52 protein-coding genes and 1 pseudogene (1 of these 53 cut by a window edge) are annotated in these 56,893 nt (G+C 69.4%); 16 read left to right on the forward strand and 37 right to left on the reverse strand.

What is annotated here, in order from left to right; genetic code table 11:
* Positions 1-323, reverse strand: a 323-nt coding sequence (locus GPZ80_RS13580) for a hypothetical protein (protein WP_187220709.1), incomplete at its 3' end; no start/stop codon positions are given.
* A 169-nt stretch (positions 324-492) separates the two neighbouring features.
* On the opposite strand from GPZ80_RS13580, the gene GPZ80_RS13585 reads away from it, so the two are divergent.
* Positions 493-1,653 carry a serine/threonine-protein kinase gene (locus tag GPZ80_RS13585; protein ID WP_187220710.1) on the forward strand — a complete coding sequence of 387 codons (1,161 nt, stop codon included), beginning with the start codon at positions 493-495 and terminating at the stop codon, positions 1,651-1,653.
* On the opposite strand, the gene GPZ80_RS13590 is transcribed toward GPZ80_RS13585, so the two are convergent.
* From GPZ80_RS13590 to GPZ80_RS13630, 9 genes are all read right to left on the reverse strand, one after another.
* Positions 1,654-2,100: a hypothetical protein gene (locus GPZ80_RS13590; RefSeq protein WP_187220711.1), complete on the reverse strand. Its 447-nt coding sequence runs from the start codon at positions 2,098-2,100 to the stop codon at positions 1,654-1,656.
* Between the two features lie 41 nt (positions 2,101-2,141).
* Positions 2,142-2,579: an SRPBCC family protein gene (locus tag GPZ80_RS13595; protein WP_187220712.1), complete on the reverse strand. Its 438-nt coding sequence runs from the start codon at positions 2,577-2,579 to the stop codon at positions 2,142-2,144.
* 9 nt (positions 2,580-2,588) lie between these two features.
* Positions 2,589-3,272: a histidine phosphatase family protein gene (locus tag GPZ80_RS13600; protein WP_187220713.1), complete on the reverse strand. Its 684-nt coding sequence runs from the start codon at positions 3,270-3,272 to the stop codon at positions 2,589-2,591.
* 31 nt (positions 3,273-3,303) lie between these two features.
* Positions 3,304-3,825, reverse strand: a complete 522-nt coding sequence (locus tag GPZ80_RS13605) for a GNAT family N-acetyltransferase (protein WP_187220714.1) — start codon at positions 3,823-3,825, stop codon at positions 3,304-3,306.
* Between the two features lie 9 nt (positions 3,826-3,834).
* The gene (locus GPZ80_RS13610; RefSeq protein WP_187220715.1) at positions 3,835-4,920 is read right to left on the reverse strand and encodes an MBL fold metallo-hydrolase; all 1,086 of its coding nucleotides are present in this window, start codon (positions 4,918-4,920) and stop codon (positions 3,835-3,837) included.
* A gap of 36 nt (positions 4,921-4,956) precedes the next feature.
* The gene (locus tag GPZ80_RS13615; protein WP_187220716.1) at positions 4,957-5,391 is read right to left on the reverse strand and encodes a hypothetical protein; all 435 of its coding nucleotides are present in this window, start codon (positions 5,389-5,391) and stop codon (positions 4,957-4,959) included.
* A gap of 207 nt (positions 5,392-5,598) precedes the next feature.
* Positions 5,599-6,072 (reverse strand): Lrp/AsnC family transcriptional regulator, encoded by a 474-nt coding sequence (locus tag GPZ80_RS13620; protein ID WP_187220717.1) that lies wholly within the window; start codon positions 6,070-6,072, stop codon positions 5,599-5,601.
* Between the two features lie 20 nt (positions 6,073-6,092).
* Positions 6,093-7,244, reverse strand: a complete 1,152-nt coding sequence (locus tag GPZ80_RS13625) for a trans-sulfuration enzyme family protein (RefSeq protein ID WP_187220718.1) — start codon at positions 7,242-7,244, stop codon at positions 6,093-6,095.
* A 153-nt stretch (positions 7,245-7,397) separates the two neighbouring features.
* The gene (locus GPZ80_RS13630) at positions 7,398-8,015 is read right to left on the reverse strand and encodes a TetR/AcrR family transcriptional regulator (protein ID WP_187220719.1); all 618 of its coding nucleotides are present in this window, start codon (positions 8,013-8,015) and stop codon (positions 7,398-7,400) included.
* Between the two features lie 43 nt (positions 8,016-8,058).
* On the opposite strand from GPZ80_RS13630, the gene GPZ80_RS13635 reads away from it, so the two are divergent.
* Complete coding sequence (locus GPZ80_RS13635) at positions 8,059-8,475, forward strand: HIT family protein (protein ID WP_187220720.1); 417 nt, start codon at positions 8,059-8,061, stop codon at positions 8,473-8,475.
* A 103-nt stretch (positions 8,476-8,578) separates the two neighbouring features.
* A complete protein-coding gene (locus GPZ80_RS13640) occupies positions 8,579-9,457 on the forward strand; it encodes a hypothetical protein (protein ID WP_187220721.1) in 879 nt (292 codons plus the stop codon).
* Positions 9,458-9,700: 243 nt separating this feature from the next.
* Here GPZ80_RS13640 and GPZ80_RS13645 read toward each other — a convergent pair whose 3' ends face one another.
* Both GPZ80_RS13645 and GPZ80_RS13650 read right to left on the reverse strand, forming a co-directional pair.
* The gene (locus GPZ80_RS13645; protein ID WP_312880313.1) at positions 9,701-10,546 is read right to left on the reverse strand and encodes a glutaminase; all 846 of its coding nucleotides are present in this window, start codon (positions 10,544-10,546) and stop codon (positions 9,701-9,703) included.
* Between the two features lie 116 nt (positions 10,547-10,662).
* Complete coding sequence (locus tag GPZ80_RS13650; RefSeq protein WP_187220722.1) at positions 10,663-11,640, reverse strand: LysR family transcriptional regulator; 978 nt, start codon at positions 11,638-11,640, stop codon at positions 10,663-10,665.
* A gap of 544 nt (positions 11,641-12,184) precedes the next feature.
* On the opposite strand from GPZ80_RS13650, the gene GPZ80_RS13655 reads away from it, so the two are divergent.
* Complete coding sequence (locus GPZ80_RS13655; protein WP_187220723.1) at positions 12,185-12,535, forward strand: pentapeptide repeat-containing protein; 351 nt, start codon at positions 12,185-12,187, stop codon at positions 12,533-12,535.
* A gap of 176 nt (positions 12,536-12,711) precedes the next feature.
* Here the strand turns inward: GPZ80_RS13655 and GPZ80_RS13660 are convergent, their stop codons facing one another.
* The gene (locus GPZ80_RS13660; protein WP_187220724.1) at positions 12,712-13,452 is read right to left on the reverse strand and encodes a radical SAM protein; all 741 of its coding nucleotides are present in this window, start codon (positions 13,450-13,452) and stop codon (positions 12,712-12,714) included.
* 28 nt (positions 13,453-13,480) lie between these two features.
* Between GPZ80_RS13660 and GPZ80_RS13665 the strand changes: the two genes are divergently transcribed.
* Positions 13,481-14,062: an NsdA family TPR-like regulatory protein gene (locus GPZ80_RS13665; protein WP_187220725.1), complete on the forward strand. Its 582-nt coding sequence runs from the start codon at positions 13,481-13,483 to the stop codon at positions 14,060-14,062.
* Between the two features lie 83 nt (positions 14,063-14,145).
* Here the strand turns inward: GPZ80_RS13665 and GPZ80_RS13670 are convergent, their stop codons facing one another.
* From GPZ80_RS13670 to GPZ80_RS13720, 12 genes and pseudogenes are all read right to left on the reverse strand, one after another.
* Entirely contained in the window at positions 14,146-15,390 is a 1,245-nt protein-coding gene (locus tag GPZ80_RS13670) for an MCE family protein (RefSeq protein WP_187220726.1), read from the reverse strand.
* Positions 15,390-16,535 (reverse strand): MCE family protein, encoded by a 1,146-nt coding sequence (locus GPZ80_RS13675; RefSeq protein ID WP_187220988.1) that lies wholly within the window; start codon positions 16,533-16,535, stop codon positions 15,390-15,392. The genes GPZ80_RS13670 and GPZ80_RS13675 overlap by 1 nt, the downstream gene beginning before the upstream one ends.
* The gene (locus GPZ80_RS32700) at positions 16,535-17,734 is read right to left on the reverse strand and encodes an MCE family protein (RefSeq protein ID WP_187220727.1); all 1,200 of its coding nucleotides are present in this window, start codon (positions 17,732-17,734) and stop codon (positions 16,535-16,537) included. Before GPZ80_RS32700 ends, GPZ80_RS13675 begins: the two co-directional genes overlap by 1 nt.
* Entirely contained in the window at positions 17,731-18,750 is a 1,020-nt protein-coding gene (locus GPZ80_RS13685) for an MCE family protein (RefSeq protein WP_187220728.1), read from the reverse strand. The genes GPZ80_RS32700 and GPZ80_RS13685 overlap by 4 nt, the downstream gene beginning before the upstream one ends.
* Positions 18,747-19,790, reverse strand: coding sequence for an MCE family protein (locus tag GPZ80_RS13690; protein ID WP_187220729.1), 1,044 nt, complete (start codon positions 19,788-19,790; stop codon positions 18,747-18,749). Before GPZ80_RS13690 ends, GPZ80_RS13685 begins: the two co-directional genes overlap by 4 nt.
* On the reverse strand, positions 19,787-21,109 hold the full coding sequence (locus tag GPZ80_RS13695; protein ID WP_187220730.1) for an MCE family protein: 1,323 nt from the start codon (positions 21,107-21,109) through the stop codon (positions 19,787-19,789). The genes GPZ80_RS13690 and GPZ80_RS13695 overlap by 4 nt, the downstream gene beginning before the upstream one ends.
* Complete coding sequence (locus tag GPZ80_RS13700; protein WP_376771675.1) at positions 21,106-21,972, reverse strand: MlaE family ABC transporter permease; 867 nt, start codon at positions 21,970-21,972, stop codon at positions 21,106-21,108. The genes GPZ80_RS13695 and GPZ80_RS13700 overlap by 4 nt, the downstream gene beginning before the upstream one ends.
* A complete protein-coding gene (locus GPZ80_RS13705) occupies positions 21,969-22,754 on the reverse strand; it encodes an MlaE family ABC transporter permease (protein ID WP_187220989.1) in 786 nt (261 codons plus the stop codon). Before GPZ80_RS13705 ends, GPZ80_RS13700 begins: the two co-directional genes overlap by 4 nt.
* Before the next feature lie 97 nt (positions 22,755-22,851).
* A complete protein-coding gene (locus GPZ80_RS13710) occupies positions 22,852-23,613 on the reverse strand; it encodes a glucose 1-dehydrogenase (RefSeq protein ID WP_187220732.1) in 762 nt (253 codons plus the stop codon).
* 11 nt (positions 23,614-23,624) lie between these two features.
* On the reverse strand, positions 23,625-25,130 hold the full coding sequence (locus GPZ80_RS34025; protein WP_376771679.1) for an aldehyde dehydrogenase family protein: 1,506 nt from the start codon (positions 25,128-25,130) through the stop codon (positions 23,625-23,627).
* A 15-nt stretch (positions 25,131-25,145) separates the two neighbouring features.
* Positions 25,146-26,018 (reverse strand): annotated as a pseudogene (locus GPZ80_RS34030) (3-oxoacyl-ACP reductase); the annotation flags it as partial.
* 81 nt (positions 26,019-26,099) lie between these two features.
* Positions 26,100-26,291 (reverse strand): ferredoxin, encoded by a 192-nt coding sequence (locus GPZ80_RS13720; RefSeq protein ID WP_187220733.1) that lies wholly within the window; start codon positions 26,289-26,291, stop codon positions 26,100-26,102.
* Between the two features lie 87 nt (positions 26,292-26,378).
* Between GPZ80_RS13720 and GPZ80_RS13725 the strand changes: the two genes are divergently transcribed.
* Entirely contained in the window at positions 26,379-27,560 is a 1,182-nt protein-coding gene (locus tag GPZ80_RS13725; protein WP_187220734.1) for an acyl-CoA dehydrogenase family protein, read from the forward strand.
* A gap of 14 nt (positions 27,561-27,574) precedes the next feature.
* Positions 27,575-28,534 (forward strand): acyl-CoA dehydrogenase family protein, encoded by a 960-nt coding sequence (locus GPZ80_RS13730; RefSeq protein WP_187220735.1) that lies wholly within the window; start codon positions 27,575-27,577, stop codon positions 28,532-28,534.
* 25 nt (positions 28,535-28,559) lie between these two features.
* On the opposite strand, the gene GPZ80_RS13735 is transcribed toward GPZ80_RS13730, so the two are convergent.
* Together GPZ80_RS13735 and GPZ80_RS13740 are read right to left on the reverse strand one after the other, a co-directional pair.
* A complete protein-coding gene (locus GPZ80_RS13735; protein WP_222719277.1) occupies positions 28,560-29,570 on the reverse strand; it encodes a lysylphosphatidylglycerol synthase domain-containing protein in 1,011 nt (336 codons plus the stop codon).
* A complete protein-coding gene (locus GPZ80_RS13740) occupies positions 29,567-30,361 on the reverse strand; it encodes a PIG-L deacetylase family protein (protein WP_187220736.1) in 795 nt (264 codons plus the stop codon). Before GPZ80_RS13740 ends, GPZ80_RS13735 begins: the two co-directional genes overlap by 4 nt.
* A gap of 124 nt (positions 30,362-30,485) precedes the next feature.
* Between GPZ80_RS13740 and GPZ80_RS33705 the strand changes: the two genes are divergently transcribed.
* Positions 30,486-31,622, forward strand: a complete 1,137-nt coding sequence (locus GPZ80_RS33705; RefSeq protein ID WP_187220737.1) for a glycosyltransferase family 4 protein — start codon at positions 30,486-30,488, stop codon at positions 31,620-31,622.
* Between the two features lie 353 nt (positions 31,623-31,975).
* Here the strand turns inward: GPZ80_RS33705 and GPZ80_RS13750 are convergent, their stop codons facing one another.
* The gene (locus GPZ80_RS13750) at positions 31,976-32,500 is read right to left on the reverse strand and encodes a hypothetical protein (protein ID WP_187220738.1); all 525 of its coding nucleotides are present in this window, start codon (positions 32,498-32,500) and stop codon (positions 31,976-31,978) included.
* A gap of 107 nt (positions 32,501-32,607) precedes the next feature.
* Here GPZ80_RS13750 and GPZ80_RS13755 point away from each other — a divergent pair, with 107 nt between their 5' ends.
* Positions 32,608-33,027: an SRPBCC family protein gene (locus tag GPZ80_RS13755; protein WP_187220739.1), complete on the forward strand. Its 420-nt coding sequence runs from the start codon at positions 32,608-32,610 to the stop codon at positions 33,025-33,027.
* Between the two features lie 112 nt (positions 33,028-33,139).
* Positions 33,140-33,340, forward strand: a complete 201-nt coding sequence (locus tag GPZ80_RS13760) for a DUF5302 domain-containing protein (RefSeq protein WP_091381859.1) — start codon at positions 33,140-33,142, stop codon at positions 33,338-33,340.
* 205 nt (positions 33,341-33,545) lie between these two features.
* On the opposite strand, the gene GPZ80_RS13765 is transcribed toward GPZ80_RS13760, so the two are convergent.
* The 5 genes from GPZ80_RS13765 to GPZ80_RS13785 form a co-directional block, all read right to left on the reverse strand.
* Positions 33,546-33,821: a hypothetical protein gene (locus GPZ80_RS13765; RefSeq protein ID WP_187220740.1), complete on the reverse strand. Its 276-nt coding sequence runs from the start codon at positions 33,819-33,821 to the stop codon at positions 33,546-33,548.
* Position 33,822: 1 nt separating this feature from the next.
* Complete coding sequence (locus GPZ80_RS13770; RefSeq protein WP_187220741.1) at positions 33,823-34,155, reverse strand: hypothetical protein; 333 nt, start codon at positions 34,153-34,155, stop codon at positions 33,823-33,825.
* On the reverse strand, positions 34,155-42,314 hold the full coding sequence (locus tag GPZ80_RS13775; RefSeq protein ID WP_246477092.1) for a DNRLRE domain-containing protein: 8,160 nt from the start codon (positions 42,312-42,314) through the stop codon (positions 34,155-34,157). Before GPZ80_RS13775 ends, GPZ80_RS13770 begins: the two co-directional genes overlap by 1 nt.
* Positions 42,315-42,454: 140 nt before the next feature.
* A complete protein-coding gene (locus GPZ80_RS13780) occupies positions 42,455-43,564 on the reverse strand; it encodes an NAD(P)H-dependent flavin oxidoreductase (protein ID WP_187220742.1) in 1,110 nt (369 codons plus the stop codon).
* 12 nt (positions 43,565-43,576) lie between these two features.
* Complete coding sequence (locus GPZ80_RS13785; RefSeq protein WP_187220743.1) at positions 43,577-45,193, reverse strand: acyl-CoA synthetase; 1,617 nt, start codon at positions 45,191-45,193, stop codon at positions 43,577-43,579.
* A gap of 59 nt (positions 45,194-45,252) precedes the next feature.
* Here GPZ80_RS13785 and GPZ80_RS13790 point away from each other — a divergent pair, with 59 nt between their 5' ends.
* The 3 genes from GPZ80_RS13790 to GPZ80_RS13800 all read left to right on the forward strand — a co-directional run bounded on the left by GPZ80_RS13790 (position 45,253) and on the right by GPZ80_RS13800 (position 48,384).
* Entirely contained in the window at positions 45,253-46,047 is a 795-nt protein-coding gene (locus GPZ80_RS13790; RefSeq protein WP_187220744.1) for a crotonase/enoyl-CoA hydratase family protein, read from the forward strand.
* A 262-nt stretch (positions 46,048-46,309) separates the two neighbouring features.
* A complete protein-coding gene (locus tag GPZ80_RS13795; RefSeq protein ID WP_187220745.1) occupies positions 46,310-47,542 on the forward strand; it encodes a helix-turn-helix domain-containing protein in 1,233 nt (410 codons plus the stop codon).
* A 248-nt stretch (positions 47,543-47,790) separates the two neighbouring features.
* Positions 47,791-48,384, forward strand: coding sequence for a methyltransferase domain-containing protein (locus tag GPZ80_RS13800; RefSeq protein ID WP_187220746.1), 594 nt, complete (start codon positions 47,791-47,793; stop codon positions 48,382-48,384).
* A 66-nt stretch (positions 48,385-48,450) separates the two neighbouring features.
* Here GPZ80_RS13800 and GPZ80_RS32720 read toward each other — a convergent pair whose 3' ends face one another.
* The 3 genes from GPZ80_RS32720 to GPZ80_RS13815 all read right to left on the reverse strand — a co-directional run bounded on the left by GPZ80_RS32720 (position 48,451) and on the right by GPZ80_RS13815 (position 52,752).
* Positions 48,451-50,040 carry a proprotein convertase P-domain-containing protein gene (locus GPZ80_RS32720; protein WP_187220747.1) on the reverse strand — a complete coding sequence of 530 codons (1,590 nt, stop codon included), beginning with the start codon at positions 50,038-50,040 and terminating at the stop codon, positions 48,451-48,453.
* A gap of 102 nt (positions 50,041-50,142) precedes the next feature.
* The gene (locus GPZ80_RS13810) at positions 50,143-51,693 is read right to left on the reverse strand and encodes an acyl-CoA synthetase (protein ID WP_187220748.1); all 1,551 of its coding nucleotides are present in this window, start codon (positions 51,691-51,693) and stop codon (positions 50,143-50,145) included.
* Between the two features lie 21 nt (positions 51,694-51,714).
* Positions 51,715-52,752 carry an LLM class F420-dependent oxidoreductase gene (locus tag GPZ80_RS13815; protein ID WP_187220749.1) on the reverse strand — a complete coding sequence of 346 codons (1,038 nt, stop codon included), beginning with the start codon at positions 52,750-52,752 and terminating at the stop codon, positions 51,715-51,717.
* Between the two features lie 47 nt (positions 52,753-52,799).
* Here GPZ80_RS13815 and GPZ80_RS13820 point away from each other — a divergent pair, with 47 nt between their 5' ends.
* Genes GPZ80_RS13820 through GPZ80_RS13830 form a run of 3 tightly spaced genes read left to right on the forward strand, consistent with a single transcriptional unit; the run spans position 52,800 to position 56,004 of the window.
* On the forward strand, positions 52,800-53,846 hold the full coding sequence (locus GPZ80_RS13820) for a Zn-ribbon domain-containing OB-fold protein (protein WP_312880317.1): 1,047 nt from the start codon (positions 52,800-52,802) through the stop codon (positions 53,844-53,846).
* On the forward strand, positions 53,843-54,859 hold the full coding sequence (locus GPZ80_RS13825; protein WP_187220750.1) for a thiolase family protein: 1,017 nt from the start codon (positions 53,843-53,845) through the stop codon (positions 54,857-54,859). Before GPZ80_RS13820 ends, GPZ80_RS13825 begins: the two co-directional genes overlap by 4 nt.
* Positions 54,856-56,004 (forward strand): thiolase family protein, encoded by a 1,149-nt coding sequence (locus GPZ80_RS13830; RefSeq protein ID WP_187220751.1) that lies wholly within the window; start codon positions 54,856-54,858, stop codon positions 56,002-56,004. The genes GPZ80_RS13825 and GPZ80_RS13830 overlap by 4 nt, the downstream gene beginning before the upstream one ends.
* A gap of 30 nt (positions 56,005-56,034) precedes the next feature.
* Here GPZ80_RS13830 and GPZ80_RS13835 read toward each other — a convergent pair whose 3' ends face one another.
* Positions 56,035-56,893, reverse strand: the 3' portion of a protein-coding gene (locus GPZ80_RS13835) for a cytochrome P450 (RefSeq protein ID WP_187220752.1). The gene runs 374 nt beyond the window's last position; only the last 859 of its 1,233 coding nucleotides appear in the window; its start codon lies beyond the right edge, outside the window; its stop codon occupies positions 56,035-56,037.

Below are 56,893 nucleotides of genomic sequence, written 5' to 3' on the forward strand. Positions count from 1 at the left end.
GCGCCACCGTCGTGCCCGCCGGGCGTGCCTTCCGCGCCGCCGTCGCCGACGCCGTGGCTGCCACCGCCGCCGAACCCGCCGCCGCTCGCACCACCGTCCGCGCCACCGTCCGCGCCACCGTCGTGCCCGCCGGGCGTGCCTTCCGCGCCGCCGTCGCCGACGCCGTGGCTGCCACCGCCGCCGAACCCGCCGCCGCTCGCACCACCGTCCGCGCCACCGTCCGCGCCGCCGTCATGACCGCCGGGCGTGCCCTGCGCGCCCCCGTCCGCTGCTCCGTGGTTTCCCGCCTGTCCGCTGCGGATGTCGTCGTCGTCCAGGGACATGGTGTCCTCCGTGTCTCGGCGTTGTGCTTCTACGCCGACCTGGTACCCCCATTCGGACGTTTCCATGCCACTTTTCACCAGGACCACCCGTTACGTGACCAGCGTTTGTGCGGCACCCACGGGGGGTAGTTCTGAGTCGGCTGAGGGACGATCGAGCGGAGGGTGGGACATGCGACCGGGCGACTTGCTCGACGGGCGCTACCGGCTCGGCAGGCTGGTCGGAACCGGCGGCATGGCCGATGTCCACGAGGCCACCGATATGCGCCTCGGCCGAGAGGTCGCCGTGAAGCTGTTCCGGCGCCGCGCCGAGGGCGAAACGGCCGCACGACTGGATTCCGAGGCTCGGCTGCTCAGCGGTCTGTCGCATCCTGGTCTGCTGCGAGTCTTCGACATCGCGCCCGACAACGACCGTCCGTACCTGGTCATGGAGCTGGTGCGCGGTCGCACGCTGCGGCGGGAGATCGACGACGGTCCGCTAGACCCGCGGCGGACGGCCCGGCTGGGCGCACGGCTCGCCGACACGCTCGCCTACGTGCATTCCCAGGGGATCATGCACCGCGACGTGAAGCCATCCAACGTGTTGCTTTCCGAGACGGTGGGCTGCTATCTCGCGGATTTCGGCATCGCCCGCGCCGAGGGTGATGAGCGGGTCACCGGAAGCGGCCACTGTGTCGGGACGGCCGCTTACCTTGCGCCCGAACAGGTCCAGGGTGGACCGTGCGGCCCGCCCGCGGACATCTACGCGCTCGGTCTGATGCTGATCGAGTGTCTGACCGGCAGGCCGGAGTACGACGGCACCGACGTCGAGGCGGCCGTCGCCCGGCTGCGCCGCGACCCCAGGATTCCCGACGGGCTCCCCGATCCGTGGCCGGAGACATTGGCGGCGATGACCGCCCGTGACCCGGCGGACCGGCCGGACGCCGAGGACTGCGCCCAGCGGCTCGCCGCGGCGGCGCTGACGGGCGGGCGCCCGCTGCCCCCGGTGCGCCCGTCCACCCCGCCGGTGTCGCGTCAGGCGACGGCCGAACTCCCGCCGCTCGCCAAGCCGCGGACGCGGGTGGCGGCGGTGCGGGTGGCCGCCGCGAGCGCCGCCGTCCTGATCGGCGGGACCGCGGTGGCGATGACCTCTGCCGAACCGGGCCGAACGGCCGTCAGCCCGCCGCCCGGGTCGTCGGAGGTCATGCCCGACCCGAAGCCGGTGCCTGCGGTCGCGGTGCCACTCCCGACGACGAAGGCGACACCTGAGTCGACGAAGGCGGAACCACCTGCCGAGCCGACGAAGTCCGGCAAGGGCAACAAGGGCAAGAAGAAGGGCAAGTCGAGCGGCTGATCAGTCGACCGAGCGGCGGTAGCGCACCTCTCGACGCGGCCCCGGAGTCGCCAGCCTGCGAATCAGGTAGGTGAGTCCGGCGCCGATGAGCAGCCACACGAGCGCGGCCATGCCGTAGTTCAGCACCACGGCCATCTTCTCCGAGCCCGGGCTGAACAGGCCGTCGAAGCCGAGCGACACGGCGGACGAGAAATCATTTACAAAGGACGCGAAACCGTTGGACGGGTTGGCGTTGGCCAACGTGAGGATGATCTTCACGACCAACACCACGGCGAACAGTCCACAGAGGAATGTGATGATGCTGCAGATCACATTGATGGCGCGGTGGCGGCTCGCGTTCGTGTCCTCGACCCGCTCGTGCACTACTTCTTCCTCGCCCGGCATCCCGGGCACGACGGGCTCGCGCCGAGGGCCGGAATAGCGAGGGTCATTATCGGGATACGTCATAAATCCATGGTCGCACCGGCGACGACCCCCCGCTGGACGAATCAGCCCGCGAAGCGCTGCTGGAGCCGGTCGAGCGTGGCGCGGATGCTCTTGAGGTTCTTGCCGGGGAATTTGACCAGTTCCAGCAGGAACCCGATGCGCGCGGTCGACCAGTCGAAGGTCTCGGTGACCTCGGTGCGGCCGTCGCCAAGGTCGCGCAGCTGCCAGCGCCACCGGTGGCCGTAGAAGTGCCGCCACGCGATCAGCCGGTTCTCCTCGAACTCGACGACCGTGTTGAGGATCTTGTACTGCCGACCCATCTTCATGTCCATGCCGAACTTGTCGCCCAGCTTGAGCCTGCGCGACCCGGTGCCGCGCGCGGACAGCACGGTGCCGGACCCGTCGATGAGCGGGTGCTTCGCGGGATCGGCCAACAGCTCGAAGATCTCGGCCGCGGGCGCGTCGATGACGCGGGTGTCGGAGACCTGACGTGGTGCCATTCCAGCACCCTAGGTCAGTCCGACGGTCCTTCCATGGTCCAAGTGAGCTGTGTCATTGAATCGCCTGACGTGCCACACGGGGCCGTCGACCACGATCTGGGAGATCGACCCGTTGTCCGAGCCAAGGAAGGCGAAGGGGGCGGCGCCGGTGGCCAAGGCGATCAGCTGCCCGATGACGCCGCCGTGGGTGAACACCGCGATCCGCTGGCCGGGATGGCGCGCGGCCAGCCGTTCGACCGCCCCGCGGACCCGCTTCGCGAACTCCTCGTTCGGCTCCCCGCCGGGGATGGCGTCCCACCGCTGCTCCTGCCGCATCCGCAGCGCGATCGGGTCGTTCTGGGCGACCTTCTGCCGGAACAGCCCGCCCTCCCACTCGCCGAGGAACACCTCGCGCAGGTCGGCCTCCACCTGTGGCGTGAGGTCCACCGCCCGGGCGAGCGGCGCGGCGGTCATGGCCGTGCGCTGGAGAGTGGTCACGTAGATGGCGTCGATCCCCAGGCTGGAGAGCCGGGCCGCGACCCGCTCGGCCTGATGCTCGCCCTCAGGCGCCAGCGGCGGGTCGCCCTGGCCCCCGACGAGGTCGAACCTGCGGTCGGGATCGGCGGCGGCGGATTCACCGTGCCGGATCAGGAGGAACTCGGTGGAACCGGCGGGGGCGACGAAGCGGAGCTGGCGGTACGAGGCAGTGGACACGAGGACAGCAGACCGTGTCCTGGGGCGACCGTCAACCAAGTGGCTTGACCAGCAGCTCGAAGGCGAGGTCAGCGCGCAGCGGGACACCGAAGCGTTCGTCGCCGTAGGGGAACGGGGTCAACTCGCCGGTCCGCCGGTAGCCGCGCCGGACGTACCAGGCGATCAGGTCCTCGCGGGCGTTGATGACCTTCATCCGCATCTCGCCCAGGCCCCACTCGTCCCGGGCGAAGCGCTCGGCCTCGGCCAGGGTGTCGTGGCCGATCCCGCCGCCCTGCAGGCCGGGGACCACGGCGAACATGCCGAAGTAGCCCGCGCCGTCCTCCTCGGCGACGTGGCAGCACGCCACCAGGTCGTCGTCGCGCCACGCCATGAGCACCGCGCTCTTGGGCGCGGTGATCACCTCGGCGACGCCGTCGGGGTCGGTGCGCTGGCCTTCGAGCAGGTCCGCCTCGGTCGTCCAGCCCGTGCGGCTGGAGTCGCCGCGGTAGGCGGACTCGATCAGCGGGACGAGAACGGGCACGTCAGCGAGGGTCGCCTTGCGAAAAATCAGCACGTCGCGAGCTTATGCGAGGGTTTGCCACCAGGGGTCGACAGTCGGCGGGGCGTCGACGTCCACACGCTCGCCCGGGCGCGGGATCGCCAGCGCCACGTCGCGGGCCTTCGCCTCGGCCCACACCCGGTCCGCGGGCTCGGTCCACGCGTGCAGCGCGAGCTTGAACGTCGCCCAGTGCACCGGGACCATCAGCCCGCCCTGGAGGTCGACATGGGCGGCGACGCCGTGTTCCGGGGTCATGTGGATGTCGGGCCAGCCGTCGGCGTAGGCACCGACCTGGATGAGCGTGGCGTCGAACGGACCATGTGCCTCGCCGATCTCGCGGTAGCCGTCGAAGTAGCCGGAATCGCCGGTGTAGAAGACTTTGCGGGTCGGTCCGGCCACGACCCAGGACGTCCACAGCGTGTCGTCGCGGGCGAACCCGCGGCCGGAGAAGTGCTGCGCGGCGGTCGCGATGAGCCGCACGCCCGCGACCTCGGCGCTCTCCTCCCAGTCGAGCTCGATGATCCGGTCGGCCGGGACCTTCCACCGCTCCAGGTGGGCGCCGACGCCCAGCGGCACCACGAACGGCGCGGTCTGGGTGCGGACCAGTTCGCGCACGGTCGGCAGGTCGAGGTGGTCGTAGTGGTCGTGCGAGATCACGATGGCGTCGACGTCGGGCACGTCGGACAGCGGCTGCGGCATCGGGTGCAGCCTGCGTGGGCCGACCAGCTGCGACGGCGAGACGCGGTCGCTCCACACCGGATCGAACAGCACGCGCGCGCCGTCGATCTCGACGAGCGTGGTGGCGTGGCCGTACCAGGTGAGGAAGAGGCCGTCGTCGGTCGGCGGCTCGGGCGTGACCACGGGGATCTCGCCCACGGGGGTGCGCTGCTGCTTGCCGAAGAGCAGTTCGCGGACGAGTCCGCCGCCTGCTTCCTGGTCGAACTGGATCGTGCGCGCGCGGTTGTGGAAGCGGCCGTCACGGAACTGGGGCGAGCGGCTCATGCGCTCGGCGCGGTCGCCTCGGGGCTTGGCTCCCATGGCGACGGGCACGTCGCGGACCGCCCAAGCGGCGGCGGCCAACCCGCTCAGGCCGAGAAGAAGGCGTCTCATGCCTTCGATGGTGCCACCGCGACGCTGTGAGCGCCCTCAGCCGAGGCGGCAGCCGTAGGTCGCGGTGCGCAGCCGCATGGCCCGCCGGGCCACGAGACCGGGCCGCGGCGACCGGACGGACACCTTGCGCAGGTACGACTCGTCGACCTGCAGGCTGGTCGGCGCCGGGTACTCGTCGTCCGGCGCCTGCGGGTGGTCCGGCGGCAGCAGGTCGAGGATCGCGCGCAGCGCCCAGCGGGCGTGGCCGTGGTAGGACCAGACGACCGACTCGGCGGTGAACACGTCCCAGTCGCGGACCTGCCGGGATCTGGCGGCCGTGACGTCGTGCGCGTCCTTGATCACCACGTAGTCGACGTGGTTCTCCCAGGCGTAGGTGGCCACGATGGCCTCCGGGCTGTCGGCGCCGCCGCAGAGGTACACGGTGAATCCATCGGCCACGACGGCGCGCAGGAGGTCATCGATCTCACCCATGTCGCCTGGCAGTAACTCTTCGCACGGCTGGCTCATCGTCATCACCCGACTGGCCGAGTGTCACTGCCGCTCAGAGCCGCGATCTGGTGACACGGTGTATTCGACGTGGCCTGTTTACCGCACCTGACCAGCGAATGGCTACCCAATCGCGCCATCGACACCAATGCGTCATTCACAGTTGGCATATCACCCAGGTGAGTGACAGTTTTACCCGATCGGCCCTTGCACCGGTTGATCCACGGCTTCGAAGACCAACATCGTGTTCACCGAGACCACCTCGGGCCTGCTGAGCAGGCGATTGATCAGCAACTGCTGCAGGTGGGCGGTGTCGGGCACCGCGACCTGGATCAGGTAGTCATCGGGCCCGGCGACGTGCAGCAGCGACACGGTCTCCGGCTGCTCCAGGACGAACGCCTTGAACGCGGCCACGATCTGCTGCCGGTGCGGGCGGACCCGCACCGACAGCAGCGCGCTGACCGGCCTCCCCAGCGCGGCCAGGTTCACCGTGGCGTGGAACCCGGTGAACACCCCACGTCTGCGCAGCGACCGCACCCGCTCCAGCGCGGTGGACGGGGCGACCCCGACGATGGCGGCGAGTTCCTTGTTCTGCAGCCGGGCGTCCTTCTGCAACTCGCGCAGAATCGCGACATCCACCGCGTCCAGGTCACTCGGTTGGCCCATTGGCCGAATGTACCGGCCTGTCAGCGGTGGGCCTCCTTGATCGCGTACGCGAGGTCGTCGCGCAGGTCGTCGAGGTGCTCCAAGCCGACGGAGAGCCGCACCACGGCCGCGGCGGGCTTGGCGTGCGCCTCCACCGGCCGGTGGGTCAACGACGCCGGGTGCTGGATCAGTGAGTCGACGCCGCCGAGCGACACGGCGTGGGTGATCAGCCGCACCCCCTCGACCAGGCGCGCCGCGCTGTCGTAGCCGCCCGCGACGGAGAACGCGAGCATCGCGCCCGGTCCGGCCATCTGCCTGCCCACCAGCGGGCCGGACGGGAAGTACACCCGCTCGACGTGCTGCTGCCCGCCGAGCCACCCGGCCAGCTCCACGGCGGTGGCCTGCTGCGCGTTGACCCGGACCGGCAGGGTCTGCAGCCCGCGGTGCAGCAGGTACGCGGCCAGCGGGTGCATCAGGCCGCCGGTGACGGCGCGGACCCTGCGCAGCTTCTCCGCCCAGTGCGCCGACGTCGCCACGACACCGCCGATGACGTCGCCGTGCCCGCCCAGGTACTTCGTCGCCGAGTGCAGCACGAGCGTCGCGCCGTGCTCGATCGGCCACTGCAGCACGGGCGTGGCGAAGGTGTTGTCGACGATCACCGGCACATCGCCCGCGGCGTCGCAGACCGCGGTCAGGTCGAGCAGCTCCAGCGTCGGGTTGGCCGGGGTCTCCACCAGCACCAGCCCGGTGTCGGGCCGCAGCGCGGCGGTGATCCCGGCCGGCTCGACCCAGGTGACCTCGGTGCCGAGCAGGCCGTTCGCGAGCAGGTGGTCGGACCCGCCGTAGATCGGGCGGACCGCGACGACGTGCGGCTTGCCCTCCCCGACGGACGCGATGAGACAGGCGGTCAGCGCGGCCATGCCCGACCCGAACGCCACCGCCTGCTCGGCCATCTCAAGGGAGGCGAGGGCCTCCTCGAAGCGCGCGACCGTCGGGTTCCACAGGCGCTGGTAGACCAGACCGCCCTCGGCTGGAGGAAGTCCGCCGGTGGCGAGGGCCTCGTAAGCCGCGCCACCGGACGCCACGCTGGGCACCGGGTTGGTGGTCGAAAGGTCGATGGGCGGCACATGCACACCAAGACCAGCGAGATCCTCGCGGCCGGCGTGCACGGCGAGCGTGGCGAGACGGCTCATCGGCACTCCAATTTTCGGGGGTGCGCACAGGATGACCATCCCGAGACGACTACCGCGGGGTCACGAAACCGGGCGGCCGTTTTGGCCTTGGCAGGCGATCGGAATTCGACGGCGCGACCTGCGCGGCGGTCGCCGCCGAACAAAATTCGACGGTCAGGGCGGGGCGTGGGCGCCGATGAGGTCGCAGACGATGCGGCGGCCCTGCCGCAGGGTCTCCGGGTGCCCCTCGCCGCGCAGCCGGAACGCCAGCCGGGCCATCACCTCGCCGACCGTGACCGACTGCAGCATCGACACGCGCAGCGCGGCGGTGGAGGCGAAGCCGTAGCGGGCGACGAGGACGGCGGCCAGGGCGTCGGCCAGCGGGACGTCGAGTTCGCCGGACTCCCGCAGGTCGCCGAGTGCGAGCCCGGCTCCTCCGATCGCGCGGAAACCCTCGTCGGCACGGCACATGTCGATGTAGATGTCGTAGGCGTGCTCGACCGCGGCGGCCCAGTGGGTGTGCCGGTCGGACTCGGCCTGCACGCGGTGCAGGTAGCGCAGGATGTTGCGTTCCACGACGGCCTTCATGACCGCGGGCTTGTCCGGGAAGTACCGGTAGACCGAGCCGATCGACACCTTCGCCGACCGCGCGATGTCCGCCGTCGTGGCCGCGGCGTAGCCCTTGTCCAGCACCACCCGGGACGCGGCGTCGAGGATGCGCTCGATCTGGCGGCTGGCGCGGTACTGGGTCGGGGCTCGGCGGACCTGATAGGGCGTATCGGGCGCGGTCACGCGACCATTGTGCCCAGCAAACCCCCGCGAACCCGGAGGTCAGGTGCCCAAGCCGTGCACGTTCTGTCGAATAATCGCCGGTGAGTTGCCCGCCACGATCGTCCACGAGGACGACGACACCCTCGCGTTCCTGGACCACCGTCCACTTTTCCACGGTCATACGCTCGTGGTGCCCAAGGTCCACCAGGGGATCCTCAGCGACCTGCCCGCCGACAAGGTCCCGGCCTTCTTCACTCTCGCGCAGCGGTTGGAGCGGGCGGTGGAGGACGGGCTCGGCGTGGACGGGTCGATGATCCTGATCAACAACGTGGTCAGCCAGTCGGTGCCGCACCTGCACCTGCACGTCATCCCACGCCGGGTCAAGGACGGGCTGCGGTTCTGGCTCGGCCCCCGCCACCCGTACGACGCCGAGCACCGGGCGGAGGACTTCGCCGAGCGGATCCGTGCCGCGTTGCGGTGACCCCGGATCGATTCAGCCGCTTGGCCCAGGGACGTTCGTATGTTCGAGCGAATCCCCGTCGATGGGCTGTCGCCCGGCCGCCCGCACAAGGTACGTAGTCCGGGTGGAGATTTCCGCGCGATGGCGGGCGCCCATCCTCGTGATGGGCGCCGCCCTGCTGCTGCCGATGATGCTGACTGTCGCGTTCGACCTGCCGCGCTGGCTGATGGTGATCTTGCTGGTGCTGTCCCTCGCGGCGGGCGCCATGGGCGTGCGGCAGGTCATGTTCCACCGTGAACAGGCCGCCATCCTGGCCGACGTCGCCCGGTCGCACCCCAAGCCGGTCGTCGAGCAGGCGCCGGAGGAGCACCACGTCCCCGCCATTCCCATCGACAGCGCGGAGCCGTATTACCGCTTCGTCCTGTCCTGCAAGGTGTGCTGGACCGGTGGCGAGGACGGCGAGCACGGCAACCCGCGCGGCCTGGCGGTGCACGCGATTCTGGAGCGGGCCCGACAGATCACGGTCACCTGCTCCCCCGCCGACGCCGAGGCCGCGCTGCCCCGCCTGGCCGCGGAACTGGGCGCCAAGCTTCCCGACCGCTCCGGCCAGATCGTCGCGTGGGCCCACGAGGTGGGCCTGGCCGTCCCGGAGTCCGACGCCGCCCGGATCGCCCGGCTGGCGGAGTTGCGCAAGGAAAAGCAGGTCCTGCACCAAGAGCGGGAACTGGAGCAGAGCACCCGGGCGTATCTGGCGGAGAACGTGTTCACCGACCCGGGCACCGCCGCGGTGTGGTGGCTGGCGCGGCACCCGGAACAGGTCCGGGAAGCCGCCGCACTGCTGCCGACTTTCGCCGAGCTGACGACCGCCCTGCGCGCCCCGGCACCGCACTACGCCCAAGCGGAGCGGGACAACGGCGCACGCCTGACCGGCCAGGACGACGACCGCAGGCTGCTACCGCGCACCAGCGAACCCACCTCGGACGACAGGATCGACACCGCCTGAGGGTGGAGGCCACGGCGCCGGCGAGGTCCGCCGGCGCCGGGCCTCCGGCCTCGCCGTGCGAGGGCGTGCCACCCGGTGTCCCGGCCGAGTGGAACGTTGGCGGCGAGGCAGGACGGCCGACCGCAGTCGACCCTGCACGACTGCGGCGCGCCATCCAGCAACATGGTGGCGGTTTCACGTCCTCAAGGCAATGGCGTGGCGGACTTTGGCCGGAGACCTGTGTTTTCCGTGAGGAAAGGCGACTCAGAAAACCGACCAACCGGTCACGGTCGAAAACGCTTCGAGCGCGGCGACCCCGGCGATGGAATTGCCGCAGGCGTCGAGTCCCGGGCTCCACACGCACACGACACACTGGTTGGGGACCACGGCGATGATGCCGCCGCCGGACCCGCTCTTGGCCGGGAGGCCGACCCGGTAGGCGAACTCGCCCGCGCCGTCGTACATGCCGCAGACCAGCATGATCGCGTTGAGTCGCCGGGTGGCCTCGCGGGCGAGCAGTCGGGTGCCGTCCGCGCCGACGCCGCCGCGGGCGAGGAACAGCGCGGCGGTCGCCAGGTCCGCGCACGACATGGTGATCGCGCCCTGGCGGTTGAAGTGGTCGACGACGGTCGGCACCGGGTTGTCGAGGGCTTCGGAGCCGGCGACGATCTGCGCGAGCGCGGAGGTCTCGGTGGGCTCGGGTTCCTCGGCGAGGAAACGGTTGCCGGACTCGGCGGACAGGAAGGCGCGCAGCGCGCCCGCGGCGTCGCCGGTGCGACTCAGCAGGCGGTCGGTGGTGACCAGCGCGCCAAGCGGGTCGAACGGGTTCTGCGGGCCACCGCCGGTCCAGCTGTCGACGGCGTGGGCGAGCGCGAAACCGAAGACCTTCGCGAGGCTGCGCAGCGGGAACGGGATTTGGTAGTCGCCGACCCCACAGAGCTCACCGTCCACTGTGGCCACGGCCATACCGAAACCAGGACGCTCCATTGTGGACTGACCGAGGCCGACGAGCGGTCGGACCTGGTCGCGCACCTCGTCGAGCGCGCTGCGCAGAAACGGTCGCGGTGCGGGTTCGAGCACCGCCGTCGCTTCGCCTCCGGGATAACCCACGACGTCAGAATGACCCACGACATCCACTCGCACAACGCATTCGGCGACTTAACAGTTAACTCCGCTATTCGGTCGCAGATGTTGAGCGTGGGAAAACAAATATCGCGGGCCGGATACTACGAAATGAGGACACCGTGCTCGGCCCACCACTTCGTGTAGCTCGGGTTGCGGTCGATCAGCCCGGCGTAGGTCGCCGCGACGGCCGTGCGCATCATCTCCGGGTCGACCGGGCACGGGTCCTTCCATGCGAGTTCGACGCGGCCGACGATGGGGTCGCCCACCAGCGGGCGGACCACCAACCCCATGCCCTCGTTCGAGGTGGGTTGGGCCAGGCTCACGCACTGGCCACTGGTGACGAACTCGCGGGCGGACACCGCGTCGCTCGCCTCGTGGGTGATCCGCGGGTCGAACCCGGCCTTGCGGCACGCCCAGCGGAGGGCGGCGATCCCGCCATGGTCTTCCTGCGGGTCGACGACCCAGTTCTCCTCGGCCAGCGCCGCGAGTTCGACGGTGGCCCGCGCGGCCAGCGGGTGCCACTCGGCCAGCGCGACGAACTGCGGCTCGACCGGCACGATCACCTCCCGGCGCACACCGTCGCCGCCGCTGCCCTCGAACCCGATCCCCTCCCACAGCAGCGCCGCGTGGATCCGCCCGGCCCGCACCTTCGCGAGCAGCGCGGCCACCGACGGATCGGTGTGCACCGCCACCTTGAGCGGCGGCGCCGCGGGGGTCGCCTTGGCCTGCGACGTGACCAGCCGGGGAACCAGCAGTGCGAGGAGCGCGCCAGGGATACCGCCGATCCGCAACTCCACCTGCTGGTCCGGCGCCGCGGCCACCATGGGCGCGTCACCGCGCAGGTCGGCCATCTCATTGACGACCGACCGCGCCTTGGCCAACACGGACCGCCCGAACGACGTGGGGACGACCCCGGTCCGAACCCGCTCGAACAACGGCGCCCCCAACGCCCGCTCGATCCGCTGCAACTGCGACGTCAGCGACGGCTGGGACAACCCCAGCGCCGCGGCCGCCTTGGTGATGCTGCCTTCGTCGGCCACCACGATCACGATTCGCAGGTGGCGGAACTCCAGTTCCATGCCAACCATGTTATGGGTAGCGATTATGGTCGAGATAGCGCATCCGAATCAGGTGCACCGCCTATCCACAGCTCGACCGGTTATCCACAGCGACCCCCAAGCCAAGATCATCTGTCACCCCCAGCCGATAGACTGGGCAAGGGCCGTCCCCCAGGGAAGGGCGGGGGCTGCTCGGGGCCGCTCTGAACGCCGATCGGGTTGGTGAAGCGGTCACCACAGCCGATAGAGTTCCGTGATGCGCTTCCGTGAACTGTCGGTCGGCCGGTCGCTGCAGTGTCCGTCCATCGATCTGGATGACTTGGTCGAAGAGTCCGCGGGCCTCAAGGGCGATTTCGCTTACACCGACGTTCGGCTCGTCGGTACCGCGTCCGGAGTGGTGGGCGAGGGATCGCTGCGCCGTTGTGTCGCCGCTGGGACGGACATGTCCGGGTCGCGTCTGTCCCCAGTGGATTTTCACCGACGTCGAGTTCACCGAGGTGGACCTTCCAACGCAACGGTTGAGGTCGGCGCGGCTCGGCGGGTCGCGTGAGAACGCTGCCGGGCGGTGGGCCTGCAATTGACACTCGACCAGGCGGAGGAATTCTACGTCGACGACTGCCGCCTGGACTACGCGACCATCGAGGTGCGGCGTGTGAAGGGCCTGATGGTGCTGCAAGGCTGTTCGCTGCGTGAGGCGGTGATCCGCGGCGATCTGTCGAACGTGCTGCTGCTCGCCTGCGATCTCACGGGGGCGGAGTTCGCGGCGCGACGGGCTGAGGGCTGTGATCTGCCGGGTTCTGAGCTCGGCGGGGCACGGGGGTTGGTGTCGTTGCGTGGCGCGAAGATCAGTGCGGAGCAGGCCGTCTCGGTCGCCGAGGTGCTGGCGGCGGAGACGGGCCTGCTCGTCGAGCGCTGACCTATTTCTTGCGGTTGTCCCAGTTGTCCCAGGCGGGTTGGTTGTCCCAGGGTTTGCCGCCGCCGGACTTGTTCCAGTCGTCCCAGCTGGGGCGCTTGTCCCACTTGCCTGCGTCGACGGTGGGCCGCCACTGGTCGATCAGGGGTAGCAGGCCTTCCTTGCAGCCTCGCAGGCGGTCAGCGAGGATGGTTGCGGATTATGTTGTGGTGGGCAACGCCGATCACTCCTTCCATGAGTGCGATCTTGCTGTTCTGGCAGTAAGCCGTTTCGGTTGTGTCGAGCCGGCCGTGCTCGAAATGGCGGTTGGAGGGGTGGCCTCCGCCGCAGAAGTCGAAGTACGGGCACAAATCACGGCAGTTGCGCAGACCGCGGCGGTATTCCCGCACCCAGTTCGCGGCCAGGCCTCGGTCGATGAGCTGATCCAACGGTTCATCGAGGACGTTGCCGCAGGAGAACACGCCATGGCGTTCGGAGGTGAACCCGGCCAATTCCGGGGAGATCAGGGTGACCGAACCGTCGAAGGCCACGGTGGGCAGTGGTTCGATCATCGCCGGGCGGGACGGGGACGGCTGCTCGCGCAGTGTGTGGGCGGCGAATCCGAGGGCTCGGTCGATCTCGCGGACCTGCACGCGGGGGTTCTCCTGCCAGCAGCGCAGGAGTTCGGCCCAGAATTCGGCGGTTCGGTTGAGGTCGCGGGTGGTGGGGCGTTGGGCGTTGACGCCCTCACGTTCCTCGATGTTCACCCCGAGCCAGGTGCAGCCGAGTTCGGCGGCGAACGCGTGCAGCCGACGCGCCCGCTGGGGGCTGGGGTCGCTGACCACGGCGATCACCGACACGTCGCGCCCGGCCGCGAGCAGCAGTTCGATGCCGCGCAGGATCCTACCGAACGCCACCCGACCGGCCAGGTCGACTCGCAAAGCCCTCTCCGGGCTGGCCAATCTCGCGATGCACCAAGGGCGGCCTGATGACGCGCTCAGCTTCGCCGAGAACGCGTTGGTCCGTGCCGACCGGCTAACACCCGTGGTCAAGGCCGTCATGCATACCCGCCACGCCCGCGCCCTCGGTCTCGCCGGGCCTCAGCGCGAAATTGACTGCCTCACCGCCACGGGCCAAGCGCAGGACGCTTTCGCCCGCGACGGCGGGGATGAACCGGACTGGATCACCTACTACGGGCCGGCGCACCTCGAACGCGATCTCGGCCGCGCACTGCTGCACCTGGCGGTCAACGGCGGCGACCACACCGCCGCCCAAGGCCACCTCGTCGCCGCGATCGACCGCTTCCCCCAGCAGCACTCGCGCGGCAAGACCCTCGCCGTCGCCAACCTCGCTCACCTCACCATGGCCCGCGACGACCCCAACCACGCCGCCACCCTCGGCCACAGCGCCCTCGACGGCTTGGGCCCGATCCGCTCCGACCGAGTGTTCGAAGCACTGCGGCAACTGCGCGTCGCCGGTCGCCGACACCGCACGATCCCTGTGGTGCGGGAGTTGAACGCCCGCATCGACAGGGTGCTGAAGCCGGCCTGACGGCCCGTTGCGCGGGCAGCGCAGCCCTGTCACGCAGATATGTCGAAGTCCGACAGGTCAACCGACGTCGCTTCGGACCACTGTCAGCCAGACACAAGACCGAGCAGTGAAGCCAGGGAGGGTGGTCTGTTCGAGCCCGGCAGTCCAAGCGTGCCCGGCAGCGGCAGCGCGGGCACCGGCTGCCCGGGCGCGGCGGCGGGGGCGGCGGGGACTTCACGGGGCTTTCCGCCGTAGGGGGCGTTCTGCGATCCACGGACGCCGACCGGGCTGCCCAGCGGCTCGGCGCAGTAGGCCTGGGTGTTCGCCGGGATGTCGGTGACCTGGTTGGCGGGCCGCTGTTTCGTCGTCTCGTACCCCTTGGTGCACGACAGCGGGTCGGCGAAGGTCAGGACCAGGCCGAGATGTCCGGTGCCGTCCGGGTTGGCGCTGGGGGCGGCGGCCACCATGATCGGGTAGGCGACCAGCAGTTCCTCGATGCCGTCGACGCGGGTCGAAGTGATCTGGGACGTGGTGAGCAGGTTCGCGAGGACCACTCCCAGGCTTGGGCCGCTGTCCCGCAGCACCTCGTAGACCTGCATCGATACCGCGGGCCCGGTCTTGAGCAGCGACCGCAGGTCCGGGTCCGACGCCTTGAGTTGGGCCGCGATGGTGCGCAGGTCCGCGCTGTAGGAGCGGATCAGGTCCGACTGGGCCGCCTGAGTCTCGAGGACCACGCGCCCGTCCGCGAGCAGCGAGGCGGTCTGCGGCAGGTGCTCGGTCGCCGCCGCGGTCAGGGCGCCGGTGTCGTCGAGCAGGGTGCGCAGGGCCGGTCCGGTGTCGCGGAAAGCCTGGTCGAGTTCGTCGACGACGGTGCGCAGCGAGTCGACGGGCACGCTGCTCACCAGGCGGTCCACTGTGGACAACAGCTCGTCTGGGCCGGTCGGGATCTCGGTGCGGTCGCGGGCGATCACCGAGCCGTCGGCGAGGAAGGGCGCGCCGTCGCGGGCGGGCACCAGGTCGACGAACTGCTCGCCCACCGCCGACCGGTTGGCCACGACCGCCTGGGTGTCCGCCGGGATCGGCGGGGCGTCGTCGCTGATGGCCAGTTCGACGTCGACGCCGCCCGGGGCCTGGCGCAGCGCGCCGACCCGACCCACCGGCACCCCGCGGTACGTGACCTCGGCGTTGGTGAAGATCCCCCCGGAGTCGACGAACTGGGCCGTCACGACATAGCCCCCCAGACCGAAGAGCCGGTCCAACCCCGCATAGGTGCCGCCGACGTAGGCGATCCCGACCACCGCGATCAGCGAGAACAAGAACAGCCGGACCTTGACCGGCAGCGCGAGCATCAGCCACCACCCCCGATCAGTCCGCCGAGCAGCGGCCCGAGCCCACCGGCCGAAGCAGGCGGAACCGGCAAGCTGGGCAACGCAGGCAAGCCAGGCAAGCCCGCAGGCGTCGGAGGCGGGACTCCACCCACTCCGGGAAGGGTGAGGAACGGCGAGCTGGAGCTGTTGATGTTGTCCAGCAACACACTCAGGTCGAGGTCGAACACGACGTCGACGTTGGTGAAGTCGCCCTTGATCGCGTTGACCGTGTAGTCGGTGAACGGGTACGTCAGCAGCAGCTGCAGCGCGTTGGGCAGGTTCGCCCCGGAGTCGGCGAGCTTCTGCAGGGTCGGCGCGAGCAGCCGCAGATCCTCGACGAGGTCGGCACGACCGCGATTGACCGTGTCAACAGCCGTGGTGGACAGCCGGTCGAGTGCGCCGAGCATGGTCACCAGCTGGTCGCGCTGCTCCGTCACGACCTTCAGGCCCGGCGTGAGGTGGTCCAGCGCCGTGGCGAGCTGCGAGGTCTGCGCGGACAGCGTCCCGGACAGCCGGTTGAGCGAGTCGATCGCGCGGGTGATGTCGCCCTTCTGGCCGTCCAGGTCGCGGACCACGGCGTCCACATTGGACAGGAAAGACCGGATCTCGGCCTCGTTGCCTGACATGGCCGCGTTGACTTCGCGCACGATGTTCTGCAGCTGACCGACGCCGCCGCCGTTGAGCAGCAGGGACAGCGCGCCGAGGACCTCTTCGATCTCCGGGTTGCGGTTGGTGCGGTCGATCGGGATCACCGCGCCGTCGTCGAGTGTTCCCAGCCCGTCGGCGGGCGCCCGCAGCGAGATGTACTTCTCCCCCAGCAGACTGGACTGCCGCAGGTCGGCGGCCGCGTTGGCGGGCAGCCGGATGTCGCCGTGGACCAGAAGTTCCACGACCGCCGTAGTGTTGTCGCCCGCCAGCGAGATGCGGTCCACCCGGCCGACGGCGACGTCGTTGACCTTCACCGAGGCCTGTGGCACCAGGTCGAGCACGTCACCGAAGTGCGCGGTGACCCGGTAGGGCCGGTCGCCGAGGTCGGCGCCGCCGGGCAGCGGCAAGTCGTAGAGCCCGCCCGACCCGCAGCCGGACACCACGGCCACGACCGCGCCGAGAACGACGAACCGCTTGATCACCGGCCACCTCCCGGGGCGTTCTGGCCGGGCAGGTCGAGCATCGGCAGCGCGATGGGCGGGATCTGGCCGCTCTGCAGCGCGGCCAACGCCTCGATCGGCGACGGCAGCTTCACCACGCCGTCGAGGACCGGCGCCAGCTTCGCGCACGCGTCGCCGAGGGCGGGCGGGAGCTGGGCGGGCGTGCCCGACTGGATGGTCCGGCAGAGCAGCGCCATCGGCGGGTAGGTCAGCTCGTTGAGGTTGCCGCGGATGGAGAACGACGCCGACGCGGCGTCGTAGGTGTTGAGGAAGTTCGTCGCGCCCAGCGGACCGACGTCGAGCAGTTCGGCGAGTGCGCCCCGTTCGTCGACCAACGCCTGGGTGATGCCGACCAGTCGGTCCACATTGGACTTAAGCAGGTCCTTGTTCTCGGCGATGAACCCCTGCACCTCGCCGAGGGAGTTGGCGAGCGAGGTGAGCGCGAGGCCGAGGTCGTCGCTGTCGGCGGCCAGGTAGTCGGTCACCCCGGCGAGCTTGGTGTTGAACCCTCGGACCTGCGCGTCGCTCTCAGCCAGGGCGCGGGTGAACTTCTGCAGGTTGTCCACTGTGGAGAAGAGATCCCCACGCGACTCGCTGAGCGTGTGCGCCGCGGTGGACAGCTGCTTGATCGTGTCGTTGAGCAGTCGGCCGTTCCCGTCGAGGCCGGCGGCGGCCGAGTCGAGCACGCCGGACAGCGCGCCATCGGCGTTCGCGCCGTCCGGCCCCAGCGCGGTCGCCAGCTCACGCACGCTCGCGGTCAGGTCGTCGATCTCGACCGGCGTCGCGGTGCGGTCCAACGGGATCAGCGCCCGGTCCGCGAGGCGCGGGCCAGTCTCGTAGGCCGGGGTGAGCTGCACGAACCGGTCGCTGACCAGGCTCGGCGCGACCGAGACCGCGGAGACCTCGGCGGGCAGGTCCACGCCTTGGTCGACGGTCATGGTGACCTCGACCAAGTCGCCGCGCGGGACCACCGTGTCGACCTGTCCGACGGTGATGCCCAGCACCCGAACCTCGGATCCGGGGTAGATGCCGATCGATTTGGCGAAGTGCGCGGTGAGCCTGGTGCCCGCCATCGGGATCGCGATCCACCATAGTGCGGCGGTGACGATCAGGCCGAGCACCGCCAACAGCGTCACGGTGACCGTGGCATCGCGCTGGAACCGGGATCGCAGGATCACTTGCCGCCTCCCGGGGTCAGGGGCGTGTAACAGCCCTCCGGGTTGATGTCGATCAGCGCGGTCTTCGTGGACGGCGGGAACAGGCCGCAGATGTAGCCCTCGAACCAGCGCCCGTTGCCCACGGTGTTGTTGAAGACCCGGACGAACGGCGCCAGCGCGGCCACCCCCTTGCTGAGGTTGTCCTGGTTGCGGGCCAGCACAGTGGTCACCTTGTCGAGCTGGGTGAGCATCGGCTTGAGCTGCGCGGTGTTGTCGGCCACCAGACCGTGCAGTTCGTCGGCGAGCGCCTTGGTCCCGCTGAGCAGCCTGCTGACCGCCGAGCGGCGCAGCTGGAGTTCTTCGAACAGCAGTCCCGCGTCGGCGAACAGCTTCTGCAGCTGCTTGTCCCGGTCGGCCACGGTCTTGGTCAGCGACGAGGTGTTCGACAGCAGTCGGGCCAGCTCCTCGTCGCGGGTGGACAGTGTGGCGGAGAGGCGGGACATGCCGGTGAGCGCGTCGCGCAGGTGTGCGGGACTGCCGGACATCGCCTCGGAGACCACCCGGAAGCTCTCGGCGAGCTGGGCGGTGTCGATCTTCTGCACGGTCTTGGTGAGCTGGTCGAACACCGGGACGATGTCGAACGGGGTCAGCGTCCGCGTCTTCGGGATGACCTGGTTCGGATCCTGCAGCTCTCCGCCATCCGTGGCGATGGCGAGGAACTTGTCGCCGAGCAGCGTGCGGATCTGGATCGACAGCATGCTCCGGTCGCCGACGCGGGCATCGCGGACCGTGAAGTCGACCCGCACCTTGTTGCCCGCCAACGCGACCGCGTCGACGGCTCCCACCTTGACCCCGGCGACGCGGACCTCGTTGCCGGGCCGCAGCCCCGCGGACTCGGTGAACTCCGCGGAGTACGTCGTGCCGCCACCGATGATCGGGAGGTCGTCGGAGAAGAACGTCGCCAGGACCACGAGCACGACGAGAACCAGGGTGACCGCGCCGACGCCTGCCTGGTCGCGTTCCCGCAGCGACTTCATGGCCCGCACCTCTCCGGCCGCTGCGTTCCCGGCAGCGGCAGCGCGGCAATGTCCACGACGATGCCGAGTTCGGACACCCCGATGCGACCGGAGGCGCTGCACAGGAAGTAGTTGAACCAGCCGCCGTAGCTGGCGGAGCGGGTGATGGCGTTGACCTTGCCCGGCAGGTTCTTGAGGAAGTGGTCCACAGTGTCCTCGTGCGCGGCCAGGGTGGTGGACAGTTGCCCGAGGCCCGCGATGTCCTGCTTCAGCGATGGGCGAATGTCGCCGAGCAGCCCCGCGGTGACGGTGGTCAGGTCGCCCAGCGCGGTGATGGCGTCGCCGATCGGCTCACGCTGCTCGGCCAGTCCGGTGCTGAGCCGCTGCATTTGATCGATGAGTCCGGACACCTCCGCGCTGCGGCCGTTGACCGTGTCCAACACCGTATTGAGGTTGGCGATCACCTCGCCGATCACCTTGTCCTTGTCGGCGATCGCGGTGGTGAGCGACGCGGTGTGGCTGAGGATGCTGTCGATCGTGCCGCCTTCGCCTTGCAGGACCTGGATGAGATGCGCGGTGAGCTCGTTGACCTGGGCTGGGTCGAGTGCCTGGAACAGCGGGCGGAAGCCGTTGAACAGCACGGTGAGGTTCAACGCGGGTTTGGTCCGTTCGACCGGAATCGTCTGTCCGGGCTCGAAAACGGCGTTCGGGTCGCGGATCTCGCCGATGCCGAGGGAGACGTAGCGCTGGCCGATCAGGTTGCGGTACTTGATGGTCGCGGTGATCGAGGCGGGAAGCCTGCGGGCGGACTCGACGTCGAACGCGACCTCGGCGAGCCGGTCATCCACCACCCGCACGTCGGTGACCTGGCCGATGCGCACACCGGACATGCGGACGTCGTCGCCGACGACGATGCCGGTCGCGTCGGTGAACCGGGCCGCGTAGCCCATCGTCTGCCCCAGGGACTTGTTGGCGATCGTGAGGCCCAGCATGGCGGTCAGCGTCACGGTGACCACCGCGAACACGGCGATCTTCAGCAGCGGTACGAGCACCGTCCTCATCGGAGTGTCACCTCCGTGCCGCGGAACGCCGGGCCGAGCAGCAGACCCGCCCAGCGCGGCACGTCCTCGGGCATGACCCCGAGTCCGGGCGCGAGCAGGGCGTTGACCAGATCGCGCTCCTGCGGGCTGTTGGCCAGCGCGGGCGCGTCCGCCGCCTGCGGGACGGTGGGCCGGAACTGCTCGGGCCGGTCCGACTTCGGCGCGGGCGGCTTGGAGGTGCCGTCCTTCAGCGGCCCGTCCGTGGTGTACTGCGGGAACTTCTCGCCGGGCTGCGCCATCCGGTAGCAGCGCGGACCGCGTTTGTCGTCGTAGCGCGGGGTGTCGACGCCCGGCAGGTACTTGCCGCGGTTCGCCGCTATCTCGATGGTCACCCTGGAGACGTTCGGGTGGTCGGTTCCCTTGCCGAACGCGCGCTCCGACGCGGGGATCGCCTTGACCAGGTTCTCCAGCAGACACGGGTATTCCGGCGCGTACTTCGCCAGCACCGCCAGGGTGGACTGGGCGGTGTCGGCCAGTTCGATGAGGTTTCCCTTGTTCACCGCCAGGAACCGGTCGAGATCGACCGCCGCCGTGGTGACGGTGCTGAAGAGCAGGTCGAGGTTGGCCCGCTGCTCGGCGACCGTCCTGGTGGTCGTGGTCAGGTCGCTCATCGCCTGGAGCAGGTCCGCAGCGGCGTCGGCGTAGGTGTCGGCGACGGTGGCCAGGGCCGCCAGGTCCGCCTTGAGATCGGGCATGCTGGGCAGCAGCCGCTCCAGGTAGGCGTCGAGGTCGGCGATGGTCCGGCCGAACTGTGCGCCGCGGCCGTCCAACGCGGTCGACATCGCGTTGAGCGTCGTCGCGAGCTTGGCGGGCTCCACGGCTTGCAGGACGGGCATCAGGTGGTCGAGGACTTTCTCCAACTCGATCGCCGACGACGTCCGGTCCTGGGGGATCACCGAGCCGCCGCGCAACGCCCGCGGCGCGGGATCAGTCGGGATCAGCAGGGCCACATAGCGCTCACCGAACAGGGTCTTGGGCAGCAGGCGGGCGGAGACGTTGGCGGGGATGAGATCCACGGAGTCCGGGTCGAGCGCCAGGTCGAGCACCGCGCGGTCACCCGTGGGCCGGATACCCCGCACCTCGCCGACGATCATCCCGCGCAGCTTGACGTCGGAGCCGACCCGCAGCTGGTTGCCGACCCGGTCGGTCTCCAGGCTCACCGGCACGACAGTGGTGAAGGCCTTGTTGTAGAAGCCGATCGACAGCCACACCAGGCTCGCCACGACGACCAGGAACACCAGCCCGTAGAGCTGGTGCCGGATCTTCTCGACAGGCTTCATCCGGCGATCCGCACTGTCGTCGTCGCGCCCCAGATGGCCAGGCTGAGAAAGAAGTCCAGCAGGGTCTGCAACACGATCGCCGTGCGCACGGCCCGGCCGACGGCGACGCCGACCCCCGCGGGCCCGCCGCTCGCGGTGTAGCCGTAGTAGCAGTGCACCAGGATCACCACGACGCTGAACACCATCACCTTGAGGAACGACCAGAGGACGTCCTCGGGCGGCAGGAACAGGTGGAAGTAGTGGTCGTAGGTGCCCGACGACTGCCCGTAGAACCACACGGTCACCTGGCGCGAAGCCAGATAGGAACAGAGCAGACCCACCACGTACAGCGGGATCACCGCCGCCACACCCGCGATGACCCGCGTGGTGACCAGGTACGGCACGCTCGGGACGGCCATGACCTCCAGCGCGTCGATCTCCTCGGAGATCCGCATCGCGCCGAGCTGCGCGGTGAAGCCGCAGCCCACGGTCGCCGACAGCGCGAGCCCGGCGGCCAGCGGCGCGACCTCGCGGGTGTCGAAGTACGCGGCGATGAACCCGGTCAGCGCGGACGTGCCCAGCTGATTGAGCGCCGAGTAGCCCTGCAAACCCACGATCAAACCGGTGAAGACGGTCATGCCGATCATCACGCCCAGCGTGCCGCCGATGACCGCGAGCGCCCCGCTGCCGAAGAACACTTCGGACAGCAGCCGCATGGTCTCGCGCGGGTACCGGACGATCGTGCGTGGCACGGTGCGCAGCACCATCAGGTAGAAGGCGAGCTGCTGTCCCAGGACGGCCAGGCCGTCGAACGGCTGGTTCGCCACCGCGAGCACGCGCGTGGTGACCTGGCGGGGCGCCCTCTCCCGGATCGCCATGGTCACAAACCCTTGGGTGGGACGATTTGCAGGTAGAGGCCGGTCAGCACGACGTTGATCGCGAACAGCAGCAGGAACGTGATGACGACGGTCTGGTTCACCGCGTCGCCCACGCCCTTCGGTCCACCGGACGGGTTGAGCCCGCGGTAGGCCGCGATGATGCCCGCGACGAACCCGTAGAGGACCGCCTTGATCGTGCTGATCCACAGGTCCGGCAGCTGGGCGAGAGCGTTGAAGCTGGACAGGTAGGCACCCGGCGTGCCGCCCTGCATGACCACGTTGAAGAAGTAGCCGCCCGCGACGCCCACCACGCTGACGAGTCCATTGAGTAGTGTCGCGACGACGATGCAGGCCAGCACGCGGGGCACGATGAGCCGTTGGATCGGCGAGACGCCCAGGACCTCCATCGCGTCGATCTCCTCGCGGATGGTGCGTGACCCGATGTCGGCGCACACCGCGGACCCGCCCGCGCCCGCCACGAGCAGCGCGGTGATCAGCGGGGCGGCCTGCTGCACGATGGCCAGCGCGCTCGCCGCGCCGATGAACGACTGCGCGCCGATCTGCTGGGTCAGCGAGCCGAGTTGCAGCGCGATGACCGCGCCGAACGGGATCGCCACCAGCGCCGTGGGCAGAATCGTGACGCTGGCGAAGAACCAGCACTGCTGGATGAACTCGCGCCCCTGAAACGGTCTGCGCGGGATGAAGCGCAGCACATCCCATGCCAGTGTGGTGACGCGGCCGACCTGGCGAAGGCCGCGCACGACCGCCGCGTCGGACTCGAGTCGCAGGCTCAACGGCTGATCCACTTCGGCGGGGACTTCAGGCGTTCGTGCTGGTCACCCAACGACGGCGCGACGGAACAGATACGCGAAAAATCCACATGTACTAGAAGGACAGGGCGTGCGTAGTCGTGGCGCCACCGTCGGCGACGAACTCGGCGCCGGTGCAGTAAGAGCTCTCGTCACTGGCCAGGAACAGCACGAGGTTCGCGATCTCCTCGGCTTGGCCGTTGCGCTGCAGGGCCACCCGCTTGCCGATCCGACTGGTGTCGACCTGGATGCCGCCGAGCGCGGTCGGCAGCATCTGCGTGTCGATCACCCCGGGGTGCACGGAGTTGACCCGGATGCCGTGCTCGCCGAGTTCCATCGCGGCGACCTTCGTCATCCCACGAACAGCGAACTTGCTTGCCGTGTAGGCGATCACCATCTTGGCCGCGGCGAGGCCCTCGATGGACGACAGATTGACGATCGAGCCTTTCCTGGCCGCGATCATCCCCGGCGCCACCGCGCGCATCCCGAGGAAGCAGCCGAACTGGTTGACCCGGATGATCCGCTCGTAATCCGCCAGCTTGGTGTCCACCAGCGGGCTGAAGTGCAGGATGCCCGCGTTGTTGACCAGCACGGTGACCGGGCCGAACCGCTCGGTCGCGTCGGCGACCGCGTCGATCCACTCATCCTCATCGGACACATCGAGGTGGCGGAAGTACGCGTTGTCACCGAGTTCGTCTGCCAGCGTCTTGCCCTCGTCGTCAAGCACGTCGGCAAGGACCACCTTGGCGCCCTCGGCGACGAACCGCCGCGCCGCCGCGGCACCCTGCCCTCGGGCCGCGCCGGTGATGAGCGCGACCTTGCCGTCCAACCGGCCCATATGGACTACTCCTACATAAGTTCGTCGGTCAAGGGCATTAGCACGGTCTTGAGTTCGGTGTACGCCTCGAACGCGGAGCGACCGCCCTCGCGACCAAGTCCGGACTGCTTGAAGCCGCCGAACGGCAGGTGCGGCTCGACCTGGAACCCGTTGATACCCACGGTTCCCGCCCGCAGCGCGCGGGCCACCCGGAAGGCCCGGCGGTTGTCGGTGGTGTAGACGCCCGCGCCCAACCCGTACCGCGTGGCATTGGCCAGTCGGATCGCCTCGTCCTCGTCACCGAACGGCACGACCGCCAGGACCGGGCCGAAGATCTCCTCCTGCGCGAGTTCAGCGGTGTTGTCGACGTCGGCGAAGATCGTCGGCTGGACGAAGTTCCCGTCCGCCAGCGCGCCGTCCACCCGCGACCCCCCGGCGACGAGTCGGGCGCCGCTGTCCTTGCCGCGCTCGATGTAGCCAAGGACCCGGTCGAGTTGCTTTGCGTTGATCAGCGGGGCGGAGAGGACAGCCGGGTCGAACGGGTCGCCGTAGGTGATCATTCCGGCGAGCAGCTGGGCGGCGTTGAGGAAGTCGTCGTAGACGTCGCGGTGCACCAGCGCGCGGGTGTGCGCGACGCAGGCCTGGCCGGACAGGCCCATCGTGACCGTGCCCATGGTGGTCATGGCGGCGAGGCCGACGTCCGGCGCGTCCGGGAACACCAGGGTCGGGCTCTTGCCGCCGAGTTCCAGCGAGACACGCTTGAGCGTTCCCGCCGAGGCCTCGATGATGTGCCTGCCGACCGCACGGCTGCCGGTGAAGCTGACCTTGTCCACCAACGGGTGCGTGACCAGGGCCTCGCCGGTCGGGTTGCCCGGTCCGGTGACGACGTTGAGCACGCCGTGCGGCAGGCCCGCTTCGACCAGCAGCTCCACCATGCGCAGCACGGTGAACGTGGCGAACTCCGACGGCTTGAGCACCACCGTGCAGCCTGCGGCGAGCGCGGGGGCGACTTTCTGGGCGTACAGCAGGAAAGGCGCGTTCCAGGGCAGGATCGCGGCGACCACACCGATCGGTTCGCGGAAGGTCATCGCGAGGTGATCGCCACCCTGGTACGGCGGCAGGGTCTCGCCGCCCACCTTGTCGATCCACCCCGCGTGGTGCTCGAACACGTCCGCGGCGGCCTCGACGGACGTCGCGTAGATCCCGGCGAAGGACAGCGGGACACCGTTGTCGAGCGCCTGCAGCCTGCGCAGGTCGTCGGCGTTGGCGCGCAGCAAGTCAGCGTAGCGGTGCAACAGCTTAACCCGCTGACCCGCCCGCGAACGCGGCCACGGGCCGTCGTCGAAGGCCGTGCGGGCGGCGTGCACCGCCTTGTCCACATCGGACTCGGTGGCGACTGGGAAGCTGCCGATCGCCTCTCCGGTCGCCGGGTGGGTGTGGGTCCACGACGCGCCGTCGGCGGCGGGCCGCCACTGGCCGTCGATGAGGATGCCCTGGTCGGGCAGCCGTCCCACGTGGGAAAGCAAGGAGAGTGTCACCGCGCCTCCTGAACCGAGCTTGAGGATGTCGTTGGCAGCGAACGAAAGCATCGGGTCACGCTCGGCGAAGTACCCGCCCACCTGGTCGGCCAGGGTCGCGGGGGTCCAGCGGTCGGCGTCGAACCGACGCTCGACGGCGGGCGCGGCCAGCAGCGCCACCATGCCGCCGTGCACGACGAACACCTGGCCGCTGACGGTCTGGGCGGCCGGTGAGGCGAGGTAGACGACCAGCGGCGCGACCTGCTCGGGCGAGAGCGGGTCGAGTCCGTCATCCGGCGCCTCGCCGAACACCTCGGCGGTCATCGCCGTGCGGGCACGCGGGCAGATCGCGTTGGCCCGGACGCCGTAGCGCTCCAGGCCGCGCGCGGTGGCCAGGGTGAGCGCGACGATCCCGGCCTTGGCGGCGGCGTAGTTCGCCTGGCCCGCCGACCCGACCAGGAAGGCCTCCGAGGCGGTGTTGACGACTCGCGCGTAGACGGGTCCGCCCTTGGCCTTCGACTCGGTGCGCCAGTGCGCGGAAGCGTTGCGGGAGAGCAGGAAGTGGCCGCGCAGGTGGACCTTGAGGACCAGGTCCCAGTCGTCGTCCGACATCGAGAACAGCATCTTGTCGCGCAGCAGGCCGGCGTTGTTGACCACGATGTCGAGCCCACCGCGGTCGAGTGCGGCCAGGGTCAGCGCGTCGGCGGTCGCCCGCTCGGACACGTCGCCCTCGACCAGGACCGCCTTGCCGCCCAGCGCCTCGATCTCGTCGACCACCCCGCCACCCGGTCCACCCGGGAGGTCGTTGACCACCACGTCGGCGCCCGCGGCGGCGAGGGCCAGCGCCTCCGCCCGGCCGAGTCCGGCGCCCGCGCCGGTGACCACGGCGACCTTGCCGTCGAGGCTCACGGCGTCCACAGGCATCTCCCTCGGCACCGGGGGTGAATGGACCGCCAGGCTAGAATCTGTTCTCGTTTTAGGCAAGCCCCGTCAGTCGCGCAAGGCCAAGGCCACCTTCGGGCACGACGCCACGGCCTGAACGATCCTCGCACGGTCGGCCTCAGCGCCTTCAGGCTGCTTGACCAGCAATTCGTCGTCATCATCGAGCTCGAAGTAGTCCGGCGCGACGTTCACGCAAAGCCCATTGGCCTCACACTGGTCACGATCGACATCGATACGCATGGCAGCCTCCGCAGCGAATAGAGAACGTGTTCCATGTTAGCTGCTATCTTCGATGGCGAACGCGTTCGGCGTCCGATGGGAGAACGCATGCGGATCACCTACACCCCAGAACAAGAACAGCTGCGCGCCGAACTGCGGGCCTACTTCGCCGAGCTGATGACCCCGGAGCGGCGCGAGGCGCTGACGAACTCCGGCGGCGAGTACGGCAGCGGCGAGGTCTACAAGGAAGTCGTGCGCCAAATGGGCGCGGACGGCTGGCTCGCGCTCGGCTGGCCCAGCGAGCACGGCGGCCGCGACGGCTCGATGCTCGACCAGCTGATCTTCACCGACGAAGCCGCCATCGCGGGCGCGCCCGTGCCGTTCCTGACCATCAACACCATCGGGCCGACGATCATGAAGTACGGCACGCCCGAGCAGAAGGCGTTCTTCCTCCCCCGGATCGCGCGCGGAGAGCTGCACTTCTCGATCGGCTACTCCGAACCGGAGGCGGGCACCGACCTCGCCGCGCTGCGCACCCGCGCGGTGCGCGACGGGGACGAGTACGTCATCAACGGCCAGAAGATGTGGACCAGCCTCATCCAGTACGCCGACTACCTGTGGCTGGCCTGCCGCACGGACCCGGAAGCGGCCAAGCACAAGGGATTGTCGATCCTGATCGTCCCAGTCGACACCCCGGGTTTCTCGTGGACGCCGGTGCGCACGATGGCGGGTCCGGGCACGAGCGCGACGTACTACTCCGATGTGCGGGTGCCGGTGTCGTCGCTGGTCGGCACCGAGCACGAGGGCTGGAAGCTGATCACCAACCAGCTCAACCACGAGCGGGTCGCGCTCACCTCGGCGGCCCCGGTCCAGAACGCGCTGCGCGAGGTGCTCGAGTGGGCGCGGGAGACGAAGCTGCCGACCGGCGACCGGGTGATCGACCAGGAGTGGGTCCGGATCCACCTCGCCCGGGTGCACGCGAAGGCGGAGTTCCTCAAGCTGGTCAACTGGAAGATCGCCTGGGGCGTGGGCAAAGCGATCAGTCCCGCGGACGCCTCGGCGACGAAGGTGTTCGGCACCGAGTTCGCCACCGAGGCCTACCGGTTGCTCATGGAGGTGCTCGGCCCCGCGGCCACGGTCCGCGCGGGCTCCCCTGGCGAGGCCCTGCGCGGGCGAATCGAGCGGATGCACCGGTCGTCGCTGATCCTGACCTTCGGCGGCGGCACCAACGAGGTGCAGCGCGACATCGTGGCGACCGTCGGCCTGGGCCTGCCGCCCGCGCGCCGCTGAACTGGAGGACTCCGATGGACTTCACCTTCTCCGAGGCCCAGGACGACCTGTCCGGCCTCGTGCGCACCCTGACCGAGCACGATCGTCCACTATGGACATTGATGGACGAGGCCGGCGTGCTGATGGCCGCCTTGCCGGAATCGGTGGGCGGCGGCGGTTTCGGCCTGCTCGAACAGTGCTCGGTCGCCGTCGAACTCGGCCGCGCGGCCGCCCAGGTCCCGTACGCGGCTTTCTCGGTGGCCGCGTCGGCGATCGCCGAGTTCGGTGACCGGCCCACGATCGACCTGGGTCTGTCGTGCGCGGTGACCGACGACCCGCTCGACCCGGTGGCCTTCTCGAACGGGCGGCTCAACGGGACCAAGACGCTGGTGCCGACCGGCGAGGTGTTCGTGGTGACGGCGGGCGCGGACGCCTTCGTGGTCCGGGCAACGGATGCCGGGGTGCGCACAGCCGTTCAGGAACTGGTCGACGGCTCGGCGCTGGTGGTGACGCTGGCCGAGGTGACACCGGAGCAGGTGCTGCCGGGCGCCGCGACGTGGGTGACCGACCGGCTGATGGTGTTGACCTGCGCGGAAGCGGTGGGCGTGCTGGGCGAGGCGCTGCGACTCACGGCGGCGTACGCGGGTGAGCGGGTCCAGTTCGGGCGGCCCATCGCGACGTTCCAGGCGGTCACCCAGCGGTTGGCGGACGCGTATATCGACGTAGAGGCGGTGCGGCTCACCCTGTGGCAGGCGGCTTGGCGGCTGAGCGAAGGACTGGGAGCCGCCGCGGAGGTGGCTACCGCGAAGTTCTGGACGGCTGACGCCGGACATCGTGTCGCGCACACGGCGGTGCACGTCCACGGCGGGGTGGGGATCGACATGGATCACCGGCTGCACCGGTACTTCACGGCGGCGAAGCGGTTGGAGTTCACCCTCGGCGGCGCCACCGACCACCTCCGCGGGCTGGGCGCCACCCTGACCACCACGCCTTGACCTGCCTGGCACAGCGCTGGGCGTGTCACGCCTCGACGTCGGCGCGGCGGTTGCCCAGGGTCCAGCCTGCCAGGATGATCGCGCCGAACGGGATTTCGACGGTGTACGTCCAGAAGCCGAAGAGCAGGGCGGCGACGGTCGCGGCGATCGGCTCGATGCCGAAGGCGGTGAGCATCAGGACGACGCCGCCCTCCATGACGCCCGCTCCGCTGGGCGTGATCAGCACGGTGGTCAGCACCCGGGAGAGCGCGAAGACGGCGATGGACTGGGCCAAGCCCGGGTAGGCGCCTGCCGCCCAGAGGCAGCTCAACAAGACCAGCCACTGGGCGCCAAGGAAGCCGATCATGCCCGCGGACAAGCCGGGCCAACGGGTGCCGACGATGCCCGCGGTGTCGGCGCGCAGCCGGTCAAGGGCGGCGGAGGCGTGGAACCGCAGGCGGGCCAGGCGTACGACGGCGTCGAGCACGCGGCCGAGCCGGGCCGCCGCGGCATCCCAGTAGAGCGCCGCCGCGACCACGGCGACGAGCAGCAGGATCGACACCGCACTCACCCAGCAGGCCCTGGCCACCATGGGATCCGGGGCCTGCCCCGCCACCAGCAAGGCGATGATGCCGACGGCGGGCAGCACGAACCGGAACAGCGTGTTCCACACTCCGCTGACCAACGTCATCACCATGATCGGCCGCCCGTGGAAGCCCCAGCTCCTGGCCATCGCGAAGGTCAGCGCCACCCCGGCCGCGCCGCCGAACGGCAGGAGATTGCTGACCGCGCTGCCAGCCGCGTTGAGCGCCAGCGCACGGCCGGTGGTCAGCCCGGGCAGCGAGTTGGTCAGCACGACGGTGTACGCCAACAGGCTGGCCAGCCACACCACCGCCATCAGCACGATCATGCCGGTGTCCAGCTGACCGAACCGTGCGCCGATCTCCTGCCAGGAGACGGGATTGCCGGTGAGGGCGTGGACGATCCGAGGCAGGTAGACCACCATCAGCACCGCCAGCCCCAGCGACACCGCCGACAGCGCGACCCGGCGGGTCACGGCGCCTCGTCGAACGGATGGCGCAGCCGCACCCCAGCCGGCAGATCGCGGCGCACGTACCACTCGGTGCCGAACACGAAGCGGTACAACAGAACCGGGATCCTCAGCAGCATCGCCAGGGTCCGCACGTCGGCGCCGCCGGCCTGGGAGGCGTGCGCGGACATGCTCGCCCGTTTCCGTCCGGCGAACCGGCGGACGTTCACGCGGTGGGTGATCCGGCCGCCGGGGGTGTACGCGCGCTCGAACGTCCCGATATCGAATGCGGGCGGGAAGCGGTAGAACCAGCCGATGACGCGCAGCGCCCTGACCAGGAGGTCGCGGTCCACGGTGGCTTCCAGGACGATCGGGGTGCCTGCCAGCCGGGCGGCCACCGTGCCGACCCGGTGCACCTGGACGTGATCGGGGTGGCCGTAGCCGCCCGCGGGGTCGTAGATCGTCAGCAGGTCGGCGCGCTCCTCGCGCAGCACAGCCGCGAGCGCCTCGGCCGCCTGCCCTGGGTCGGCGTCGGCGAACGCGTCGGCCGGGCGGTCCTGGCCCAGCCCGGAGTCGCCGTACCCCAGGCAGACCACGCGGGCGCAGCCGAGCACGGCCGCGGACCGGTCCAGTTCCCTCAGCCGTGTCGCGCCGAGAGCGGCGCCCCGCGGCGACTCCGCGAGGCCGCTCTCACCCGCGGTGGCCACGACCAGGACCACCCGGTGGCCCTCGGCGGCGAGGCTCGCCATCGTGCCCGCCGTGAGCAGGGCTTCGTCGTCGGGGTGGGCGTGAAAGAAGACCGCGACACGTGGGCTCACCCGGTCAGCGTAAGGAGCGAAACCGGCCCTGTCGGGCTTCCGTCGCCGTAAGTCCACCCAGGCGGTGGGTGATTCCAGCCAGTTGGGGACGGAATCGCCGGGCAGTGAAAATTAGGCTGAATGGGTGAAGATCCTCCACGTGACAGACTGCTATCTCCCGAGGCTCGGAGGCATCGAGGTCCAGGTCTCGGACCTCGTGGCGGCGCAGCGCGCGGCGGGCCACCACGTCGAGGTGGCGACGGCCACGGCCGGTCCCGGCCTGCCGGGCGTACACCGGATCTCCGTCCCGCTGCCCTTCGACCTGCCGGTTCACCCGCTCGGGGGCGCGCGGATCACCTCACTGCTGGCCGAGCGCGGCCCCGAGGTGGTGCACGTGCACGTCGGCGCGGTCTCCCCGTTCGGCTGGCAGGGCGTGCGGGCCGCCGCCCGGACCGGCCTGCCCACCGTCGTGACGGTGCACAGCATGTGGGACCCGATGACGCGCGGTGTCTATGCCGCGCTGCGTACCGCGTTCGACTGGCACCGGTGGGGGTTGGTGGTCACCGCGGTGAGCACGGCCGCGGCGGCCGAGGTGCGGGAGGTGGCCGGGAGGGACCTGCCGGTGCACGTGGTCGCCAACGGGCTGGACGTTCCGCGCTGGCGGCCCAGCCGCGCCGCCGGTGGCTGGGAGGGCCCGGTGCACATCGTGGCTGTCGGCAGGCTCGCCCCGCGCAAACACCCAGTCCCGCTGCTCCGGTTGCTGCGCGCCGCGCGCGACCGGGTTCCGGCCGAGGTGACGATGCGGGCGACGATCGTCGGCGACGGGCCCGCGCGGCGTTCGATGGAGCGGTTCGCCGCCACCCATGGCCTGGCGTCCTGGGTCGCGATGCCCGGCAGGCGCTCTCGCGACCAGGTCGCGGAGGTCCTGGCGGGCGGGGACGTCTTCGTCGCACCGGCGCCCCGGGAGTCGTTCGGCATCGCCGCGCTCGAGGCGCGGGCGGCGGGGCTGCCGATCGTGGCCCGCACCGAGGGCGGTGTCGGCGACTTCGTCCGCCATGGCACTGAGGGCTTGCTCGCAGGCACCTTCGACGAGATGGCGGATGCCCTCGCGCTGCTGTGCGCCGACCGTGACCTTCGCGAGCGCATCGCCCACCACAACCACACGGTCCCGCCCGCCGTCGGCACCTGGCCCACGGTCCTGGCCGACACCGACCGTTGCTACGACCAGGCCCGCCAACGCCTTTCGAACACCCCCACCCCCACCAACCGCCGCGCCGGCTAACCCACCAACCCCAACCACCAGCGCCCCCACCCGCCTGCCCAATCCACCAATTCACCCGGCAGTCCCACCACCGGCCCACCCACCGGACAACCCCAACCCCCAGGCCACCACCCGACAGCCCCCACCAGCCGCTCACCCGACAACCCCAACCCCCAAGCCGCCCACCGGGCAACCCCGGGCACCCAACGCGCCCACCGCACAACCCCGGGCACCCAACGCGCCCACCGGACAAACCCGTCCCCACCGAACCGTCACCTAAGGGGACCGCGACGGCACCCGACCACGGTGCCCACCCATCCGCACCATCACCCCAAGGGCGACCAACACACAAATTCCGGGGAGGCGGAACAGCCCTAGTGGCGGCGTAGGGGTGGGAGGGTGGCGGCGTCGCGGGGGCGGGCGGGGCGCGGGATCCGGGTCATCGCCCGTACCCGGCGGGTCCGACCGTGTTCGGCGAGCAGCATGAGCAGTTCGCCGTCGACCACCGCCGCGAGTTTGCGTTGCGCCCAGTCCGATGCCGAGAGCACGACGTCCGGGTTCACCGGCCTGCCTTCGAAGACCTCGCGGACTAATCGCCATTCGGCGAGGCGGTCGCGGAGAAAACTGTTGTGCGCCAACGCTGGCGCGACTTTCTCGGCCCAGGCGGAGAAATCGCCCTTGGCGGTCGCCTTGGCCCCGATGCGGACCGCGACCGCGGATACCGCCATCGCCTTGTCCGGGTCCCGAAGCACCGCTTCCAGGAATGCGCGCTCATCCCGTGGCCGGGCGTCGCGGTACCAATCGAACCGCAGGTGTTCGTCGGCGGCCAGCGCCACCGGATCATGATCAACGCAGCCGGTCAGCGCCGCTACGCATGCGATGTGGTCGACCAGTTTCACCCGTTCCCTCCGGCGACATAGGGTAACGCTTCGTCTCCCGGAACGATCACGCAGGCCACGCCTGTGAAACGGTCCCGGACGCCGCGGGTGTGGCTACTGTCGATGCCATGCTGTTCCGAACCTCGATCATCATCGACGCCGCGCCGGAGCGGGTCTGGGCGGTCTACACCGACGTCGCCCGATGGCCGGAGTGGACCGCGTCGGTCACCGCCGTCACCCTCCTCGACCCCGGCCCACCGCACCTGTCCCAGCGGGTCCGGATCAAGCAGCCGAAGCTGCCACCCGCCGTGTGGACCGTCACCGGGATCGACGCGGGCCGTTCGTGGACGTGGACGGCGACGGCGCCATTCGTCAGGACGGTCGCCACCCACACGGTGGAGCCGCACGAGCGCGGGACACTGATGAGCGCGACCCTTGAGCAGAGCGGCCCGCTCGGCAGGCTGATCGGCAAGCTGGCCGCCGGGCTGACCGACCGCTACCTGGCGATGGAGGCCGAGGGGGTGAAGGCGGCGTCGGAAGGGCCGTGACCGGCCGTTAGAGTGGGGACACGGGTGTGGGGGCCCCGACCAAATCGAGTCGACCCGGCGCGGTGACCGTGCGAGGCTGACCCCACCAACACCGCGAAACGTGGAGGTCCGTATGTCCGAGCAACCGGAGCAGCCTGAATCCGAGGACGGCGCGGAGCCGAAGGACCTCAAGAGCAAGTTCCGTGAGGCACTGGAGCGCAAGCAGGCCAAGTCGCAGAGCGGCGAGGGCCACGCGAACGCGGGCTCCAAGGTCGGCGACGCACACGGCAAGCAGGGCGGCAAGCGCACCTTCCGCCGCAAGAGCGGCGGCTAGGCCGGTCCGCCTCCCCGGAATTTTGAGATTTGGTCACCTTGCCTGGTGATGGTGCGGGCCGGGTGGGGAACCGTGGTTGGCTTTCGTCACGGTCCCCTAAGCCTGCGGTCTGACGGTGCGAGAACTGGCGCGGGTGATCGAGCGGGTTCGTGACGCGGCGTGTGGCCGAGGCGGGTCCGGGAAATCCCGGGCCCGCCTCGGTCAGTCAGTGGGTGGCGCGCTCCCACAGCCGCTCGAATTCCGCGGCCTCGATCTCCACCAGTTCCGGCTCCTCGGTGCGCCAGCCGTCGTCGAGGGCCAGTTCGGTGAGCGTCGGGCCGGTGTCCGGGTCCTCCTCGCCGTCGAGCGAGGTGACCAGGCGGTCGCCGACTACCGTCACCTGCCGGGTGGGCAGGCCGTCGACGAACTCGCACACCGCGTAGCCGCCGGCCGAGACCATCGGCTCGATGGCGAACCTGACGTGCACCGTCGGCGATCCCATGTCAGGCCAGCACCGTCCAGTCGTCCGGGCCGTACCGCACCGAGCCGTCGGCCGGGGTGACCGAGGCGATGACGTCGTCGGCGATGACGATGTCGTACCGCTCGACCGGGTCGACCGCCCCGCAGCGGACGCAGTCCTCGCCGTACCCGGCGACCCCGACCCGGGGGTGGCCGGGCTCTCCGGAGTCGTTGGCGCCCCACTTGATCCGGTCACCCACCCGGTACGCGAGCTGCCAGGTCTCCCCGAAGGTGAACTGCACGTCGCGCAGTTGCTCCAGGCCGCAGACCGGGCACACCGCGGGCCGCTCGGCCGTGACCGTGTTGTACGCGGGCATCAGAACGTCTCCACAGCGCGTCCGGTGGCGGTCAGGAACCCGATGAACCGCTTGTCCCGGGTGATCAGCGGCAGGTTCTCCATGATCGCCGACGCGGCCACCAGTGAGTCCTTCTCCCGCAGTGACCTGCCCAAGTCCGCCGCCTCCTGCCGCAGTTGCGCCGCCAGCTTCGGATCAGCCGCCGGGCCGATCCGCCCGCCCCGCGCGGCCAGGAAGTCGGCCAGCTTCTGCGGGTCACCCTTCGCAAGGTACTCGGAGCGCGCCTGCGGGGACACGACCGGAGCCCGGCCGCCCAGTGCCTTGTCCAAGGCGCCGATCTCGTCGGCGTCCAAGGCCCGGATCAGGCCGTTGGCGTCGACCGCGGCCTCGGTGGGCGCCTTCGACGGCGCCGACTTGGTGGGCGCGGGCGCCGGTTTCGGGGCGGGTTTGGGAGCCGGGGCGGGCGCGTCGGCCTTGACGGGTGCCGGTGCCGCGTCCGCGCTCTTGGCGGCGCCCGCGGCTTCGTCACTGCCCTTCACCGCCGCCGCGACCTCGTCGGAGGCCTTGACCGCGCCCGACACCGCGTCCGCGCCCTTGATCGCGAGCTTGGCGCCGGTGGCGGCGTAGCCCGCGAACGGGATGGCCGACGCGGCCGACAGCGCGGCGTTGACGTAGTCGCCCTCGGCTGCGTACCAGGCCGCGTTGGCCAGGTCCGCGGCTTCGCCGACGACCGGGATCAGGCCCACGACGTCGAGCGCGAGGTGGCCGATGTCCGACCAGCTCATACCGAACAGGTGGCCGTCGATCTCGATTCCGGAGATCGGGTTGCCGCCGCCGAAGGCGTAGCGGTTCATGGTGAACGGGTCGGTCCCCAGCGACATGTCCGACAGCGCGCCGTTGTACATGTCGCGGGTCAGGAACCGGTTGCGGTCCGGGCTGTAGTCCCGGGCACCCATGTCGTAGTCGCCGGTGGCCGAGTCGAACCGCTTCGCGTTGAACCGGTAGGTGTTGTACGGCTTCTTGTCCGGGTTGCCCGGGTCGGGCTTGTCGACACCGGTGTAGACCTGGGTGTCGTCCTTGCCGTACGCGGTGTAGCCGTAGGTGGCCCGGGTCTTGCCGTCCTCCTTGGTCAGCACCTCGACGTCGGTGTGCGCGTTGTAGCCGTAGTAGCTGTATTCCTTCGTGGCGCCGTGGCTGACCATGCCGAGCCGCTCGTTCCACGGCCCGAAGGTGTACGACTTCTTGAGCGTGCCGTCGATCTCCTCCGCGACCACCTCGCTGTCGAGGCCGAGGAAGGAGAACTCCGTGGTCTCCGCCCCGCTGCCGCCCGCCTTCTCGGTGCGGGACACCGTCCGGTCGAACGGGTCGTAGACGAACTTGGTCGTCTCGCTGCTGTGGTCCGGCTTGGTCTGCCGGTGCGACGCGACCCGGTCGAACCCGTCGTAGGTGTACTTCTCGAGGATCGTCCCCGACGCGGTCACGGTGTCCAGGCGGCCGAGGGGGTCGTAGTTGTACGTCGACGTGGACCCCTGGCTGGTGCTGCTGACCAGCCGGTTGCGGTCGTAGGCCGATGTCGTCGTCTTGCCCTCGATCGTCTCCTCGGTGACGTTGCCGTTGGCGTCGTGGACATATGTCTCGGTTTCCTGCACGCCGCCGCCCGCGGCGGACCTGGTCAGCTTGGCGATCCGGTCCTGCGGGTCGTAGGTGAAGTCGTAGACGTGGTCGAGATAGGCGGTGTTGTCGTCGGCGTTCATCCGCTTCGCGGCGTCGCGGACGCGGTGCCCGTTGGGGCTGTACTCCAGGTGGTGCTCGGCGACGAGCGTGCCCGCCGAGGTCTTCTCCACCTGGCTGCGGACCTGGCCGTCGAGGTAGTACGTGTAGTCGACGGTGTTGCCGTTGCCGCGGGTCTGCTTGAGCACCTCCCCGCGCTTGGTGTAGCTGAACGAGGTGACCTTCGGCCCGTCGCCGGACTCGGTGTTGGTCACCTTGCTGACCAGGTCGCGGACGTCGTACTCGAAGCCCGCGGTCTGCCGGTCGTGGGTGCGGGTCAGCGGGTTGCCGTTGGCGTCGTAGGTGAACGCGGTCGTGTTCTTGACCGCGCCCGCGAGCTTCTCCTCGACCTTGCTGAGCTGGTTGAGGCCGTCGTAGGACATCGAGTAGGTGTCGACCTTGGCGCCGGAGCCCGCGTCGGTCAGCGTGGTCAGATTGCCGTTGACGTCATAGGTGTAGGTGAAAGTCTTCTTCTCGGTGTCGACATCGCCGGAGTTGTCGCGCACAAGCTTCACCGCGTCGGCGACGACGGTCCCGTCGGCGGCGTCGGAGAGCGTCACCTTGTGCGTGTTGCCCTCGGCGAAGGCGAAACCGCCCAGGCTGACCCACTCGCCCGCCCGGGTCCGCTGGTCGACGCGCACGGTGGTGGCGCCACCGGAGTGGTGCACGGTGTAAGGCGCGTTGCTAGCCGTGCCCGCCGCGTAGCGGACGAACACCTCGTAGGTGCCCGCCGCGGGAACGACCTGCTGCCAGGTGAACACCGAGGCGCCGCTGCCCGCGACCGCCTTGCGGTAGTCGTAGCCCTGGTAGGCGACGCCGTCGCTTGACGTCGTCCACGTGCCGACCGCCTGCGTGTTGGCCGGGTCGGAGTTGTCGGTCAGGGCAACGTGCTTGCCGACGGGCACACCGTCGTCGGACTTCGTCTTGATCTTGCCGTCCGGGTGGAACGTGCTGTCGACCGTGCGGCTCAGTGAGCCGCCCGCGCTGCTGAGCGTGGACTTGGTCTGCTTGCCGACCGCGTCGTACTCGTAGCTGGAGACGATGTCCCACGGGTCCGTGCTGGTGCGCACCCAGCCGTTGTCGAAATGCGTGTACTTGGTGACGTTGCGGACCGTCTGCCCACCCGAGGGCGGCGCGCTGGTCTCGACCAGGTTGCCCACGGCGTCGTAGCTGCTCAGGATCTTGACGGGCGTGTTGTAGCGGGCGTCGTCTCGGTCGTAGGGGAGGATCGTCTCCTTCACCCGGTTGAGCGGGTCGTAGACGGTCTGCGCGACGAAGTCGTCGGGGTCGTCAGTCGTCTCGACGCCGCGCGGGGTGATCCGGCGGATCTGGTTGCCGACCTCGTCGTACTCGTAGCGGGTGGTGCGGGTGACGACCGTGCCGCCGTCGGACTTGTGCGGCGCGCGCACCTCGACGGGCTTGTTCCGCTCGTCGAAGACGATCTCGGTGCGGTTTCCGTCCTGGTCGATGTTGGCGATCGCGTTGCCGTCGCGGTTGTACTCGTTGCGGATGACGTGGCCTGCGGCGTCGGTCTCGGTGAGGACGCGGTTGTTGAGGTCGTAGGTGTACTTGGTGGTGAAGTCGGCGGGGTCGGCCGAGGCGTTCTTGCGGGGGTCGCGCATGGTGGTGACGCGACCGGCGTTGTCGTAGTCGTACTCGACCTTGTCGCCCGCCGCGTTCGTCAGGCGCAGCAGTTGGTACAGCTCGTCGTAGGCGTACCGGGTGACGAAGTCGTCCGGGTCGGTCGGCGTGAGGTTGCCCTGCGGCTGCGTCTCGCTGAGCAGGTTCCCGACCTTGTCGTAGCTGAAGGTGTTGCGCCGGATCGGACCGGTGGCGCTGTGCCGCGGTTCGGTGGAGGCGGTCACCTGGTCGAGGACGTCGTACTCGACGGTGACCTCGGCCCCGTTCGGCGCCACTGCCCTGGTGATGTTGTCGTTGGCGTCGTAGGTCGGCGCGGCGGTGACGATGAAGTCGCCCGCGGCGGCGTCCTTGGGCACCCTCGACTCCAGCGGCCTGCCGAACACGTCGTAGGTGAACGTCGAGGTCTTGCCCTTGGCGTCGACGCTCGACGTGATGGAACCGCGGGCGTCGTAGTTGGTGCCGGTGATGTTGTTCAGCGCGTCCTTGGTCGTGCGCGGGTAGCCGACAGGGTCGTAGTCGGAGTACGTGGTCGGGTTCCCGTTGGCGTCGGTTGCCGTGCGCAGCAGCCCGAACTCGTCATAGGCGTATGTCGTCTCGTAGTCGCCCGCCGTCGGGGTCGCCGTGCCCTTGGGGTCGGTGACCGAGGTCAGGTTGCCCTTGGCGTCATAGCCGAAGGTCCACTTGCGACCTTCCGGGCTGGTCTTGGAAATCAGGTCCGCGGTGTAGCCGTCCTGGCCGAACTGGTAGGCCAGGGTTCCCGCGGGAGTGTTGTTCCTGTTGGCCTCGGGGTCGCGCACCGAGGTCGGCACACCGGTCTTGGCGTCATAGGTCCACGTGGTCAGCGCGCCGTTCGCCGCCTTCGAGGAGACAACCTTGTTGTCAGCGTCCCATCCCAGTTCGGTGACCTCGTTTTTGGCGTTGACCAGTTTCGTCGGCCTGCCGTAGCCATCCATCGTGTACTTCGTGGTGCCACCCTGGGCGTCCACGGCGGTCGCCTCGATCACCGAGCCCGCGGTGCCGTCTGGGTCTACATAGGACAGCTTCGACACGCCTCGGCCGCGGTCGGTGATGGTCTCCGGCTTCCACTTGTCTTTCGGGTCGACCGGGGCGGTGTAGTAGGTCAGGTCGGTGGCGTTGCCGCGCGGGTCGGTGACCTTGACCAGCTTGACGTTCTTGTTGCCCTGGGTGGCGTCGTAGGTGAAGCCGAATGTCTTCGCGACCGGGGTGCCCGCGCCGTCGACCATTCGCTCCATCAGGCCCTTGTCGCTGTAGGACAGGGTGATCGTGCGGCCGGAGATGTCCTTGATGGACTTCACCTGGTCGATGATGTGCGGGTTGTTGGTGTCGGCTTTGGTGAAGTAGTCAAGAGTCAGCGTCTGCCGACCAGCCGGGTCGGTGACGTAGGCGAGGAACTTGCGCGGCTGGTTGTTCGACTTGCGCTCGGTGTAGGTGAAGCGCAGCTCGTTGCCGTTCTTGTCGCGGGTCGCGGTGAGCCAGCCGCCCTCGTCGAACCAGAACTGGGTGCGGTCGGGCCGGGTCATCACCCAGCGGCGGGACTGGTCGGTTCCGCCGTCGCGGCGCAGCTGCAGGTGCACGCCCGCGGGCCGGTCGTAGGTCCACCGCGCCGGGTCGGTGCTGTTGTTCTTGTTCAGCTCGAACTCGTGACCGGTGCCGTCGCCGTCGGCGAGGGTGACCCGGGTCGGGTAGTCCTGGCCGCGCGGGTGCAGGTCGAGCGGGGTGCCCAGGCGCACGATGCTGGAGACCGACAGCGACCAGCCGAAGCCCATGGAGGTCGCGGCGGTGTCGAGGCTGTTGTAGGTCATCCGGACGAACGACGCGAGGCCGCGGCCGGGCAGGCTGATCGGGTCGTAGTTCCAGACCACGTTGCCCACGTACGGGTTGACCTTGAGCCCGCTGCCGGCCCCGGTGCCGGTCGCGACGTACTGGTAGAACTTCTCCAGGCCGAGCTGGTCGGAGGTCGGGTCCTCGACGGTGACGTTCTGCGGGAGCGCGGGCAGGTTCCCGGTCTGCGAAAGCCATTGGCCGGTGGCGCGGTTCAGCAGGTCCCAGTTCAGCACGAACTGCTCGCGCTTGTTCCCCGCTCCGCTTTGGATCGGGGTCTTCACCTTGGCCTGCAAGGTGACCGTGGCGCCGGGTGCGACGTCACCGGGCAGCGTGGTCTCCAGGCGGTTGCCGCCGGTGGTGACGTCGGTGCCGTCGGGCAGCGACCAGCGGTAGGACAGCACCTGGTTCGCCGCCGACCAGGTCGTGGTCGTGGTGTTGGTCAGGGTGACCGGGAAGGTGTACTCGTCGCCGGGGATCATCCGCACCGACGGGGTGTCGGCGGCGTAGTACGTCAGTTCCGGGGTCGGCGCGGTGTAGGTGACCACGAGCTTGGGCCGCAGCTGCGGCTCGACGGCCTCGCCCGAGTTGAAGATGGCCCGCTGGGTCGGCCCGGCGGTCGTCTCGTCGCGCAGCTTCACGATGACGCCGTTGTTGGCGGCGCGGTTGCCGATCCAGTTCTGCACCGTCGACGTGGCGTCCCAGATCCGCCAACTGGGGTCGTTGGTGATGTTCGGGACGTTGTCGAACGCGGCCCCGAAGTCGCCACCCGGCGAGGTCCACGCCGCCGCGGCGGACGCGCGCTGCCAGGTGGCCTCGGTCTCGACGAACGGCTTGCTCAGCGGGTGCGCGTCGAACACCCCGCCCGAGCCGAACGTCGACGTCGCCCACAGCTGGAACTCGGCGTCGAGAATCCTTGCCTGGTCCGGGATGTCGGGCAGGTCGCCGAAGTCCACGACGGACCGGGTGGTGCCGAAAGTGCTGCTCTGCTTGCCGACAAGCTGCCAGGACATCCCCGTGGGGCTGTTGTGGTTCGATGTCGGCTGCGCGCTGGACAGCGTGGTGTCGGGGTGCGGTTCTCCCGCGAGGTTCTGGTAGAGCTTGACGACCCGGCCCGCCTTGGGCAGCCGGACGAGTTCGGTGGTCGACGGGATGAGCTGGCCGTCGCGCGTCTTCACGACGATCATGTAGTAGTACGCGGCGCCGAACGGCTCGGCCGAGTCCGCGGCCGTCGGCCTGGCCGTGGTGTCGACGAAACTGGTGGTGGTGGCCGAAAGCGGGCCGACGAGCGTCCACGGCGACGGCGTGAACGACTGGAAGACCGTGCGGTGGACCTGGTACTCGACGATGTCGTCGGCCTGGTTGCCCGGATCCGGGTCGGTGTACGGGGTCCAGGACAGCTCGGCGCCGGTCGCGTGGATCGTCGTGGGGGCGTGGAGAACGGCGCTCGGCCTGCCGTAGGTGAGCACGAGCTTCGGGGTGTTCGCGGTCTCGCCGTTGTAGGCGTACTCCGCGGCCTCGTAGCGCACGCCGCCGAGTTGCGGGGCCTCGTTCTTCGCCTTGAGCATCACGCCGTGGTTGGCGGCGGTGCCGGAGACCCAGGCCTGCGCGATGTTGCGGATGTCGAACGAGTGCCAGTTGCCGGTGACGTTCGCGGGCTTGGTCTGCGTGCCGGTTCCCGCCTCGGCGATCGCGGAGTTGATGGAGTTCCAGGTGGCCGTGGCCTCGTCCCAGGCGGAGGTCACGCGGCGGGCCTCGATCTCCACGGTCTTGCCGTAGGGCTCGAAGTCCTGGTCGTAGTAGAGGCGCAGCTGAGCGGAGCTCAGGGTGGTGCCCGACGGCACGGTGCCGAGGCCGAAGCGGACCAGGCTGCGGTACGCGGTCGTCGTGGTCGCGTTCGTGGTGCCGGTCGAGAGCCGCCAGTTGCCGTCGTAGTTCGTCGTCGGCGTGTCCTGGCCGATCATCACGTCCTGCGACTGGGTGACGGTGGGCTGGATGGTGATCGTCGGGTCGATCACCACCGGGTACTGACGCTCAGCGGCGGTCAACCAGGCCTGGTCGGCGCGCACGGTGATGGTGATCTTGGCGCCCTGCTGCTCGACGGTCTGAGTGACCTTGTCGCTCCATGCCTTGCCGTACACCGAGTTCCGGTCGTCGCGGCTGTCGTGCATGAACGGCTTGGGCATGGTGAACAGCGGTGTGCCCTCGGCCTCGGCGCCGGAGTGGAACCGGATCGAGCCGTCGGCCTCGGCCTTGGCGGTGACGCCGCCGAGCTGCATGGTGAACCGGTAGACCGCCTCGCGCGGGGCCTTGGCGAGGACGATCTTCTCCTTGAGCGAGTCGCCGACCTGGTAGACGAGGTCAGCTCCGTCGAAGGCGTTCGGATAGACGATCGTGTTGCGCTCGACCTTGGGCGTCAGCGTCTTCTGCGCGCTGTCGACGCCGAGCGCGACGTGCTTGCCCGCATGCTCGAAGCGCACGAGCTTGTCGGACTTGTCGCCGAAGGAGCTGCGGAAGACGTTGGTGTCGTTGCCGAAGCGGTACCCGTCACGCTCGGCCGCGCGGATCGCGGTGTCGATGGGCTGCCAGGCGCCCTTGGCGTCGCGGTAGTGCTCGGGTCTGGCCGAGACCTCCGCCTCGAACTGGCCGTCGGCGCGCTGGAAGACCTTCGAGGTCTCCGACCGCAGCTCGGCCACTTCGCGGATCCGCTCGTGCGGCTGCCGTGGCGGCGCGGGCTTGGACAGCGGCTCGGCGGCGGCGGGCGCGGGCTCGAACAGCGAGTCCAACCAGGCCAGTGCGCGGCCGACACCGGGCCAGGCGCCGGAGCTGTGCGGTTCGCCCGTGGGTATGCCGGTGAACGTGACCGCGAACAGCGCGAAGACGATGACGAGGCGTGCGGGCATGGCAGAGCGGCGCGACGTGCGCATTGATCCCCCAGTAATCAACACGGCTCAGTGGTGGAGATTCACCGACTGAGTGCAGCTTCCGGTTAGAGCTAACCCGAGCCGCGTTGGGGGGCACAATCGGCCGAACGGCCGAACCGGAGGATCGTCCTGCGCCGAACGGACTAGAGACCTCGCAACTCGTCGAGCCGGGTCAGTGCCGCCTCCAGATCGTCGACCAGTTCGGTCATCACGTCCGCGACCGCGCGGATCTCGTTCATCGAGCCGACGATCTGACCGACCGGCATGGCCAGGACCGACGGGTCGCCCGCCCGCATCATCCGCTGGTGCGCCTCACTGACCAGCAGGTTCTGCAGCGGCATCGGCAGCGGCGCCGGGGCGTCGACCGCCGCCCACGCCTGGGTCCACTGATTCTTGAGCAGCCGCGCCGGTTTGCCGGTGTAGACACGCGAGCGCACGGTGTCGCTCGACGTCGCCCGGACGAGCGCCTGCTGCAGCGTGCCCGCGGAGCTGAGTTCCTGGTACTCCTTGGTCGCCAGCCAGTACGAGCCCATCCACGCGCCCACCGCGCCGAGGGCCAAGGCCGCGGCGATCTGCCTGCCCGACCCGATCCCGCCCGCCGCGAGCACGGGCACCCGGTCGCCGACGGCGGCGACGATCTCGGGGATCAGCACCATGGAGGCGATCTCACCGGTGTGCCCACCCGCCTCATATCCCTGTGCCACCACGAGGTCCACGCCGTTGTCGACGTGGCGCACGGCGTGTTCGGCCTTGCCCGCGAGGGCCGCGACGGGCACGCCGCCGCGGTGCGCCTGCGCGATCACGTCGGCAGGCGGCGAGCCGAGGGCATTGGCGATGAGGGCGATCGGGTGTTTCATCGCGACGTCCACATGGGACCGTGCGACCGAGTGCAGCCAGCCGAGGACTCCCGCGCCGCTCGCCTCATCATCGGGTAGCGGCGGGACGCCCAGCTTGCGCAGGGTGTTGTCGACAAACTCGCGGTGTGCTTGCGGGATAAGGGAATCGAGATCGATCTGGGTGCCCTCGGTGGGCACCTTGGCAGGCATCACGATGTCGACGCCGTAGGGTTTGCCGTCGCAGTTGGTGTCCATCCAGTCGAGGACGGCGTCGAGTTCCTCCGGGTCGTTGAAGCGCACGCAGCCCAGGACCCCGAGCCCGCCCGCGCGGCTGATCGCCGCGGCGACGTGTTCGGAGGGGGTGAATCCGACGATCGGGTGCTCGATGCCGAGGGTGTCGCACAGGACCGTTCGCATCAGGGCGTCTCCTCAGGTCCGGGCGGGCGCGGCGGCCCAGGTCGGCTCGTGTTCGGCGGCGTGCGCCTTGGCCCACCGGTAATCGGGCTTTCCGCTGGGCAGGCGCCCGACCTCGTCGACGACCCACAGGCTGCGCGGCGCTTTGTAGCCGGCGAGTTCGTTGTGCATGTGGGCGCTGATCGCCTCGAAGTCCGGTTCGGCCCCGGGGCGCACCTGCACGACGGCGGCGACCCGCTGGCCGAGCCGGTCGTCGGGGACACCGATGACCAGCGCGTCGAAGATGTCCGGGTACGCCTTGAGGGCACCCTCGACCTCCTCCGGGAAGACTTTCTCGCCGGCGGTGTTGACGCACATGTTGCCGCGGCCGAGCAGGGTGACCGTGTCGTCGTCCTCGAGCCGGGCGAAGTCGCCAGGCACGACGTAGCGCTTGCCGTCGATCTCGACGAAGATCGTGGCGCTCTTCTCCGGGTCCTTGTAGTAGCCGAGCGGGACGTGCCCGCCCCGGGCGAGGCGGCCGGTCTGTCCCGGCACCACCGGCCGGTTGTGCTCGTCGATGACCAGCACGTTCGGGCCCCGGCGCACCCGCGGGCCGCCGGTGGACGGCTCGGCGCCCTTGACCACCATGCCCATGCCGTTGAACCCGGACTCCGAGGACCCGATGGCGTCGGTGATCACCACGTTGGGCAGCGCCTCGATGTACTGCTGCTTGACCGACGCGGAGAACAGGGCGGCGTGGCTGGAGATGGCGAACAGCGAGGACGCGTCGTAACCGCCCTCGTGGAAGGCCTCGATGACCGGACGGGCCATGGCGTCGCCGACGAGCGTGACGACCCGGACCTGGTGGCGTGCGATCGCCTTCCACACCTCGTGCGCGTCGAAGGTCGGGAGCAGGACCACGGTGTCGCCCGCGAACATCGCCGCGAGCGCGGCCCACTGCGCGGCGCCGTGGATCAGGGGGGCACACGCGAGCCTGGTCAGCCCGCCGGTCACCTGGCCTTGGCGGGACTGGGCGAACTCGTCGGGCAGGGGTTCACCGGAGAGGAAGTCGATGCCGCCACCGAGGACGCGCCAGACGTCCTCCTGGCGCCACATGACGCCCTTGGGGCTGCCGGTGGTGCCGCCGGTGTAGAGGATGTACAGGTCGTCCGGGCTGCGCTCCTCGAAGTCGCGCCCGGTCTCGCGACCGTCCATCGCGGACTCGAGGTCCACGCCCGCGAAGTCGAGGTCGGTGTCGTCGTCGATCACGACCAGCGTCTTCAACTTGGGTGCGTCGGGCAACACCGCCCCCACCCGATCGGCGTATCGGCGCTCGTGGACGAGGGCGACGAGGTCGGCGTTGTCGAACAGATATCGCAACTCGTTCTCGACGTACCGGTAGTTGACGTTCACCGGCACGGCCCGGAGTTTGCAGACCGCCACCATGGTCTCGATCGCCTCGATCGAGTTGCGCGCGTAGAGCCCGACGTGCGAGCCCTTGCCGACGCCTTGTTCGGCCAGGTAGTGGGCCAGTTGATTAGCCCGTGCGTCGAGCTCGGCGAAGGTCCTGCAGTGCCCGCCGCAGGCAACCGCGACCCGCTCCGGGAAGAGGTCCACCGCGTGCTCGAAAAGATCCGCGATTGTGAGCGCCATGGGCTTAAAGTAGAACGTGTTATCGTTCGTGACAATCCCCTGTCGCCAGGAGGTTTCGGATGGACTCGGCGCAACCGCACTGTCTGGTCGAACAACGAGGCCCGGTTCTGGTGGTGACGATGAACCGCCCAGAGGCGAGAAACGCCTTGTCCGGGCCGATGATGGCGATCATGCGGGAGGCCTGGGACCAGGTCGACAAGGACGACTCCGTCCGAGCCTGCGTCCTCACCGGCGCGGGCGGCTCGTTCTGCGCGGGCGCCGACCTCAAGGCCATGACCAGCACCCACCCCGGCGACTCGTTCTCCTCGGGCGGCTGGGACCTGTCGGTCATCGAGCCCCTCCTGAAGGGCCGACGACTCACCAAACCCTTGATCGCCGCCGTCGAGGGCCCAGCCATCGCGGGCGGCACGGAAATCCTCCAGGCCACCGACATCCGCATCGCGGGCGAAAGCGCGCGGTTCGGGGTCTCGGAGGCCCGGTGGGGCCTGTTCCCCTTGGGCGGCTCGGCAGTGCGGCTACCACGCCAAATCCCGTACACAGTGGCAGCCGACCTACTCCTTACCGGCCGACACATCACAGCGACTGAGGCGCGGGACATCGGGCTCATCGGACACGTGGTTCCGAACGGCCAGGCGTTGGACAAGGCACTGGATATCGCGGGGCTGATCGCGGCGAATGGGCCACTGGCGGTTCAGGCGATCCTGCGGACGATGCGCGAGACCGAGGGAATGCCGGAGAACGAGGCGTTCAAGGTGGACGCACGGTTGGGGGTGGAGGTATTCCTCAGCCAGGACGCCAAGGAAGGCCCCAAAGCTTTCGCCGAGAAACGCGCCCCCAACTTCCAGGGCCGCTGACAGCCGAATCGCGGCTTGGGCACGGCTGGACTCAACCAGGGCGAGAACTGTCACCCACTCAGCGCACTTCTTGCCCTGCAAAGGCCAAATCCCGTTAAGGCATAAAGGAGCATGCGCTTGGCCGACTCGGGGATGGCGTGTGCTATGGCGGTCGCCCAGCCGCCCGACGCGATACATTTGGGTCGTACCTCTCGCCGAGGTCACGCCCGCGGTCGACCGACCGAGTGCTCTCGGCGACAGCACCTCGGCGAAAGGCGTCGCCATGGACGAACATCCGCAATCTGGCCTACCTGTGGGACAGCGGATAAAGCGCGCGCGCGAGCGTGCGGGGCTGACGCGCACGGTTCTTGGTGACCTCATCGGCAAGTCAGGCGAGTGGGTCAAGGCCGTGGAGAACGGCCGCCTCCAGATGCCGAAGCTGCCGATCTTGCTGCGGCTCGCTCAGGTGCTTGGCATCAAGGACCTCGCAACACTTACTGGAAACGGCGTGGCTGTGCCCGTGGAAGTGTTCGCCGGCGAGCAACATCAAGCGCTGGCTGAGGTTCGTGCCGCGCTCACCGAATACCGAATCACACCGAACGCATCCGCACCCAACGTCGACCATCTCGCCGCTCGGCTGTCCACGGCTTGGACCGTTCGCCATTCGTCGCCCGATCATCGAAGCCAGTTGGGCAGCTTGCTGCCCAGCCTTGTCCGCGATGCGCAGCGGGGCGTCCGCACCACGCGCGGCGACGTGCGGCGGGAGGCACGTCGCGTGCTCGCGGGGGTCTATCAGCTCACCGACTTCTATGTCGCGTACCAACCGGCAGCCGAATTGGTATGGATGGTCGCGGACCGCGCGCTCACAGAGGGCCAAGAGGCCGACGATCCCTATGTCGCCGCGGGCGGCGCATGGGCGATGGTGCAGGCCCTCCGCGACGCAGGTCGCTGGGAGGAGTCCATCGATCTGGCAGCAGACTCCATCGCTCAACTCCGGCCCCATCTCGACGGTGCGCCGGTCGACTGGTTGGGGATGTGCGGAGCGCTCGAAGCCGAGATCGCCTACGTGCACGCCCGACGCGGTCGAGCCGGCGAGGCCTGGGATCACTTGGAGCGCGCCGACGCCGTCGCGCGTCAACTCGGCAAGGGCTATCGACACATCCAGAGTTCGTTCTCCGAGGCGGTGATGGCCGCCCACGCCACGACCGTCGCCGTCGAGCTTCGGCGCCCTGGTGATGCGCTGCAGGCCGCGGATCGTGTCGACACCGATCAGATCGCGAGCGTTCCGCGCCGGGCCAGGCACCTCATCGAGATCGCCCGCGCGCACCATCAGCGCGGCGAACGCCCGGCAGTCTGGGCCCTGTTGAATGCCTCGAACCGCACGGCACCCGAAACGATCCGCTACAACGGTTGGGCCCGGGAAATGATGCTGGATCTGGTGGAACGTCCCCCGTCTGGCATGCGGTCCGATGTGCGCGCGCTGGCCCAGTCCATCGGCATCAAGATCGCGGCGTAGCCCGATCGTGTAGGGGTACAAACCGTACCCTTCAAGGGTATTCGTCTCTCTTAACGTCACCTCCATGCCACTGGAGGTGACCATGCAGCTGTTCTGGATCATTGTCGCGATCGTCGTGATCGCGATTGCGTGGGTCGTAGCGGGCCTGACCCTGGGCCGGTGTGAGGACGATGACGAGTGAACGCCGTCGTCGTCATGCTCGGCCTCGTCGGGCCGCTCGCGATCATCGGCGCATAGCCACCTGTTCCGTGCCGGAAATCCCCTCGGCGTGGGTCGAACAGATGGCTCCGGGCGGGCGGGTCCAGGCAGATCTGAAGATCACCGGGGGCGCGGGCAACCTCGTGGACCTCCGGGCCACACCCGATGGTGTTCTGCAAGGCCGTTTCCGCGCCCGCTGGGCCGGATTCATGCCGATGCGTGGCGACCGAGCCGACATCAGGTCCGCTGAGTCCCCCGAGTCGGTAGGCCGCACCACCCGGACGGCGTCGGCTACGCCGTGGTGGGAGCACCAAGTGGTGTGGTTCTTGGCCGCCCTGAACCTGCCGCCTGGAGTGCGGACCGGCATGGTGTTCGACCCTGCGACGGGAAGCCCCTCGGCGTCGCTGATGAGCACCGCTGCGGGTTCATGGGTCAAGGTCTCGCTGTCAGAGGTCGCCGGTAGCCGCGAGGTGTCAGGTTCGTGTGATGACCTGTGGCGGATCGTGGAAGACGCCTACGAGCTGTGGCACACGCTCGGCGAGCCTGGCTGGGACCGTTTCGGCCTGACGGTCCGCGGCGGCCACCACCACACGGTCTGGCTCGATGAGCCGGACGGTTCTCGACAGTGGACGTGGTTGGCTTGACCGACCGCGCCTCAGTTCCCCACCCGCGTCTCGGGTGGGGAACTGAGGTCAGTCAACGGCTTCGAACTAGAACTGGACGCTCCAAGCGTCGATGTAACCGGTGTCGTAGCGGGCTACGTCCTGGACCTTGAGTTTCCAGGTTCCGTTAGCGACCTCCGACGAAGCGTTCACCGTGTAAGTGGTGATCACGTTGTCGGCCGAGTCGTTGCTGGAGGCGTTCTTCAAGCGGTACAGCGAACCGTCCGGGGCCACCAGGTCGATGACCAGGTCACCGCGCCAGGTGTGTTTGATGTCGACGTTCACCTTCAGCGTCGACGGGGCGTTGCCTGCCTGGCCGGTGACGGTCACCGAGCTCGTGACGGCGGCGCCGTTGTCGGGAATGTTGACGTTGTTGGTGTTCTCGAACTTCGCGCCCGTGGGCGGGGGTTCGGTGCCGCCGCCGTTGTCGATGAGGTCCTTGACCTCCGGGTAGATCAGTTCGATCCGGGTGCCCTCGTTGAGGCAGCCGCCAAGGTGGTGCAGGGCGATCACCTTGTGCGAGGACGCCGCGAGCACCGGCGAACCTGACGATCCTCCGGTGGTGTCGCAGTAGTAACCCATGTTGATCGAGTCGCTACGCGGGTTGTCGACGTCGCAGGTGGCGCCGCCCTGGGTGTCCTCGTAGAGGGACAGCTCGTTCGGGTCGCCGCTGCCGTGGCCGCTGATGTAGATGCGCTCGTTCTGCACGGGCGCGCGGACGTCGAGCAGCAGGTAACCGAAGGACTCGATGCTGGCGAAGTTGTTCACCGAGAACAGGGTGTAGTCCAGGCTGGAACTGGTCTTGAGGAACTGCGCTCCCGTCACCTTCACCGCGGGCTTCGGGTTGTTCCCACCGCAAGTCGCGCAGGCGTAGTCGAACCAGATCTCCATGGACGCCATTTCGGTGGCGCTGGCGATGCAGTGGTTGTTGGTGAACAACCGGTTGGTCGCGCCGACGCGCCACGCGGTGCAGTGGGAAGCGCCGTTTTTCAAGATCTTCGCGACCGAGCGGGTCCTCGCGTACTCGGTGGGGTGGCTCTGCTGGTAGCAGACGGCGTCGCGGCGGGCGTCCGTGCCGCACACCGACAGGATGCCGGAGTCGCGCCGCAGCTGCTCGTCATCGGTGAAGCCGCGGGTGTACTTGTCCACGACCACGCCGGTGTCCGAACGGGACGGTTTGCCGCCCGCCCGGTGCAGCGTCACCACGGCGGTGTCGCCGGTGATCGACAGTGCCCAGAATCCGTCGCCCTGCTTGGTGTAGAGCGAGTCGGAGGCGGCGGACTCGGCCCTCGTCGGGTCGCCGCTGTAGGTGTGGACCTCGGTGCCCGCCGGGTTGGCCACGGTCACCCGGTCGCCTTCGGCCAACGCGAGTGACGCGAAGTGCACCTTGATATAGGCCGAACCCGGCCGGTTGATCACCTGCCGCGCGGAGCGCGCGGCGTAGCCGATGCGGATGTCGGCCGCGTGTTCCTCGCCGACCTGCTGAACCTGCTGGACGCCCTCGGTCACAGCGGGTCGCACGTCGTCCGGCGCGGCCACGGCCGAACCGCTGGTTCCCAGGACGGAACCGGCGGCCAGCGCGAGGGCCAAGGTCAGGAACAAGCGCTTGCGCCTGTCGGATTTTGGTTGGAGTGTCATCGCAGGGGAAACTCCTCTCGTGTCGCGATCGCGACACGAAAAGGATTACCGCGACAGAACCGGGACGAATACCCCCATTCCGCTGTTGCCATTCCCAGTTGCTCAGATCAACGACTCATTACCGGTCCAGTAGGGGTCGCGAAGTCGCCGCTTGTAGAGCTTTCCGTTGGGATCGCGGGGAAGTTCGGCGAGATAGTCGATGGTGCGCGGCAATTTGAACTTCGCAAGTCGACCCGCGACGAAGGCGAGGATGTCCGCGGTGAGCTCATCGGACCCGGTCACACCGTCGACCGGCTGAACCACCGCCTTGATCTCCTCGCCCCAGTCCGGGTGCGGGATGCCGAAGACCGCGACGTCGGCGACCTTGGGGTGACACGAGACCTCGCCCTCGATCTCGGCGGGATACACGTTGACGCCGCCGGTGATGATCAAATCGCTCTTGCGGTCGCACAGGAACAGATAGCCGTCCTCATCGAGATAACCGATGTCACCCAAGGTGAACATCTCGCCGATCCGCGCCGCCCGGGTTTTCGCCGCGTCGCCGTGGTACTCGAACGTCGAGGTGCCCATCCGCATATAGACCAGCCCAGGCGTGCCGGTCGGCGCTTCGACGCCGTCGTCATCGAAGATCTTCACCGTCGAGCCCGGCCAGGGCAGGCCGACGGATCCGGGCTTGCGCAGCCATTCCTCAGCCGTGATGGTCGTGCCGCCGCCCTCGGTCGCGGCGTAGTACTCGACCACGACCGGACCCCACCAGTCGAGCATCCGCCGTTTGACCTCCATCGGACAGGGCGCGGCGCCGTGGATCATCACGCGCAGCGAGGACAGGTCGTACTTTGAGCGGACGTCGTTCGGCAGCGCGAGCAGCCGGTGGAACTGGGTGGGAACCATGTGGCTGTGGGTCACCCGGTACCGCTCGATCAGCCGCAGCATCTCCTCGGGCTCCCAGCGGTCCATCAGCACCACCGAGTGTCCCAACTGGAGTGACGTGACCACGAAGTTGATGACCGCCGTGTGATACAGCGGCGACCCGCACAGGTGCACATGGTGGTGGAACGGTTTGAGCCCGAAGATGCCGAAGAACCACGACGCCGCGGGCGGCACGTCATCCGGGTCGGTCCCGGAGAGCGGGCGGCGAACACCCTTCGGCCTGCCGGTCGTGCCCGAGGTGTACAGCATGGGCGAGCCCTGGGTGCGGACGTCCGGGCGGCCCGCGGGTTCGTCGGCGCCGAGTTGGTCCAGCGGCCGGAATCCGGCGACCTCCCCCACCGCGAAGCTCGCCCGCGCGGGAAGTCCGCTACGAGCGGCGGCATCGGCGGCGGTCGGGCCGAACCGCGCGTCGGCGATGAACGCCTTCGCCCCGCTGTCCTCGATGAGGTACGCCACCTCGGCGCCCACCAGGTGCCAGTTCGCCATGACGACGTACAGCCCGGTCTGCATGGCGGCGAAGTACACCGCGAGCAGGTCGGCGCCGTTGGGCAGCATCAGGACCACGCTGTCGCCCGGGCGCAGACCCATCGACTGCAGGCCTCTGCCGTAACGGTCGGCCGCGGCGGTCAGCTCGCCGTAGGTGACCTCGCGGCCATCCGGGCAGACGACCGCGAGACCGTCGGGGGTGTCACCGGCGATATTCCACAGACCGATCGAGCGCATCCACCCAATCTAGAACGTGTTTCACCCGCCGACAAGGCCGGCGAGAGTCTCGATCTCGGCTGTCGACCCGCAGCCGACGACGAGCATCGTCACACCGGCCTTCTCCCACTGCCCGATCCGCGCGCGCACCCGCTTCGCGGTCCCGATGATCGCGATGTCGTCGACCAGTTCGTCCGGGATGACGGCGGCGGCCTCGTCGCGACGGCCGGCGCGGAACCGCTCGCCGACCTCGTCGACCACGGCCGCGTAGCCCATCCGCCGGAACAGCGTGGCGTGGAAGTTGAGCTCCGGCGCGCCCATGCCGCCGAGGTAGAGCGCGAGGACCGGCTTGATCCCCGCGTAGGCCGCGGCCGGGTCGTCGGTGACGATCACCTGCGCGCCCGCCGCCACCTCGAAGTCGGCCCTGGAGCGCCGCGCGCCGGGCGTCGCGAATCCCTCGTCGAGCCAGGCGTTGTACTGGTCGGCCATGCGCAGCGAGAAGTACACCGCGAGCCAGCCGTCAGCGATCTCCGCGGCGAGCGCGACATTCTTCGGGCCTTCGGCACCGAGCCAGATGGGCAGGTCGGTTCGTAGTGGATGAGTGATCGGCCGCAGGGGTTTGCCGAGGCCCGTGGCACCCGCGCCGGTGTAGGGCAACGGGTAGTTCGGGCCGTCGGCGACCACCGGGGCCTCGCGGGCGAGGACTTGGCGGATGATGTCGACGTACTCGCGGGTGCGGGCCAGCGGGCGGGCGAACGGCTGCCCGTACCAGCCCTCCACCACCTGCGGCCCGGAGACGCCCAGCCCGAGAATGGCGCGGCCCCCGCTGAGGTGGTCCAGGGTCAGCGCGTGCATGGCGCACGACGTGGGCGTGCGCGCCGAGAGCTGGGCCACCGACGTGCCCAGCCGCACCCGGCTGGTCGACGAGCCCCACCACGCCAACGGGGTGAACGCGTCCGAGCCCCACGATTCCGCCGCGAACACCGCGTCGAACCCGTGCCGGTCCGCGGCGCGCACAAGCTCCCCCGCATTGCCGGGCGGCCGCGCGCCCCAGTAGCCGAGCTGAAGTCCGAGCTTCATCCTGACACCTCCTTGCGCCCAATCTTAGAACGTGTTCCACTCGGAGGGTGACGGTGCCACTGAGCGCCCCGCTGCGTGTGGGGTTCGACTACACCCGGTCTCTCGGGCCGGTGCTGGGCCACTTCATGACCGAACTGCGTGCCCGGCGGGTCGTCGGCGTGCGCGGTTCGGATGGCCGGGTGCACGTCCCCCCGGTCGAGTACGACCCGGTCACGGCCGCGCCACTGAGCGAGTTCGTCGAGGTCGCGGCCGAGGGAACGGTCGTGACTTGGTCCTGGATGCCGAAACCGCTTGCGGGACAACCCTTCGACCGACCGTTCGCCTGGGCCATGGTCCGCTTGGACGGCGCGGACACCCCGCTGCTGCACGCCGTCGACGTGGCCGACCCGTCCGCGATGTCGATCGGCATGCGCGTCCGCATCCGCTGGGCGGCGGACCCGATCGGCGGAATCACGGATATAGCATGCTTCGAGCCGGCCACCAACCCGCTCCCCACGACTTATCCACAATTCGCCGAACCATCCACAACTCCAACGCGCCCCTCCCCCCAACCCGCCGGCGCCGATAGACTGGCCAGGGGCCGTCCCCCCGGTGAGGGCGGGGGCCGCGCGGGCGACGTGACGATGGTGACCACGCCCATTCACCTCGACGTCGTGCACTCCGTCTCCCCCGAGGAAAGCAAGTACCTGCGCGCACTCGCCCACGGGAAGCTGCTGGGCCAGCGGTGTCCCAAGTGCCACAAGGTCTACATCCCCCCACGCGGCGCCTGCCCGGTGGACGGCGTGCCGACCACCGACGAGGTCGAACTGCCCGATGTCGGCACTGTGACCACGTTCTGCGTGGTCAACGTGCCGTTCCTGGGCCAGCGGATCAAACCGCCCTACGTCGCCGCGTATGTGCTGCTCGACGGCGCCGACATCGCGTTCCTGCACCTTGTCCTCGGCTGCGCGGCCGACGAGGTGCGGATGGGCATGCGGGTGCGTGCGGTGTGGAAACCGGCTGAGGACTGGGGAACGACATTGGAGAACATCGACCACTTCGCGCCGACCGGGGAGCCGGACGCGCCGTACGAGACCTATGAGGGGCACCTTTGAGCACCGAGGTGGCGGTCGTCGGCTTCGCCCAGGCCCCCCATGTCCGGGCCACCGAGGGCACGACCAACGGCGTCGAGATGCTGGTGCCGGTGTTCGCCGAACTGTTCGCCGAGACCGGACTGACGAAGGAGGACATCGGCTTCTGGTGTTCCGGCTCGTCGGATTACCTTGCCGCGCGGGCGTTCTCGTTCATCGCCGCGGTCGACGCGATCGGGGCGTACCCGCCGATCAACGAGTCACACGTGGAGATGGACGGCGCCTGGGCGCTGTATGAGGCCTGGCTGAAGATCCGGACCGGCGAGGTGGACACGGCCCTCGTTTACGGCTTCGGCAAGTCGTCGGCGGGAGACCTCCGCCGCACCTTGGCCTTGCAGCTCGACCCGTACACGGTCGCTCCACTGTGGCCGGACTCGGTCAGCATCGCGGCCATGCAGGCCAGACTGGGTATCGACGCCGGGCTGTGGTCCGAGCGGGCGATGGCCGAGGTCGCCGCGCGAGCCCACGGCGGCGACGCGGTCGATCTGCTGGGTGAGCCGTATATCGCCGACCCGTTGCGCCGCCACGACTGCGCGCCGATCACCGACGGCGCGTCCGCGGTGATCCTCGCATCCGGTGAGCGCGCCCGAGAGTTGCGGGAACGGCCGGCCTGGATCACCGGCATCGAGCACCGGATCGACTCCGGCAGCCTCGGCGCGCGCGACCTCACCACTTCACCGTCCACCGCGGCCTCGGCGCGAGCCGCGGACGTCGACGGCGTCGAGGCAGCGGAGCTGCACGCGCCGTTCACCCATCAGGAGATCCTGCTGCGCCAAGCCATCGGGCTCGGCGACGACGTGTCGGTCAACCCGTCCGGCGGCCCGCTGACCGGAAACCCCATGTTCGCCGCGGGCCTGTCCCGGATCGGCGAGGCGGCCCGGCTGCTGTTCGACGGACTGCACGGACGGGTCCTCGCCCACGCGACCAGCGGCCCCGCACTGCAACAGAACCTTGTCTGCGTCATGGAGGCCCGATGAAGCAGCCCGCGGCCGTGCTCGGTGTCGGTCAGACACACCACCGGGCCAAGCGGCTCGACGTGTCCATGGCCGGGCTGTGCCGGGAGGCGATCGACCGCGCGATGGCCGACGCGAACGTCGACTGGGACGGCATCGACGCCGTGGTCGTGGGCAAGGCGCCCGACCTGTTCGAGGGCGTGATGATGCCCGAACTGTTCCTCGCCGACGCTCTCGGCGCCGTGGGAAAGCCGTTGCTGCGCGTGCACACCGCGGGCTCGGTCGGCGGCTCGACCGCGAACGTCGCCGTGAGCCTGATCCACTCCGGCGTGCACCGCCGGGTGCTGGCCGTCGCGTTCGAGAAGCAGTCGGAGTCCAACGCCATGTGGGCGCTGTCGATCGCGCCGCCGTTCTCGATGCCGGTGGGCGCGGGGGCGGGCGGCTACTTCGCCCCGCACGTCCGCTCCTACATTCGCCGATCCGGCGCGCCTGAGCACATCGGCTCGCTGGTCGCGGTGAAAGACCGGCACAACGGCGCCCGCAACCCCTACGCGCACCTGCGTCAGCCCGACATCACCCTGGAGTCGGTGCGGGCGTCGACGATGCTGTGGGACCCGATCCGCTACGACGAGACGTGCCCGTCGTCGGACGGCGCCTGCGCCATCGTGCTCGGCGACAGTTCCGCCGCACACAGGGACTCCGCGTGGATCCAGGCGACCGCCATGCGCACCGAGCCGACGACCTTCGCGGGCCGCGACCAGGTCAACCCGCGGGCGGGCCGCGAAGCCGCGCACGCGCTGTGGCGCGAGGCCGGGATCACCGACCCGCTCCAGGAGATCGACGCCGCCGAGATCTACGTGCCGTTCTCCTGGTTCGAGCCGATGTGGCTGGAGAACCTCGGTTTCGCAGCCGTTGGCCAGGGGTGGAAGCTCACCGAGTCGGGCGCGACCGCGATGGACGGGCAGCTCCCGGTGAACGCCTCGGGTGGCGTCCTGTCGTCCAACCCGATCGGTGCCTCCGGCATGCTGCGCTTCGCCGAGGCGGCGCTGCAGGTGATGGGCCGCGCGGGCGACCACCAGGTCGACGGCGTCCGCCGCGCCCTGGGCCACGCCTACGGCGGCGGGTCGCAGTACTTCTCGATGTGGGTGGTGGGCAGCGAAAAGCCGTGACCGCGTTGCGCGGTCACGGCTTCGCGGGGATCACTTGTACGCGACCTGGAACTCCTTGATGCCGTTGAGCCAGCCCGACCGCAGCCTGCGTGGCTCCCCGACCTTTCGGATGTCGGGCATGTGGTCGGCGATCGCGTTGAACATCAGATCGATCTCCATGCGCGCGAGGTTCGCGCCGACGCAGAAGTGCGCGCCCGTGCCGCCGAAACCGAGGTGCGGGTTGGGATCGCGGGTGATGTCGAACTTCTCCGGCTGGTCGAAGACCTCGGAGTCGTAGTTGGCCGAGCTGTAGAACAGGCCGACCCGCTGCCCCTTCTTGATCTCCACACCGCCCAGCTCGGTGTCCTGCTTGGCGGTGCGCTGGAAGGACACCACCGGGGTGGACCACCGGACGATCTCGTCGGCGGTCGTCGACGGGCGCTCGGCTTTGTAGAGCTCCCACTGCTCCGGGTTCTCCAGGAAGGCGTGCATCCCGTGGGTGATCGCGTTGCGGGTGGTCTCGTTGCCCGCCACCGCAAGGAGAAGCACGAAGAAGCCGAACTCGTCGGACCCCAGGTTGCCGCCGTCGACGTTGGCGTTGACCAGTTTCGTGACGATGTCGTCGGCCGGGCAGCGCTTGCGCTCCTCGGCGAGGTTCCAGGAGTAGCCAAGCAGCTCCATCGACGCGGCCTCCGGCTCGACGGAGTACTCGGGGTCGTCGTAGGCGATCATCTGGTTGGACCAGTCGAACACCTTGTGCCGGTCGTCCTGCGGGATGCCCAGCAGCTCCGCGATCGCCTGCAGCGGCAGCTCACACGCGACGTCGGTGACGAAGTCGCCCGTGCCGGTCTCCTTGGCGGCGTGCACGATCCGCGCGGCGCGGCAGGCGAGGGCGTCCTTCAGGCTGTTG

Source organism: Actinokineospora xionganensis (assembly GCF_014323725.1).
Classification (GTDB): Bacteria; Actinomycetota; Actinomycetes; order Mycobacteriales; family Pseudonocardiaceae; genus Actinokineospora; species Actinokineospora xionganensis.

Excerpts from the sequence above, each read along its gene's own strand:
- GPZ80_RS13585 (WP_187220710.1), top strand. The coding sequence starts at position 493 with ATGCGACCGGGCGACTTGCTCGACGGGCGCTACCGGCTCGGCAGGCTG.
- GPZ80_RS13590 (WP_187220711.1), bottom strand. The coding sequence starts at position 2,100 with ATGACGTATCCCGATAATGACCCTCGCTATTCCGGCCCTCGGCGCGAG.
- GPZ80_RS13595 (WP_187220712.1), bottom strand. The coding sequence starts at position 2,579 with ATGGCACCACGTCAGGTCTCCGACACCCGCGTCATCGACGCGCCCGCG.
- GPZ80_RS13610 (WP_187220715.1), bottom strand. The coding sequence starts at position 4,920 with ATGAGACGCCTTCTTCTCGGCCTGAGCGGGTTGGCCGCCGCCGCTTGG.
- GPZ80_RS13615 (WP_187220716.1), bottom strand. The coding sequence starts at position 5,391 with ATGGGTGAGATCGATGACCTCCTGCGCGCCGTCGTGGCCGATGGATTC.
- GPZ80_RS13620 (WP_187220717.1), bottom strand. The coding sequence starts at position 6,072 with ATGGGCCAACCGAGTGACCTGGACGCGGTGGATGTCGCGATTCTGCGC.
- GPZ80_RS13625 (WP_187220718.1), bottom strand. The coding sequence starts at position 7,244 with ATGAGCCGTCTCGCCACGCTCGCCGTGCACGCCGGCCGCGAGGATCTC.
- GPZ80_RS13650 (WP_187220722.1), bottom strand. The coding sequence starts at position 11,640 with ATGGAACTGGAGTTCCGCCACCTGCGAATCGTGATCGTGGTGGCCGAC.
- GPZ80_RS13665 (WP_187220725.1), top strand. The coding sequence starts at position 13,481 with ATGCACCAAGGGCGGCCTGATGACGCGCTCAGCTTCGCCGAGAACGCG.
- GPZ80_RS13670 (WP_187220726.1), bottom strand. The coding sequence starts at position 15,390 with ATGCTCGCGCTGCCGGTCAAGGTCCGGCTGTTCTTGTTCTCGCTGATC.
- GPZ80_RS13685 (WP_187220728.1), bottom strand. The coding sequence starts at position 18,750 with ATGAAGTCGCTGCGGGAACGCGACCAGGCAGGCGTCGGCGCGGTCACC.
- GPZ80_RS13690 (WP_187220729.1), bottom strand. The coding sequence starts at position 19,790 with ATGAGGACGGTGCTCGTACCGCTGCTGAAGATCGCCGTGTTCGCGGTG.
- GPZ80_RS13695 (WP_187220730.1), bottom strand. The coding sequence starts at position 21,109 with ATGAAGCCTGTCGAGAAGATCCGGCACCAGCTCTACGGGCTGGTGTTC.
- GPZ80_RS13710 (WP_187220732.1), bottom strand. The coding sequence starts at position 23,613 with ATGGGCCGGTTGGACGGCAAGGTCGCGCTCATCACCGGCGCGGCCCGA.
- GPZ80_RS13720 (WP_187220733.1), bottom strand. The coding sequence starts at position 26,291 with ATGCGTATCGATGTCGATCGTGACCAGTGTGAGGCCAATGGGCTTTGC.
- GPZ80_RS13725 (WP_187220734.1), top strand. The coding sequence starts at position 26,379 with ATGCGGATCACCTACACCCCAGAACAAGAACAGCTGCGCGCCGAACTG.
- GPZ80_RS13730 (WP_187220735.1), top strand. The coding sequence starts at position 27,575 with ATGGACTTCACCTTCTCCGAGGCCCAGGACGACCTGTCCGGCCTCGTG.
- GPZ80_RS13755 (WP_187220739.1), top strand. The coding sequence starts at position 32,608 with ATGCTGTTCCGAACCTCGATCATCATCGACGCCGCGCCGGAGCGGGTC.
- GPZ80_RS13760 (WP_091381859.1), top strand. The coding sequence starts at position 33,140 with ATGTCCGAGCAACCGGAGCAGCCTGAATCCGAGGACGGCGCGGAGCCG.
- GPZ80_RS13765 (WP_187220740.1), bottom strand. The coding sequence starts at position 33,821 with ATGGGATCGCCGACGGTGCACGTCAGGTTCGCCATCGAGCCGATGGTC.
- GPZ80_RS13770 (WP_187220741.1), bottom strand. The coding sequence starts at position 34,155 with ATGCCCGCGTACAACACGGTCACGGCCGAGCGGCCCGCGGTGTGCCCG.
- GPZ80_RS13775 (WP_246477092.1), bottom strand. The coding sequence starts at position 42,314 with ATGCGCACGTCGCGCCGCTCTGCCATGCCCGCACGCCTCGTCATCGTC.
- GPZ80_RS13780 (WP_187220742.1), bottom strand. The coding sequence starts at position 43,564 with ATGCGAACGGTCCTGTGCGACACCCTCGGCATCGAGCACCCGATCGTC.
- GPZ80_RS13785 (WP_187220743.1), bottom strand. The coding sequence starts at position 45,193 with ATGGCGCTCACAATCGCGGATCTTTTCGAGCACGCGGTGGACCTCTTC.
- GPZ80_RS13790 (WP_187220744.1), top strand. The coding sequence starts at position 45,253 with ATGGACTCGGCGCAACCGCACTGTCTGGTCGAACAACGAGGCCCGGTT.
- GPZ80_RS13795 (WP_187220745.1), top strand. The coding sequence starts at position 46,310 with ATGGACGAACATCCGCAATCTGGCCTACCTGTGGGACAGCGGATAAAG.
- GPZ80_RS32720 (WP_187220747.1), bottom strand. The coding sequence starts at position 50,040 with ATGACACTCCAACCAAAATCCGACAGGCGCAAGCGCTTGTTCCTGACC.
- GPZ80_RS13810 (WP_187220748.1), bottom strand. The coding sequence starts at position 51,693 with ATGCGCTCGATCGGTCTGTGGAATATCGCCGGTGACACCCCCGACGGT.
- GPZ80_RS13815 (WP_187220749.1), bottom strand. The coding sequence starts at position 52,752 with ATGAAGCTCGGACTTCAGCTCGGCTACTGGGGCGCGCGGCCGCCCGGC.
- GPZ80_RS13830 (WP_187220751.1), top strand. The coding sequence starts at position 54,856 with ATGAAGCAGCCCGCGGCCGTGCTCGGTGTCGGTCAGACACACCACCGG.